This is a genomic window from Microbacterium sp. SCPM-O-B-15248 (M128), from assembly GCF_058214835.1.
On record NZ_JBYQLI010000013.1, the window covers coordinates 1 to 45,675 of the forward strand.

Annotated in this window: 33 protein-coding genes; 4 read left to right on the forward strand and 29 right to left on the reverse strand. The window is 68.9% G+C overall.

Annotated elements, in window-relative coordinates; genetic code table 11:
• Positions 1–71: 71 nt before the first annotated feature.
• The 7 genes from AC3E6M_RS16590 to AC3E6M_RS16620 all read right to left on the reverse strand — a co-directional run bounded on the left by AC3E6M_RS16590 (position 72) and on the right by AC3E6M_RS16620 (position 6,384).
• Positions 72–1,367: a hypothetical protein gene (locus tag AC3E6M_RS16590; RefSeq protein WP_138176896.1), complete on the reverse strand. Its 1,296-nt coding sequence runs from the start codon at positions 1,365–1,367 to the stop codon at positions 72–74.
• A 124-nt stretch (positions 1,368–1,491) separates the two neighbouring features.
• Positions 1,492–2,013, reverse strand: a complete 522-nt coding sequence (locus AC3E6M_RS16595) for an acyltransferase (RefSeq protein WP_212743527.1) — start codon at positions 2,011–2,013, stop codon at positions 1,492–1,494.
• 35 nt (positions 2,014–2,048) lie between these two features.
• On the reverse strand, positions 2,049–2,762 hold the full coding sequence (locus AC3E6M_RS16600; RefSeq protein ID WP_138176902.1) for a hypothetical protein: 714 nt from the start codon (positions 2,760–2,762) through the stop codon (positions 2,049–2,051).
• 238 nt (positions 2,763–3,000) lie between these two features.
• Positions 3,001–4,332 (reverse strand): oligosaccharide flippase family protein, encoded by a 1,332-nt coding sequence (locus AC3E6M_RS16605; RefSeq protein WP_490530562.1) that lies wholly within the window; start codon positions 4,330–4,332, stop codon positions 3,001–3,003.
• Complete coding sequence (locus AC3E6M_RS16610; protein WP_171024350.1) at positions 4,293–4,829, reverse strand: glycosyltransferase; 537 nt, start codon at positions 4,827–4,829, stop codon at positions 4,293–4,295. The genes AC3E6M_RS16605 and AC3E6M_RS16610 overlap by 40 nt, the downstream gene beginning before the upstream one ends.
• On the reverse strand, positions 4,826–5,290 hold the full coding sequence (locus tag AC3E6M_RS16615; protein WP_171024351.1) for a glycosyltransferase family 28 protein: 465 nt from the start codon (positions 5,288–5,290) through the stop codon (positions 4,826–4,828). Before AC3E6M_RS16615 ends, AC3E6M_RS16610 begins: the two co-directional genes overlap by 4 nt.
• A complete protein-coding gene (locus tag AC3E6M_RS16620; protein WP_138176911.1) occupies positions 5,287–6,384 on the reverse strand; it encodes a glycosyltransferase in 1,098 nt (365 codons plus the stop codon). Before AC3E6M_RS16620 ends, AC3E6M_RS16615 begins: the two co-directional genes overlap by 4 nt.
• A 140-nt stretch (positions 6,385–6,524) precedes the next feature.
• On the opposite strand from AC3E6M_RS16620, the gene AC3E6M_RS16625 reads away from it, so the two are divergent.
• A complete protein-coding gene (locus AC3E6M_RS16625) occupies positions 6,525–7,484 on the forward strand; it encodes a nucleotidyltransferase family protein (RefSeq protein ID WP_171024352.1) in 960 nt (319 codons plus the stop codon).
• Here the strand turns inward: AC3E6M_RS16625 and AC3E6M_RS16630 are convergent.
• Complete coding sequence (locus AC3E6M_RS16630; protein WP_490530563.1) at positions 7,455–8,363, reverse strand: PqqD family protein; 909 nt, start codon at positions 8,361–8,363, stop codon at positions 7,455–7,457. The two genes, AC3E6M_RS16625 and AC3E6M_RS16630, sit on opposite strands and share 30 nt — an antisense overlap.
• Before the next feature lie 248 nt (positions 8,364–8,611).
• Between AC3E6M_RS16630 and AC3E6M_RS16635 the strand changes: the two genes are divergently transcribed.
• Positions 8,612–9,586: a PqqD family peptide modification chaperone gene (locus tag AC3E6M_RS16635; protein WP_138176920.1), complete on the forward strand. Its 975-nt coding sequence runs from the start codon at positions 8,612–8,614 to the stop codon at positions 9,584–9,586.
• Positions 9,583–10,302 carry a signal peptidase I gene (gene lepB, locus AC3E6M_RS16640; protein WP_138176923.1) on the forward strand — a complete coding sequence of 240 codons (720 nt, stop codon included), beginning with the start codon at positions 9,583–9,585 and terminating at the stop codon, positions 10,300–10,302. The genes AC3E6M_RS16635 and lepB overlap by 4 nt, the downstream gene beginning before the upstream one ends.
• Positions 10,303–10,372: 70 nt before the next feature.
• Here the strand turns inward: lepB and AC3E6M_RS16645 are convergent, their stop codons facing one another.
• From AC3E6M_RS16645 to AC3E6M_RS16720, 16 genes are all read right to left on the reverse strand, one after another.
• Complete coding sequence (locus AC3E6M_RS16645) at positions 10,373–12,286, reverse strand: DUF4012 domain-containing protein (protein ID WP_138176926.1); 1,914 nt, start codon at positions 12,284–12,286, stop codon at positions 10,373–10,375.
• A 66-nt stretch (positions 12,287–12,352) separates the two neighbouring features.
• Entirely contained in the window at positions 12,353–12,637 is a 285-nt protein-coding gene (locus tag AC3E6M_RS16650) for a hypothetical protein (RefSeq protein ID WP_138176929.1), read from the reverse strand.
• 108 nt (positions 12,638–12,745) lie between these two features.
• Complete coding sequence (gene tuf / locus AC3E6M_RS16655) at positions 12,746–13,939, reverse strand: elongation factor Tu (protein ID WP_077050668.1); 1,194 nt, start codon at positions 13,937–13,939, stop codon at positions 12,746–12,748.
• Positions 13,940–14,098: 159 nt separating this feature from the next.
• Positions 14,099–16,213 (reverse strand): elongation factor G, encoded by a 2,115-nt coding sequence (fusA, locus tag AC3E6M_RS16660; protein ID WP_138176932.1) that lies wholly within the window; start codon positions 16,211–16,213, stop codon positions 14,099–14,101.
• A gap of 86 nt (positions 16,214–16,299) precedes the next feature.
• Entirely contained in the window at positions 16,300–16,770 is a 471-nt protein-coding gene (rpsG, locus tag AC3E6M_RS16665; protein WP_022878284.1) for a 30S ribosomal protein S7, read from the reverse strand.
• A 5-nt stretch (positions 16,771–16,775) separates the two neighbouring features.
• A complete protein-coding gene (gene rpsL, locus AC3E6M_RS16670) occupies positions 16,776–17,144 on the reverse strand; it encodes a 30S ribosomal protein S12 (RefSeq protein WP_013584051.1) in 369 nt (122 codons plus the stop codon).
• Between the two features lie 295 nt (positions 17,145–17,439).
• Entirely contained in the window at positions 17,440–18,192 is a 753-nt protein-coding gene (locus AC3E6M_RS16675) for a hypothetical protein (RefSeq protein ID WP_394529892.1), read from the reverse strand.
• Positions 18,189–19,706: a DUF5684 domain-containing protein gene (locus AC3E6M_RS16680; RefSeq protein WP_394529894.1), complete on the reverse strand. Its 1,518-nt coding sequence runs from the start codon at positions 19,704–19,706 to the stop codon at positions 18,189–18,191. The genes AC3E6M_RS16675 and AC3E6M_RS16680 overlap by 4 nt, the downstream gene beginning before the upstream one ends.
• Complete coding sequence (locus AC3E6M_RS16685; protein ID WP_490530564.1) at positions 19,703–22,198, reverse strand: transglutaminase TgpA family protein; 2,496 nt, start codon at positions 22,196–22,198, stop codon at positions 19,703–19,705. Before AC3E6M_RS16685 ends, AC3E6M_RS16680 begins: the two co-directional genes overlap by 4 nt.
• Entirely contained in the window at positions 22,195–23,571 is a 1,377-nt protein-coding gene (locus tag AC3E6M_RS16690; protein WP_138175642.1) for a DUF58 domain-containing protein, read from the reverse strand. The genes AC3E6M_RS16685 and AC3E6M_RS16690 overlap by 4 nt, the downstream gene beginning before the upstream one ends.
• Positions 23,572–23,614: 43 nt before the next feature.
• Positions 23,615–24,580 (reverse strand): AAA family ATPase, encoded by a 966-nt coding sequence (locus AC3E6M_RS16695; protein WP_138175644.1) that lies wholly within the window; start codon positions 24,578–24,580, stop codon positions 23,615–23,617.
• 30 nt (positions 24,581–24,610) lie between these two features.
• Positions 24,611–30,574: an Ig-like domain-containing protein gene (locus tag AC3E6M_RS16700; protein WP_138175646.1), complete on the reverse strand. Its 5,964-nt coding sequence runs from the start codon at positions 30,572–30,574 to the stop codon at positions 24,611–24,613.
• Complete coding sequence (locus AC3E6M_RS16705) at positions 30,571–31,707, reverse strand: serine/threonine-protein kinase (RefSeq protein ID WP_490530565.1); 1,137 nt, start codon at positions 31,705–31,707, stop codon at positions 30,571–30,573. Before AC3E6M_RS16705 ends, AC3E6M_RS16700 begins: the two co-directional genes overlap by 4 nt.
• A gap of 98 nt (positions 31,708–31,805) precedes the next feature.
• On the reverse strand, positions 31,806–32,468 hold the full coding sequence (locus AC3E6M_RS16710) for a spermidine/putrescine ABC transporter substrate-binding protein (protein WP_138175650.1): 663 nt from the start codon (positions 32,466–32,468) through the stop codon (positions 31,806–31,808).
• A gap of 54 nt (positions 32,469–32,522) precedes the next feature.
• On the reverse strand, positions 32,523–33,005 hold the full coding sequence (locus AC3E6M_RS16715) for a DUF6121 family protein (RefSeq protein WP_138175652.1): 483 nt from the start codon (positions 33,003–33,005) through the stop codon (positions 32,523–32,525).
• A gap of 11 nt (positions 33,006–33,016) precedes the next feature.
• On the reverse strand, positions 33,017–34,075 hold the full coding sequence (locus AC3E6M_RS16720) for an ABC transporter (protein ID WP_138175654.1): 1,059 nt from the start codon (positions 34,073–34,075) through the stop codon (positions 33,017–33,019).
• Positions 34,076–34,201: 126 nt separating this feature from the next.
• On the opposite strand from AC3E6M_RS16720, the gene AC3E6M_RS16725 reads away from it, so the two are divergent.
• A complete protein-coding gene (locus tag AC3E6M_RS16725) occupies positions 34,202–34,795 on the forward strand; it encodes a hypothetical protein (RefSeq protein ID WP_138175656.1) in 594 nt (197 codons plus the stop codon).
• A gap of 7 nt (positions 34,796–34,802) precedes the next feature.
• Here the strand turns inward: AC3E6M_RS16725 and AC3E6M_RS16730 are convergent, their stop codons facing one another.
• The 5 genes from AC3E6M_RS16730 to AC3E6M_RS16750 form a co-directional block, all read right to left on the reverse strand.
• Positions 34,803–35,402: a hypothetical protein gene (locus tag AC3E6M_RS16730; RefSeq protein WP_138175658.1), complete on the reverse strand. Its 600-nt coding sequence runs from the start codon at positions 35,400–35,402 to the stop codon at positions 34,803–34,805.
• Positions 35,403–35,587: 185 nt separating this feature from the next.
• Positions 35,588–39,463: a DNA-directed RNA polymerase subunit beta' gene (rpoC, locus tag AC3E6M_RS16735; RefSeq protein ID WP_138175660.1), complete on the reverse strand. Its 3,876-nt coding sequence runs from the start codon at positions 39,461–39,463 to the stop codon at positions 35,588–35,590.
• A 41-nt stretch (positions 39,464–39,504) separates the two neighbouring features.
• A complete protein-coding gene (gene rpoB, locus AC3E6M_RS16740) occupies positions 39,505–42,999 on the reverse strand; it encodes a DNA-directed RNA polymerase subunit beta (protein ID WP_490530566.1) in 3,495 nt (1,164 codons plus the stop codon).
• Between the two features lie 269 nt (positions 43,000–43,268).
• A complete protein-coding gene (locus AC3E6M_RS16745; protein WP_490530567.1) occupies positions 43,269–44,861 on the reverse strand; it encodes a 5-oxoprolinase subunit B/C family protein in 1,593 nt (530 codons plus the stop codon).
• A complete protein-coding gene (locus tag AC3E6M_RS16750) occupies positions 44,858–45,610 on the reverse strand; it encodes a 5-oxoprolinase subunit PxpA (protein ID WP_138175664.1) in 753 nt (250 codons plus the stop codon). Before AC3E6M_RS16750 ends, AC3E6M_RS16745 begins: the two co-directional genes overlap by 4 nt.
• Positions 45,611–45,675 lie beyond the last annotated feature (65 nt).

Sequence of the window (45,675 nt, forward strand, 5' to 3'; positions counted from 1 at the left end):
TTGACAGGCTTCCGGTCCCACCATGCCGATCGACGGGCGCGCACAAGCGAGATTGAAGAGCGCGCGGATAGCTAGAATTTGCCCTTCCCCAGCGGCGACAGCGGCGGCTTGTCTTGGGGCATGGCGGCGGTGCTGAGCTGTTCGTTGTGCAGGGTTTCTGCTTTAAGGGGACGAGGGCTGAGGCGTGCAGCGAGAACCGCCCAGATCACCATCGATATCGCGCTCATCGTAGTGATCCCGGAGTACGTGAATCCACCCAATACAGCGAAAAACGCGGCAAGCCAGGCCCCCGGCATTCCGCGCCTACTAAACAATATCAGCAGCTGTGCAGCGAGGAGGGCGATGACCGCGAGCCCTCCCAGGTCGAAGGCGAGGATTGCGTAACCGTTCTCGAGACTCGTCTCGAGAACGGTACCCTTCATGGCGTAGCTCGATCCCCAGCCATTCCCGAACACGACAACCGAGCCAATGTTCTCCAATATGTATTCGGTGGCCACACTTCGCGCGGCGGAAGAACTACCGTCGTCGCCAGAAAATCGTTCGACAAGACCGTCGAGTACCGGAAGATTTATGAAGGCAACAATTCCCACACCTACGACGATCACCATCGTTATGAGGGAGCGCAAGCTTCGTATCGCCAAGACCAAGATGATTATGGTTGCGACCACTGCCATGATCGTCGGAGTGCGTGATTCGGATAGAACGACCGCCGCCAGGAGCAGCACCAATGCCACGTACCTCGGCAGAGGGCTCCTCACTGTTACGAGTAAAGGAATCGCAATCGCGGCAGCCAAGCCAAGGTCCAGAGGACTGTCGAACGTGCCGACGGGCCGGCTGCCGGGCTGAACGCCCGCGACCGCCGCCCAGGGCAGGTTCGACCCCGCTAGCCACTGCACAATAACAAGAATCGACTCGACAACCATAGTCAAGACGAAAACACGGACGATTATGGGAACCGCGTCAGCGTCGGACCCTTGAACCACCCGGAGGCAGAAGAAGTACAAAATGCTGGAAAGAAGTGAATTTGTTAGACCGAACAGCGCAGTCGGCCCCGTCAGGGTCACGGCCATAACCACAGCCAGCGTGACACAGAGGGCCAGGAGGGAGTGTATTGCCCAGTGCGCGCGCCACTCTCGCGCAACACCTGGCGCATTGGAGAGAAGGGCGAAAGCAGCCCAAACGATCAGAAGCAGAGTGGCCGGATGCAACGCTGCATAACCCTGCCAATTACCGATCAAGACCCAGCCCGCTTGCGACGGAATGAGAAGCCGAAGGATCAGAACTATGGCCAGCACAAGAGTCGGCCTCTTCTGTAGGGACAGCGCCACCGCAACGCAAACAATGCCCCAAATAACGAGCTGTACCATGCTATATCTCCCAGTCGCTCAAGGCATCCAACCGACGGTCGTGGCGGGGGTGCGCGGGTGGAGGTCTGTGAGGAGTTTACGCGAGCGATCTGCGTAAAGATCTACACCGGGCGATGGGGCGCAGTTACGAATTTGCCCCGTCCTCAGGGTTCGACAGATAGGGCTTCCATCTTGGATCGACGATCGAATCGACTCGCTGACGATACGTCTCACCCACCATGTCCTCGCTGCTGGGCCAGTCTCTTTGGATTCGGGCCAACAAGTCTCTCGACATGGCGATCACTCGAGCCGGGTTTCCTCCGACCACACACCCGTCTGGCACCGACTTCGTGACGACGCTTCCCGCAGCTACGATCACGTCGCTTCCGATCCGCACACCGGGCATGATAATGCTCCGCGATCCAATGAAAGATCGGTCCCCGATCGATATAGGAGCATACCGGTAACGACGGAGATCACCCTTTGAAACGAGCCATCCGGTCCCGTCGTGTGTTATGAATTGCACTCCCACGCTGACCGTCACTCGATTCCCGATGCTAAGCAACCACCGTTCGGAAGCCACATCCATCGAGTAAATACGACATCCTTCGCCAACGGCGACCCCCAACTGACGCGCAGCTCGCGGGCCACCCACCAGCTTAGACATGATGTAGAACTGCAATGAGGCTGGGATGAGACGCTTCACTTCTCCCGACCATCCTCGAGAACTGCGGACAAAATAGGTGGCGTATATGCGCGATCGATCTGGGGATCGTTTCCGCCCACGTTGTGGCGCCAAAGCGCCACTCTTTGGCTCCCCGGTATCACGGAGAAAAACAAGGCGTTCTCCCGGATCTGCGAAACCCTAAAGCCTGCTTCGACGGCACAGGCATTGAGCCACACATCGTCAGCTTTAGGGGCTACTGCCCGGAAAGCCTCACCTTTTTGATGCAGGAAGTCCAAATATTCAGTCGGGTATATCACACCAGACACGCCAGTGAGAAAGTTCCTATGGCTAGGCGCCGTTCCCTTGACGGGTACCCAACTCATATACGGGGCCATCTTATTGCCAATGAGCCCGATGCGATGCGCGCGATAACAGTGGATGGACGAGGGATCCTGCGTCTGCGCTGCGACGAGGCCGACGAGCCACGACCGCGGGTAGAGAATGTCGTCGTCCGCGGTGGCGAGAGGCAACGCGTGACCGTACTCGCTCGCAACGTAGGGGTAATACTTGCCATGCGGCCCCATCGGTTCGGAACGGCGGATCTCCAGCCCCCGCCGTCTTAAGCGAGCCAAACCTGGACTCTTAACAGCAGCGTCGAGATCAGCCTCGCTGTCCAGCCACAGAATGAGCTTTCGCGGGCGCGCCTTCCCTCGCGCAATGCTCTCAATGGTGAGATGCACACTGGACACGCGCGGCCCATAAGTTGTAAGGGAGACGACTGCGGGCGAGCCCCCTCGCACGCTACGTCTGGACCACAGATTTGTCAGACTCATGAGCACGAAAAGATACGCTCGGCGGACCGTGGGAATGAATGACAGTCTCCGCGCTGTTGAAAGCATTATTCGAGTCTCCTAGTGAGGTTTACACATTACCTCGATGCGCTGTGTTGCACAGAGCATCGCTCCCTGACGACGGCACCAGACGTTGTCATCTGCGCCTGAGGATCCGACCCAACGCGCGCTTTAGCGCTGCAAGATCAGTAGAACGCAACTTGTAGAAGTCGGACCAGATGAACCCGTGGTACTTGACAGTCCAAGCGATGCACATATTGCTGGATACGACGTTACCCGCCAGCGTCGCGAGCGCCGCACCGACCCCGCCCAGCGGCGGAACCAGAACGAATAGCAAAACAACGTTGAGTGCGCAGGCGACGAGGATGCTGTAGCTGCGCAGCTCTGGGCGCCCTCGCGCACTCAGCGTCGCGCCCGCGATGGAGCCCGGCACGCCTACGACGACCGCGAGGGCCGCAACCAAGGCGATGGGGATAGCCCCCGAGAACTCGACGCCGAAAACGAGCGGGAGCCACCACCCGATCGGCGCGAGAACGACGATGGCACAGAGCAGACAGGCGATGAAGGTCGCTCGAGCGGCCAGACCCGCCCGAGCATTGTCCCGTTGCGCGGCGTCGCTGGAGAACATAACCTCTCGCGTCGCGGAGTTGATGATCAGCGGCACTTCGCTCACGTTGACAGCGACCGCATAGAGACCCAGCTGCGCCGCACCTCCCAGGGGGAGGATCAGGAGCTGATCGATGCGCATGAGCAGCACCCCCGCAACCGATCCGAGCCACGCCTTCGTCCCATACGCGAACGTACGACGGGAGGATGTGGGTCGAGAGCTACGAGCCAAACTCGGCTTCGCCCCGATGAGTCGCACGTAGGCGAAACCGGCAAGAACTGGACCGAGCACGGTGACGAGCGTGGCAGTGAAGAGCGTGAGCTGGCCCGCGAGAGCGAAGCCGACGATTCCGGCGATGCGCAGGCTGCCGTTCAGAACGCGCTCCGTTGCGACAACTCCCCACATGTGCAGCCCAGCGGCTGTCCCGCGCAACAACGCGACCAAGAGGCCCGGGATCGTTGCCACTGTCGCGATGGTCATCAGCGTAGCGAGCCCGGACGAACCGCCTTGCGTGAGGATAGGGGAGGCCAGCCACACGATCACTACGGAGAGCATCCCCGTGCCCAGCAGGGACGACACCAGCGCGAGCCACGTCACGCGTCGGAGGTACGATCTCCGGGCGAGGACGTTCGTAACTGCATCAGGCAGGCCCAGCGTCGCGATGGCGACCGCCAGCATGAACGGCGCCGTCGCGGCCGCGAGATCTCCTCGCCCGTCGACATCGAGCGCGCGCGCCAGAATCGGCGCCGTGACGAGGACGGCTATCGGCGGAAATCCATTGCCCAGGATGGACAGCGCCACATGGCGGGCGTGCGAGCCGCTCACGCGCGCGCGCCACGCAATCCAAGGATCAACGACCACGTCTGCTCGCGGAACATCTCTCGGCGCGCCTCGCTCGACCGCATGGCATCCGCGATCCGTGCCCGGCGTTCCTCGGGATCGACGGTAGCCGCCTCGGCGATCTTGTGGGCGAGTGTGCCAGCGTCGTGGATGTCGGTCGCCAGCCCCATCTCTTCCAGTACCGAGGCGAATCGCACTTGATGATCGTCGACGTGCTCGGCGTTCGCGTGACGTCGACCGAGGACCAACGGCCACACACCGGCATCCAGGGCGCCAAAGACATTGCCGGGACTGGCCTGCGATATGAAAATGTCGGCCCACTCCAGCGACTCGGCGACGCCCTGAGGCGTAAGGTAGTCGACCGCACGCTCGACGCGATCGGAAATCGCAGACCACTCCCCGACGCCGTACTGGACGATGTAGCGGTGGTCTCCCGCCTCGTCAACGGCAAGAGCGACGGCGTCGAGCAAGCGCTGGAACGGTTGCTCATGGGTTCCGACGGAGACGTAAATGTTCATCGGCTTCTCGTCACCTGTTCCCGATGCGGGTAGTCCGTCAGCTGCGTATCCCACTGGCACACATAAAGATCCGTGACCGGCTTCGTCAGCCTGGCGGTCATCGTGGCGTTGTCGACGCGATCGAAGCACTCGATGAATACGTTCTTCGTATCGAAGAAGAGCTTCCCGGCGAAGAAAAAGGGGACCGCCGCCGCCGCCCCACTGCTCACGATGATCTCTGGGCGCTCTCGTCTCAGCACCGAGAACGCTCGCTTGAGATTGATGAGCAACGCCTTGACGCTTCGATTCGTCGGCCAGTACAGGCCGTAGGACCTCATTCCGCTGATCTTGCTGGCCGCGTCGGGCTTCAGGAACGTGGCGATCGCGATATCCACGCCCTCGGGCTGGGGTAGAAGAGCAAGCAGCTGGTCGAGGTGACCGCCGCTGCTGCACACGAACAGGACACGCGTAGATGTGGTCACGAGGTGAGCCTCTCCGCCCGCTGCACCCACATGTCCGCAGCGCTCTGCATCGAGAAGGGGCGGATGTAGTCGATCATCTCCTCGGCCGGTGCGACGGCGCCGTCGAGCATGTCGACCACTCCATCGGCCAGGGCAGCGGAATCGCCGACCGGATAAGTGCGCATGATGTCGTCGCGGTCCCCCAGAGCGCGATGCATCTCGTCCGGCCCGATGGCGTCGGCCGCGAGGACAGGCGTGCCCACCGCCATGGATTCCAGGAGCACGATGCCCCACGCTTCGCTTCGCGCGCTGTGGACGAGGACATCGGCCGCGGCCATGAACGGGTACGGGTTGCTGTGCCCGCCGTGCGCCGTGATAGTCAAGAGCCCGCGCGGGTCGTCGAACGCGTCGAGTTCCTCGCGCAACGGCCCTTCGCCGACAATGTGCCAGTGCAACGGGCGATCGATGGAGAGCAACGCGTCGCGGGTGATGTCCAAACCCTTCCGACGAATCAGGCTGCTGACCGACACGATGTGCTGGCCAGACCCGAAGTCCACCGAGGCGGACGCGACGAGATCATTGGTCTTGGCGATATCGACGGTGCTCGGAATGATCGCCGGCCGCGTCCGGAGACGGTAGACGTCCACCATCGAGTCCGCGACGGTCTGCGTGTTGGCGCTGATGTGCTCGCGGTGATTGAAGATCCAACCGATGAGGCTCTGCTTGGCGCGGCCGAAGCGGATGTACTCGGCGTGATCGGTCGGGTCGAGGTCCTCGCAGTAGTTGTAGACATGGTGGCGCGCGCCCGGAAGACCATCGACCATGGCGCAGGCCAAGATGCTCGACCACAGCTTGACGATCACGAGCGCGGGCGGGATGCGCCGCAGGACGACATAAAGACGACGAGCGACGTCCGCAGTAGCCAGGTGGCTCTCGAGCCCGAGATCGTGAACGATCACGCCATCTGAGATCTCGGACGCAAGCCCCTGCCCGCCGCGATGGAGGATGACGTGGATCTCGTGGCCTTGACTCGCCAAGTGGTTGGCTACGATGACCGTCTGACGTTCCGCGCCGCCGAACCTTAGGTGCGGTTGGAGGAAGATGATCCTCGCCATGTAGTGGATACCCCCGGGTGATCGCGTGCGGTGCCAGATAGGTCATCGGGCTAGGCCGCGGATGAGACGGTACCATTCATGTGTGTCCGTCTAATGACATAACGGACTCGATTGCGTACGGCGGACGAAGGGCTCTTAGCGTGCCGGAGTTGCGGACCGCCGAAGCCGTCGAGCTGCTTCCCGCCGTCGTTCTAGGCGTCGCGCGGGAAGTCGGATCTCGCGCTCTCATCATCAAGGGGCAGGGCCTTTCAATCCAGGGTCTACGCCCTCCCCGTACTTCCGGTGACGTCGACATCTGGGTGGCACCGGCAGACTTCGAGATATTCGTCGCTGAGATGAAGTCGCGCGGCTGGTACGACCGCGACGAGAAGGTCCTTGCGCCCCTCACAGGGCCGGCCAGCGTTTTCACGGTTCACTCGGTCACCCTCAACGGGCCAGGCTGGCCGATCGCGTTGGACGTCCACCGGTGCTACCCCGGCTTCTTCGCCCCGCCGACGCACCTTTTCGACGAGATCTGGGCCGCAAGAGAGTTCGTCGAGTTGGGCGGACAATGGTGCCCCATCCCCCAAACCGCCGATCACTGGCTCCTCGCGATGCTCCATTCTCTCCGCGATGGAAATGTCGCCCAGCTGGAGCAACTCGAGGAAGGGGCTCGGAACATGCCCCCCGAAGCCTTCCTGAGGCTTCGAGAGCGAGCGGTGACGCTCGGGGCGGTGGAGCCCCTTCGCGAACGCCTCGGATCGTGGGGGTGGCAGTTCCCACCCCCGGGCAGCGAGGAAAAGCGACTTCTCACGGAATGGGATCTCGCGATCTCCGATGCGCCGCACGGCGATCTCGCCCATGTTTCCGAACTGGTCCGCGCCCGCGGGTGGGCACGATTCGTCGTGGTATGGCGCGCAGTTTTCCCTCCCGAGAGGACGTTCCGCCTTTTCCACGAGGTGGGTCCTGGCCGTTGGGGCCTCTTCCTTGCGTACGCGCGACGCTGGAAGGGTGGCGTCGCCGCGATTCCTCGAATGGTGTCCTATGCGCGAAGAATGCGCCGCTTCAGCCGGAGAGAAGACTCCGCATCCTCAGCAACGAACCAGACCCCGCTGACCTAGATCTACGAGGAACGCCTCCACGTCGTTCGCGATGTCGTCGTGCAGAGACTCCGCTTCCTCACTCAGTCGCGCGACGATCTGTGCGGCGGAGATCGGCCCGCTCTCCGCGACGATCGACCAGATGGCCGCTCCCCAGCCGTCCAGCACCACGGGGGGTTCCATTGACGCGCGACGGGCGAGATAGACCTCAGCTTGGTCGGTCGTCGCACATACGACGTCATCGGCGAGGCTCCATTGCGCGTCGGCGGCCATCACACCAAGCTCGCGGAGCGACCGAACGGCGTGATTCAGCCGGGTCGGTGCGAAGCCCAACGACCGGGCGAGCTCGTCGCCGGGTGTTCCATTCAGCCGGCACCAGACTGTCAGGAGGTCATCAGCCAGGATGACGAGTCGATTGTCCTGCGTGAGAACGACTACTGAGCTCGCGGCCCGCACTGCTTCCTTCACGCCTCCGCGCCACAGCCCGTCCGGCCGCGCGGAAGTGGAACGCCGAGAAAGGTCCAACCCGCCGTTCCAGGGAACGCGAGCCGGGGCGGCCGAGAAAACGACGAGCCCAATCTTCGGTCCCATCGGCATTTGCTCGTCAATCATCGCTCGCAAAAAGGACAAAAGCCCGGGGCGATCGGCTCCCCGAATGGTCGACTCGAAGGCCCTGTGGATCGCCTCGGCACCACCGAGGGAGCCGTCTTCGGCAGCGAAGGCCACGCCGGAAAGTTCTCGCAGCCGTCCGTTGGAGTCAACTCGCCCGGCACGATCAACGGCAATCTGCCGCCCCTCCGCTTCCGTCCCGCCGACGACCAAGACGAGTTCACCAGACTCGACGTCCTGTAGCGCGCCCCGAACAAGCCAGATGTGCTCCCGCGGGGTTTCGTGCGTCACCGGTGTTCCGTCCTTACTCCGTCGTGTCATCCCTTTCGATACTGCCATCCGTGCTGTGACGGCCGGGGGTCAGGCCCTCGGTATCATGAGCCGGACCCGTAGTCCTGTTCCAACTAGAACAGTGGGTCCCGACGGCAGAGGAGACTGGGACAATGCAGTTCGCCACGCCCGATCCTCCCTCGATCGATGCCCTCGGGGCGCAGTTCCGGCTTACGGGTGCTGTCCAGCTCCCGGATGAGACTCGGAGATTGATTGCCGCAGTATGGCGGGACTGCCTCGTCCCGACCGGCGTTGGCGGCCCTCTTCGCACGCTCGGGGTCTCCGAGACGATGTTCGACGACCTCGCTCGCGGCCTCTCCGACCTCTCCACCCGGGTCACCCTCGCCGCCCTGGATGCACTCCGGGGTACCCGGCTCCTCCTCCACGCCGCGGGTGTCACCGCAGACGACGGACGCGTCCTCGCGCTGGTCGGTCCCTCCGGGCGCGGTAAGACGACCGCCGCGACCCACCTCGGCCGGCACTTTGGGTATGTCAGCGACGAGAGCGTCGCAGTCGACCTCGACCTGGCCGTCTGGCCCTACCGCAAACCGCTCTCGGTGATCGTCGACGGAAAGCCCTTCAAACAGCAGATCGCTCCGAGCGACCTGGGCCTGCGGCCGCTCCCCGATGCGCCCTTGCGTCTGGCCGGCATCACCCTCCTCGAGCGTCAGCCCGACACCGACGACCCCGGTGTTCGGACCGTCGATCTCGTCGACGCCATCTGCGAGCTGACCCCGCAGATCAGCTATCTGCCCGAGCTCCCCTCGCCCCTGCAGTACATCGCGCGAATCGTGGATCAGGTGGGTGCCGTCACGCGCCTCGTCTACCGGGATGCCGCTGAGCTGCCGGCGATGGTCACGGCGATGTTCGCGTCGCGGCCCGCCGCCGCTCAGGAATGGTCGGTGGCGCCACGCCCTGCGCAGACAGGCCCCTGGCGCTGCGCCGAGGTCGACGACGCGATTCTGGTCGAGGGCCGCGCATGCATCCTTCGCGATGGCGTCGTCACCGCCCTCGACCACCGGGGCTGTCTCGTCTGGAGAATGTGCCTCGAGGGCGCAACGTCCGAGCAGATCACGGCGGCGGCGATCACCGCGTTCGGCGCCCCTGCCGACGGCGCGGCCGAGGAGCTGATCGCCGAGACGCTCGACGACCTCCGCACCCACGGCTTCGTCTCGCCCGCATGACCTCCTCCGCCGACACCACGGCCCCGCCGACCCGCTGGCGACGCGTTCGTCGTTCCCCCCTCACGCATCTCGCGCTGGCTCTCCTCCTGCTCGCACTCGTGCAGGGTTTCGTGATCAAGCCGTTCCAGGTCCCATCCGAGTCCATGTCCCCCACCCTGGAGACCGGTGACCGCATCCTCGCGAGCCGCATCGCCTACTCCGTCTCCGCTCCCGGGGCCGGCGACATCGCGGTGTTCTCGCGCCCGGAGAGCTGGGGCCCGACTGCAGACCGCAGTCCTCTCCGCATCGCGGTCGGCTGGGTCGGCGACATCGTCGGGTTCGGTCCGAGCAACCACGACGCGCTCGTCAAACGCATCATCGGCGAACCGGGGTCGACCGTCCGCTGCTGCACCGACCAGGGCGCGGTAGAGGTGAACGGCATCCCGCTCGCCGAAGAGTACGTCGTGAAGGACCTTCCCTTCACCCCCGGGGTGAGCGACTGCACCACCACCCCGTTGTCGCCCCGCTGCTTCGGACCGATCACCGTTCCTGCCGACGAGTTCCTCGTGATGGGCGATAATCGGGCGAATTCCGCTGATTCGGTGATCGCGTGCCGAGGAATCCCCTCTGCGTCGGCCGGGTGCGCGCGCTTCGTCCCCCGCGGGGACATGCTCGGGAAGGTCGTCTCGATCGTGTGGCCGCTCGACCGCCTCCGCCTGTTCTCCGACGGCGGCTGAACGCGCCGTCTGCGGAGGACGCCGGCCACTGGATGCCACGACCCTGCGGCGCGGTCGTCCGCAGCGCCTCTCAGCCCGCTGCGGCGAACAGCGCACCGCAGGATGCGTCGACCGTGACCGGGGTCGCCGACGCCGTGGGCGTGTGCCGCAGCTGCAGCGGGCCGAGCGGACCCTCGGGCAGCTGGACGGTCGACGACACCGTCCGCGATTGCCCCTGAGGGACCACCACGAGCCGGCTCAGCGCGCTGTTGCCGTCCTGGGACCCGGAACGGTCGAAGCCGGACTTCTCGCTCGTCGCCGGCTCCGTCGCGATCACCTGACCCCCGGGCGGCGCGAAGAACAGCACGTCCAGCATCATCGACGTCCGCGGCAGGCCGAAGTTGCCGTTGCGGGCGCCGAGCGTGTACTTGCTCTGGATGCTGTCCGGGATCGAGTTCGTCAACGTCGTCGACGTGGTGATCGTTCGCGCGGTGGCGTCGCACGTCGCCGCGACCGACTGGGTGAGGTGGTACTCGAGCTTTCCGACCGAGTAGTCGTTGAGATAAGTCCCCACCTGCGTGGCCTCGGTGTTGTCCATGCGCAGCGCGCCGTCCAGCCCGAGCTCCCGGGACAGTCGCTGCGCCTCCTCGTCGGTGAACGACAACAGCAGCCGCTGCTCCTGCGCCGAGGTGCTGAGCGCGTCCAGCATCTTCGCCGGATCCCACGCGCCCGAGGTCAGGTGGGTGAAGACCGCGCGCGAAACCTCCGAGAAGAACACGTCCGAGTCGCGGCCGGACGGGAACCGCTCGTACGCGTCGCTGAGCAGCACCTTCACGGCGTTGTCGCTCGTGATCTGCTCGCCCGCGACATCGACCGGGCCAGCGACGGCGAGCATGTGCGACAGGACGACCGGGTCGATCGAGATCACCCCGTCGAACCGCTCGCCGTTCGTCCGGTTCCAGAGGTCCTGGAAGAGCTGCACGGTCGTCGGGTAGCTCGGCGTCATCGTGTAGTCCTGCGAGTAGCGCGCGAACGTGGACGGATACAGACCGAGCGTCTCCGCGGGGATGTCGCTGAACTGCTCTCCCGCGGTGCCCTCCTCGTAGAACGTCGCCGAGCTCGCCTGGTCCAGCAGCTCGAACTTGCCCTGGTCGACCTTCATGATGATGCTCGCCGCCGGGTTTCCGCCGGTGGCCCGGATCTCGGCGTTGTTCTGGAAGACGATGAGATACGTCTTGCTCCCCTCGCCGCCCGCCATGCTCAGCAGGGTCGGGAGGTACCGGTTCACGACGTCGAGGGTCGGGGCCGTCCGGTCGATCACGTCGCGGATCTCGCCCACCGGTCCCGCGACGGGTCCGAGGAGCTGATCCGACCGGATGCCGTCCGTCTCGGCCTTCGCGGCCGTGAACGCCTGCGACACGACGGGGATCGACGCCTGCGCTTGCTGGAACGGCTGAAGATCGAAACCGCCGCCCTCGAGCGCGAGCTTCTTGATGTCGAGGTCGGCGATCATCTGCATCCCGGGCGGCAACGCGTCGCGCACGAGGATGTCGACCGCCCGGGTCACGCGCGAGACGGCGTCGATGTTCGCCCCGACGACGGGGACGTCGGATGCCATCTGCCACAGGGGCCCCTGCACGGTCGCGGCTGCACGGGCTGTGCGCACGCTCACGTCCTCCGCCGCCGCCTGGAGGCCTGCCTCGTCCTTCGCCTCGACGAGGGACGTGAGCTTTCCGAGGACGGCCTTGGAGACCAAGAGGTCTTCGCGCACCTCCATGGCCTGGACGGCCAGGGTGGCGCCCAAGACGCCGACCACCGCGACCGTTCCGCCGAGGACACCCAGCACTCCTCCCACGACCCAGGGCCACGCGCGCCGACGACGCGACGTCGCCCCCGTCCCCTCGGTGGTGTCCGCGCCGTGCTCCGCCGCGAGGGCGGAGGACTCGGCGTTGCGCGGATTCGACGACGCACTGTTCCTGGCATCCCGACGGAGGTTCTCACCCATGCGCTGAATCCTAGGTCAGACGACCTGGACGGCTTCTGTTCGCCCGCCCATCGGCATCGCGCTCCGTCACACGAAGAGAGGCGCCAGCGCGAAGCCGACCCCGACGAAGACCGAGCTGAGCCCACCGATGATCGGCAGGGCCGTCGTGCCCGACCGTCGTCCGACGACGTACCCGACGACGGCCAGCACCACCCCGACCCCGGCGGCGGCCAGGCCGAGCAGCGGCGCCCGGTCGACGATCGTGGAGGAATCCGCCTGGAGGAGCAGCAGCGCACCGATCGCCGGCACCCCCGCCGCCGCGATCGCTAGCAGGAGGGACACGACGCCGAGGATGCGGGAGAGCGGCTTCACCCGAGCGACTCTACCCGGCGACATCGCACGGCCCCGAAGGGCGACCCCCACGCACGGCGAAGGGCCGGGCCCGAAGGCCCGGCCCTTGCCGGTCAGTCCGAAGAGGACTTACTTGAGGATCTTGGTGACGGTACCGGCACCGACGGTGCGGCCACCCTCACGGATCGCGTAGCCGAGGCCCTCTTCCATGGCGATCGGCTGGATGAGCTCGACCGACATCTCGGTGGTGTCACCGGGCATGACCATCTCGGTGCCCTCGGGCAACGTGATGACGCCGGTCACGTCCGTGGTACGGAAGTAGAACTGCGGGCGGTAGTTCGTGAAGAACGGGTTGTGGCGGCCGCCCTCTTCCTTGGACAGGATGTACGCCGTGCCCTCGAAGTTGGTGTGCGGGGTGACCGAACCGGGCTTCACGACGACCTGGCCGCGCTCGACGTCGTCACGCTTGGTGCCGCGCAGGAGCAGACCACAGTTCTCGCCGGCCCAGGCCTCGTCGAGCTGCTTGTGGAACATCTCGATACCCGTGACAGTGGTCTTCTGCGTCGGGCGGATGCCGACGATCTCGACCTCGGAGTTGATCGCGAGGGTACCGCGCTCGGCGCGACCCGTGACGACCGTTCCACGACCGGTGATGGTGAAGACGTCCTCAATGGGCATGAGGAACGGCTTGTCCTTGTCACGCACCGGGTCGGGGATGGACTCGTCGACGGCCTCCATGAGCTCGACGATCGAGTTGACCCACTGCTCGTCGCCCTCGAGAGCCTTGAGGCCCGAGACGCGCACGACGGGGGCGTTGTCGCCATCGAAGTCCTGCGAGGAGAGGAGCTCGCGCACCTCGAGCTCGACGAGCTCCAGGATCTCCTCGTCGTCGACCATGTCGGCCTTGTTCAGCGCGACCAGCAGGTAGGGGACGCCGACCTGCTTGGCGAGCAGCACGTGCTCACGCGTCTGGGCCATCGGGCCGTCGGTCGCCGCGACCACGAGGATCGCGCCGTCCATCTGAGCGGCACCGGTGATCATGTTCTTGATGTAGTCGGCGTGACCGGGCGCGTCGACGTGAGCGTAGTGACGCTTCGGGGTCTCGTACTCGACGTGCGAGATGTTGATGGTGATACCGCGCTGGCGCTCTTCCGGCGCCGAGTCGATCGACGCGAAGTCACGCTGAACGTTGGTGGCCGACGGGAACTTGTCGGCGAGCACCTTCGAGATGGCAGCGGTGAGCGTGGTCTTGCCGTGGTCGACGTGACCGATCGTTCCGATGTTCACGTGCGGCTTGGTCCGCTCGAACTTGGCCTTAGCCACTGGGTCCTCCTCAGGACGGTCGTGCAGAGTCACGGGCGCTGGATTGCGACCGGTTCTCTACGGGGATGGTTCTCAGGTTACTAGAGAGTCGGTATTGAGTTTGAGCGGATGCCGGGAACCCGGCCGGGGCACGAGCTCCCGGCATCCGTGAGAGCGGTGTTACTCGCCCTTGTTCTTCTGGATGATCTCGTCGGCCACGGCCTTCGGGACATCGGCGTAGCTGTCGAACTCCATCGAGTAGACGGCGCGACCCGAGGTCTTCGAGCGCAGGTCACCGATGTAGCCGAACATCTCCGACAGCGGCACGTTGGCCCGGACGACCTTGACGCCGGCGGCGTCTTCCATCGACTGGATCTGGCCACGACGAGAGTTCAGGTCACCGATGACGTCGCCCATGTACTCCTCGGGAGTACGGACCTCGACGGCCATGATCGGCTCGAGGATCGTGGGGTTCGCCTTGCGGACGGCCTCCTTGAAGCCCATCGAACCGGCGATCTTGAACGCCATCTCCGAGGAGTCGACGTCGTGCGACGCGCCGTCGAGCAGGATCGCCTTGACACCCACCATGGGGTAGCCGGCGAGCACGCCGACGTTCATGGCGTCCTGGAAGCCCTGGTCGGTCGGCGAGATGTACTCGCGCGGGATACGACCACCGGTGACCTTGTTCTCGAACTCGTAGGTCTTGTCGGCCGTGACCTCGAGGGGCTCGAGCGCGAACTGGATCTTCGCGAACTGGCCCGAACCACCGGTCTGCTTCTTGTGGGTGTAGTCGTGGCGGTCGACCGACTTGCGGATCGTCTCGCGGTAGGCCACCTGCGGCTTTCCGACGTTGGCCTCGACCTTGAACTCGCGCTTCATGCGGTCCACGAGGATGTCGAGGTGCAGCTCGCCCATGCCCTTGATGACGGTCTGACCGGTCTCGGAGTTCTGCTCGACGCGGAACGTCGGGTCCTCTTCCGCGAGCTTCTGGATGGCGACACCCAGCTTCTCCTGGTCGGCCTTGGTCTTGGGCTCGATGGCGACCTCGATGACCGGCTCCGGGAACGTCATCGACTCGAGGACGACCTGGTTGGCCGGGTCGCACAGGGTGTCACCGGTGGTGGTGTCCTTGAGGCCGATGACGGCGTAGATGTGACCGGCGGTGACCGAGTCGACCGGCATCTCCTTGTTGGCGTGCATCTGGAAGATCTTCCCGATGCGCTCCTTCTTGCCCTTGGTCGCGTTGACGACCTGGGCGCCGGAGTCGAGGTGACCCGAGTAGACGCGGATGTAGGTGAGGCGACCGAAGAACGGGTGCGTCACGATCTTGAACGCGAGCGCCGCGAACGGCTCCTCGCGGTCGGCGTGGCGCTCGATGACGATCTCTTCGTCCTTGGGGTCGTGCGCCTCGATGGCGGGCACGTCCAGGGGCGAGGGGAGGTAGTCGACGACCGCGTCGAGCATGGGCTGCACGCCGCGGTTCTTGAACGCCGAGCCACACAGGACCGGGTACAGCTCCGAGTTGATCGTCATCTTGCGGATGGCGCCCTTGATCTCGGCGACCGTGAGCTCCTCACCACCGAAGAACTTCTCGAGGAGCGCGTCGTCGGACTCGGCGACGGTCTCGAGCAGCTGCTGGCGGTACTCGGCGGCCTTGTCTGCGAGGTCGGCCGGGATCTCCTGGATCTCGTACTTCGCACCCATGGTCACGTCACCCTTGGCATCGCCGGGCCACACCAGGGCGCGCATCTCGACGAGGTCGATGACGCCGACGAAGTCGTTCTCGGCACCGATGGGGAGCTGGATGACGAGCGGCTTGGCCTTCAGGCGGTTGACGATCGTGTCGACCGTGAAGTAGAAGTCGGCGCCCAGCTTGTCCATCTTGTTGACGAAGCAGATGCGGGGGACGTCGTACTTGTCGGCCTGACGCCACACCGTCTCGGACTGGGGCTCGACGCCCTCCTTGCCGTCGAAGACGGCGACGGCACCGTCGAGCACGCGGAGCGAACGCTCGACCTCGACCGTGAAGTCGACGTGTCCAGGGGTGTCGATGATGTTGATCTGGTTCTTGTCCCAGAAGCAGGTGACGGCGGCGGAGGTGATCGTGATGCCACGCTCCTGCTCCTGCTCCATCCAGTCGGTGGTCGCGGCACCGTCGTGCGTCTCACCGATCTTGTGGTTGACGCCCGTGTAGAACAGGATGCGCTCGGTCGTCGTCGTCTTGCCGGCATCGATGTGCGCCATGATGCCGATGTTGCGGACCTTGTGGAGGTCGGTGAGCACGTCTTGTGCCACGGGTGTCTTCCTTACCTGTTGGGAGGTTGATGCCGGGCCCTTAGCGGGTCCGTGACCGGGGTGCGGTCACGGACCCGCCGCGGGTTTTACCAGCGGTAGTGCGCGAAGGCGCGGTTCGACTCGGCCATCTTGTGGGTGTCCTCGCGGCGCTTGACCGCGGCACCGAGGCCGTTCGAGGCGTCGAGGATCTCGTTCTGCAGACGCTCGGTCATCGTCTTCTCACGACGACCCTTCGCGTAGCTCACGAGCCAGCGCAGCGCGAGGGTGTTCGCGCGGTGCGGCTTGACCTCGACGGGCACCTGGTAGGTCGAGCCACCGACGCGGCGGCTCTTTACCTCGAGGGTGGGGCGCACGTTGTCGAGCGCCTTCTTGAGGGTGGCGACGGCGTCCTGGCTGTTCTTCGCCTCGACACCACGGAGGGCGTCGTAGACGATCGACTCGGCGAGGGACTTCTTGCCGTCGACCAGGATCTTGTTGACCAGCTGCGTGACGACGGGAGCGCCGTACACCGGGTCGTTGACGACGGGACGCTTCGGGGCGGGACCCTTACGAGGCATGGTTCTCAGCCCTTCTTCGCGCCGTAGCGGCTGCGAGCCTGCTTACGGTTCTTGACAGCCTGGGTGTCGAGCGCACCGCGGACGATCTTGTAACGGACACCGGGGAGGTCCTTCACACGACCACCGCGGACGAGCACGAGCGAGTGCTCCTGCAGGTTGTGACCCTCACCGGGGATGTAGGCGGTGACCTCGGTGCCGTTGCGCAGCTTCACGCGGGCGACCTTGCGCATCGCCGAGTTCGGCTTCTTGGGGGTCGTGGTGTACACGCGGGTGCACACGCCGGCCTGCTGGGGGTTCGACTTCAGCGCGGGAGCCTTGGTCTTCGAGACCTTCGGCGAGCGGCCCTTGCGAACCAACTGCTGAATGGTTGGCACGTTCTCTCCTTGTTTGTGCTGCACGGTGACAGCGTCGTGTCTCCCCCGAGACCTCGCGCATCTTGCGATTCGTGACGTGTCGGGCTCACGTGTGATCCGCCGCGCGTCAGAATGATCGGACGCGGTAGTGGTGGATATGCCGTGGGGGTGACCTGTTCGCAGGTCATTCCCTGAGATGGTGCGAGCGTTGTTCCGTGTCGCCGGCCCGAGGGCATGACGCACGGCGCGCGTGAACGCACACCCGCTCAATGATACGCGCCCGAGAGGGTGCGGGCAAACGTGGCCGACGCGATGCTCAGCCCATCAGCAGGAACAGCGCGACGGCGGCCGCAGAGGCGACGACGACGATCGCCGCCAGCAGGAGGAAACCCCGCGTACGACCGCGTCGGACCGATCGCGGGCGCACCTCGGCGGCATCCGGGGCGTCGTCCGACCGGGCGGGCGGGGCGCTGCGGGCGACGCGGATCGCTTCGTCGGCGCGCGGGCGGTAGAGCTCGTGCGCACCGCCGGACGGGATGCGTGCGTCACGGGGACGCGGGACGGGGTCGGCCGACGGCAGCGCGTCGGTGGTGACGCGCTCGCGCGAGCGCGAACGGCGCGTTCCGGCAGCGGTGTCGCCCGTGGGCGCGTCCGACGGCGGTTCGGGCTCGGGCGAAGTGGCCGCGCCACGGCGACGACGGCCGACGGCCGTGGTCTCCTCGAGAGCCGGGGGCGGATCGTCCCGGGGCGTGGCCTCACGAGAGCCTCGGATCGTGTCGTCGAACGATTCGTCCGGCGTCGCCGCGGCAGCGCCCTCACCACCGCGGGCTCGGGCCGTCTCGTCGGACGGCTCGTCGCGGACGATGCGCACGGTGGCATCCGACGGCTCCTCCCGCACGACCCGGACGGTGTCTTCGGCCCGCGCCGACCGCAGGGAGACAGCGGTGTCCTCGTCGATCTCATCGCCGTCGTCCACGGCCGGGTCCGGCCGAGCGGGCCACGGGCGCAGACGGCCCGCCCACAGCGTGACGTCGTCGGGATCGTCGGGGACGTCGTAGGGGCCGCTCACGGCTCCCTCCGCGTCAGGCGCACCTCCGCGTCGCCGAGGAAGAACCGCTCCCCCGCCTCGATCTCCTCACCGGGAGGCGCCTCGACCTCGGTCCCCATCAACGTCGCGAACAGCACGCCATTGGTCGAGTCGAGATCGGTGACGTACCAGGTCTCTCCCCGCAGTTGCAGTCGAGCGTGCGTCTTGGACACCGTGCGGGTGTCGTCGACGATCGCCACGAGCTGGGCGCCGGGGTGCGCGGCATCCGGGGCCGGGCGACGACCCAGGATGACGACGTCCGACGTCAGGTCGACCGGCGCGCCGGCCGGCGGCACGAGCGCCCACGGGATACGGCGGCGGCGAGTGACGACGGTACGGTCCAGCGCATCGAAGTCGGAATCATCAGCCTCGGCGGGGAACTCCGGCTGCGTGTACAGCGCGGACACGGAGGTTCGCGCGGACCGCGGCGCACCGGCCTGTGGTGCATCGGGCACCGCCGACACGGCCTCGGACAGTTCGGGGAACTCCTCCCCCGGGCCCTCGTCATCGCGGCGGGGAACGGCCGAGACGGGGACCTCCGCCGGTGCGGGGCGTGTCAACGGCACCTCGGGCTCAGGCGCGGGCTGGGGCACCTCGGCCTCGGGCGGAACGTCCGACGCGACCGATCCCCCGCGCGCGGGGAAGGCCGGCGTGAGGGGAGCCGCATTCCAGCCGGCGCTCTCGGAATCCTCGCCGCGGGCGGGTGCTTCGGGGAGCGGCGGCGTCGCGACCGGCGTGGTCGGTGCGCGCAGGGCGGCGAGCGCCTCCGCCACCGAGTCGTGGACGTCGGCCGAGGTCTCGGGCTGCTCCGACCCGGAACGCTGCTCACCCGCGTCGTCTCCGCGGGGCGGGAAATCTGCTGCGGCGGGCGGGGCCCAGTCGGACGGGGAGGGCACGGCATCGGACAGGGAGCCCGACGGAGCGGCGAACGGCAGCAGCACCGGCTCGGACATCGGTTCGGCGGCGACGTCGTCGTCGTCGTCGTCGACCATGCCGCCGGCACCGGCCGGACGCGCGGGCTCCGGCGTCCAGCCGCCGACGAGGGGCACGTAGGGACCGGCGAAGTCCTGACCGCGGCGCACCGGAGCCGAGTTCTCATCGACTCCGCCGACGCGGCGGGCACCCGAGGACGCCTCCTGCCAGCGTGCGGTGCCGAAGCCGAGGACACTGGCCCAGACCACCGGGATGAGCGCCCCGAGCACCGTCATGCCCGCGCCGCGATCGAATCCGAGGTTGATGCGGTGGACGGCGACGATGAACACGACCACGAACGCGGTGGTGCCGAACAGGGGGATGAGGTTCAGCAGCACCAGCCACGGAGAAAACCCGCCGACCTTCAGGACGGTCGCCCCGTTGACCACCGGGACCCACGCCTTCCAGGTCGCCTCACCGGTCTTGGTGAACAGGGCGACCAGAGCCAGCGCGTACCAGACGTACACGATCACGAACAGGAGCAGCGTCAGCGCCCCGAGGATCACACCCGTGGAATCGTTCATGTCGTCTCGCGCCGGCCGGCGGGCGGGCGCGTCCCCCTCTCGTCGCGGTGCGGCGGCCGTCGGCGCGTGGGGCGCGGGGCGAAGAACCGCAGGAACGATCTCAACGATACGGCCGCGCGCACGCGACGCCACCACCCGTGGCGACGCGTCAGCAGGCGGCGGTCCTCGTCGACGATCCGCCAGAACTCGGATGCCTCGTCCGCAGTGACCGTTCGAGACGAGAACACCGCGCGATCGGCGTCGTCCGCCAACCTCACCCCCGACGGGGTGTCCAGGGAGGCGGCGAGCTCGCGCCGGGTCGAGGACGGAGGCAGGGAGCGGCCGGCATCCAGCCCGGCGTCGACATACTCGTCCCACCCTCCGGCGATCGAGACGCGCGGATCGGGATCGCGCCGACGGCCGCGGCGGCGTGCCGCCTTGGCCACCACGATCGCGAGGAACGGACCGAAGAACACCAGGACGACCAGGAGCGAGATCGCCGCGACCCGGAGGATCGGCCACAACCACGCGAGATCGAGCCCGTCGTCGGTCGTGTCGTCGTCGGTGAGGGCGTTGTCTTCCTGCACCGGATCGGGCGGGACGACCTCGTCGACGGTGTCGGGGCGGACCTCGGTGACGTTCTCGGGATCGCGCTGCTGCGTCACCTCGAGGCTCGGCGACAGCTCCCACTGCGGGGTCGCGTCGATCGCCGCCCAGCGGCCGTCGTCGCCCTGCACCTCGGTCCATGCACTGAGATCGCGCGCGCGGCACTCCCCCGCTTCGCACGTGGCGACACCCGGATCGCTCGCGCTCAGCCGGGTGCCCACCACGACGCGGGCCGGAAAGCCGAGCTCGTGCGCGATGAGCGCGGCGGCGACGGCGAACTGCTCGTCGTCGCCCACGGCCGCGACGTAGTTGCCCGAGGTCTGCGCGCGCGGGTCGTCCTCGCGCTCGAGCAGGCGCTGGAACATCACCTCGATGCGCGCGAGCGAATGTCCCGAGGCGCTCGGCTGCAGCTGGTAGCCGGGAAGGTCGGCCGTCCACGTCGGGGCCGGCGCACCCGCCGCGGGGGCCAGGCCGTGGCTCAGGTAGCCGCGCTCGCGCAGCAGACGGACGAGGGAGACGAGGTCCGCCCCCGAGGATCCGGTGGCGTGCTCCTCGACCCAGCGCCGGAGGTTCTCGCCGCCCGCGCGACCGCCGTCCACGCCGGGGGCGACGAGGGTCGCGGGATCGTCGTCGGCGGGCTCGACAGCCGACAGGCGGTAGCGGTCGCCCGAGCGGAGTCCGCCGTCGGCGATCTGCACGCCGGCCTGGGCGTCGGCGCTGTAGTAGAACCGATCGGCGAGGACGTTCTGCCGATCGCCCTCGAACGTCGCCGAGACGAGACGGCCGGCGGTCGGCATCCAGATGCCACCGAGATCCGCGATCTCGACATCGGTCTCCACGTCCCGGCCGTCGCCCGCCGACAGGCTCGCGGGAACCCGCACAAACGACCCCTGGCGGGAGCCGGAGGAGCGGAAGACCTCGCCGTCGTAGACGTCGAGCGTCGCCACGCGGATGCGCTCGGGCGCCGTGCCCGTCGACGAGACGCGGAACAGCACGTCGTCGTCCCGCGCGTCGGAGAACATCGACCGGTACTCGGAGAGCGGGCTCACCGCCTCGGCGATCTGCCGTTCGGGACCCGCCGCCGACCGCAGCACCCGGCGGTCGGCATCCCTCACGGCCCACGGCACGACCGCGACGGCGGCCACCACGGCAACGACGAGCATGCCGGCACCCAGGGCCGCGCGGCGCCGGTCGGTGCGCGAGCGACGCCGAGGCAGGCTCACCGTCGCACTCTCGCTCGCCCGGCGCAGCGCACGGAGGCGCTCGTCGCGCGTGCGCCACGCCAACCACAGCACGGCCGAAAGGACCGCACCGACCCCGACCGCGGTCTCGACCGGCGCCGCGAGAGTGAGCGGCCCGACCGTCAGCGGAGCGCTCGTGGACGTGCGACCGAAGAACAGGCCGAACCCGGTCATCGCCAGACCGCTCACCACCGCCGCCGGCGCCCAGCGATCGCCGCGCAGCGCGAGCGTCAGTGTCACCGCCGTACCGACGAGGAAGACGACGAGCGCGGGGATCAGCAGGTTGCGGTAGTCGCCCACGGGCAGGTCGACGGTGACGAGGTCCTTCCAGGCCAGCGCCACGCCGGAGAACGCCTCGCCCAGGCCGCGCAGGAACTCCAGCGGGCTCCCCAGACGCGAGGGCACCGCGAGCGGCACGGCCAGAACGGCGAACGCACCGGCCACGAGCGCGGCAGTCACCCCTCCTCCCCAGCGGCACCACGTGCTCACGGCGACGATGCCCGCCGAGGCCACGACGGCCGCGGCCACGAGCAGCACGAAGGCGGGAGTGGCGTACACCGGCCACGCGGCGACCGCGGCGAGCGCCACGGACACGGCGGTGTACAGCCCGCCCGCGACGACGCGCGAGAGGCGGGCCGGATCTGTCGCCCGGGACGGCGCGCTCACGAGGTCGCTCCGCGCACGAGCAGACCGGACAGGTCGTCGAGCGTGCCGATGGTCAGGACGGTCAGTCCGGCGACGCTCTGCATGCGCGGGTGCGCGCGCTCGTCGCACACCACCGCCGCGACGGCCGTGTCGGCCGGGAACGCCAGCGTCGCCTGGCGCAGTCGGGTGAGCGAGACGGCCGATCCGACGACCACGAAAGCGATCGAGAGCCGTTCATTGGCCTCGGATGCCAAGCGGCAGACGTCTTCGACGGCCATCGTGTTCTCGTGACGCTCGAGGGCGCTGAAACCGTCGAGCAGAGCGCGCGGCGCGACGGTCGGGACGTGCCGGATCGCGCGCAGGCGTCCTTTCACGACGCGCGGGATCTCGGAGCCGGTCACGATGTCGATGTCGCGGGCATCGCGGACGGCGCGCAGGCCGAGCGAGGCGGCGGCCGAGACCGCCAGCTCGTACTCGTCGGCATCCGCGTACTCCTGCGTCGCGGCGGCCAGGACGACGGCCATCCGCGAGCGCCGGGATTCCTCGTACTGGCGCACCATGAGGCGCCCGGTCTTCGCCGTGGACTTCCAGTGCACCTGGCGCCGGGAGTCGCCGGGGACGTACTCGCGGATCGCGTGGAAAGACATGTCGGCGTCGACGAGGCGTCGCGTGGCGCTGCCCTCGAGGTCACGTACGAGCCCCGCGCTCGTGGACGGCAGGCCCACCGTGCGGGGGTGCACGAACAGGTCGTGCACGTCGTCGAACGCGTGCTCTCGCCGCAGCAGTCCCACCGGGTCGCTGCGGACCGTCGTGACCGGTCCGATGCGCACGACACCGCGCGGGAGCGGCGGGATCTCCAGCGGTTCGGTCACCCCGTGCCCCGGTCGCAGCAGCGGGACCGCGAACTCCACGAGTCCGCGACCGACCGGGATGTCCAGCCGTCCGGGGAGGGCCGGGCGCCCGCTGTCGTTGCGCACGGTGATCTCTCCCGTGACGCCGGTGCCGGCGACGACCCGCTCGTGCGTGAGCGTCAAGTCGACGTCGTACGCACGCGCGCCGAAGAGGAAGGGGACGCTCATGACCAGCAGCAGCAGAGCCACCGCGCCCGCGACGACCCACTCCACCCACCCGAAGACGAGACCGAGGGCGAGCCCCGCGGTGGCGGCGACCGCCACGACCGCGCCCGCCGGCCGCACCGTGCGTCCCGCCCACCGCACCGCGGCGGCGACGGCGTCCACGACCGCGCGCCACACCTCGGCGGCGCGCACCGCGGCGCGCACGAGCCGGCGGGTGCGCCGCGTCGACGTCGAGGTGACCGATGTGCGCGACCCCGTGCCGACGGTCGCCGCGGAGGTCCGCGTCAGTCGCGACTCGGTGAGGTTCACGTCGGGCACGGCGTCACCCGTCGCGAGCGGAGAAGCGGGGGGACTCGCACGTTCAGGCGCTCTCGCGCTGCGTCGGCGGGACGGTGTCGAGCAGGACCTGGCCCACGACGGCCTCCTGCGTCACCCCGTCGAACTCCGCCTCGGGATGCAGGATGAGCCGGTGCGACAGGACGGCGACGGCGAGCGCCTTCACATCGTCGGGCGTCGCGTACGTGCGCCCCTGAGCGGCCGCGCGCGCCCGGGTCGCCCGGGTCAGGGCGAGCGCGCCGCGGATGCTGACGCCCAAGCGCACCTCGTCGGCCGAGCGGGTGGCATCCACCAGTCGGGCGATGTAGTCGAGCACCAGGGCGTCGACATAGACGGCGGCGGCGAGATCGGCCATGCCGACGAGGGCTTGCGGCGTGATGATCGGACGCAGGTCCGCGGTGGAGACGGCCGCGCCGTCGAGGATGCGCACGGTGGCCGCGTGGTCGGGGTAGCCGAGGGAGGTGCGCAGGAGGAACCGGTCGAGCTGCGCCTCGGGCAGCCGGTAGGTGCCGGCCTGCTCGACCGGGTTCTGCGTCGCCAGGACGAGGAAGGGCACGCCGACCTCGCGCGAGACGCCGTCGATCGTGACCCGGCCCTCTTCCATGACCTCCAGGAGCGCCGACTGGGTCTTGGGGCTCGCGCGGTTGATCTCGTCGGCGAGGACGATGTTGGCGAAGATCGGCCCGGCGTGGAACTCGAACGTGCCGGTCTTCTGGTCGTACACCGTGATGCCGGTGATGTCGCCGGGGAGCAGATCGGGCGTGAACTGGATGCGCGTGTTGGTGCCCTGCACCGACTGAGCGATCGCGCGCGCGAGCGAAGTCTTCCCCGTACCCGGGACATCCTCGAGCAGGACGTGGCCGTCGCTGAGCATCGCCGTGAGCACGAGCTCGACCACGTGGCGCTTGCCGAGCACGGCGCGCTCGACGTTGTCGGCGATCTGCGCGAACGTCTGGGCGTACCAGGTCGCCTGCTCCTGGGTGATCGTCATGGCAGTGAGTCTCTCTCGGTGGGGGGGGGATCAGGGTTCGGGATCGGCTTCGGGCGTGCCGGGCTGGCAGGTCGCCTGGGTCTCGAGGACGGCGGAGTCGAGGCCCCAGCCGCGCGCGGACCAGTCGACGGTGACGCGGACGTTCGTGACCTTCGTCGCCCCGGCGGGGACGAGGTCGGAGCCCTCGGCGGGAGTGAGTACGGCGCCGTTCTTGTCGGTGTAGCGGAGCGCGGAACGGTCGAGCGTCAGCGTCGCCTGGTCGTTGCTCGCGCTCGAGGACACCTGGAGGCGCTCTCCGGCGACACAGGATGCCACTCGCGTGCTCGCCTGCACCTGGTACGGCGCGCTGCCCGAGGCCGGCGCGACCCGCCCTGTTTCGGAGGTCGTGCCCCAGAAGCGGTGCTGGAAGTAGACGCCGATGTTCGGGTCGGAGCCGAAGACCGATGACCGGTTGCCTTCGAAGTTCGTGTACTTCGGGTCGTTGAACCGCGGCGGTTCGCTCCCGGTCTGGATGCCGGAGATGCGCCACCGAGCGACCGGGCGGCCGTCCTCGGTGCCGATGTCGGGATTCGACCCGACGCGGAACGTGTAGCCGCGGGGGGCCGCGGTGTCCTGAGCGACGCGGTACTCCTGGGTCACGCTCTTCGTGCCGTAGGACGTCCCGTCGTAGCTCGACTCGACGCAGAACGTGAACGTGTAGGCGACGCCGTCCTCTTTACCAGGGAACTCGCGTCGGGGACCGCCGTCGCCGACGCGGCAGTTCGCGCCCTCGACGACACCGTAGCGGAGCTGCGAGTCCGTGCCGTTCTGGCGGGCGGTGCCCTCGACGGTCACCGTCGAGATACCGTCGCCGCTCGAGCGCGAGGTGATCGTCATGACCGGATCGAGCGGCGCACCGACCCCGTGCGCCGAGAACACCAGCGCGCCGCCCTGGGCCGAGCCGCCGAGGCCCGCGGGGATCTCGAAGCGCGAGGTCGGGGTGACGGTGATCTCGGTGCGGGCGTTGCTGCCGACCCGGAAACCGTCGACGCGGACATCGTTCTGGTTGCGGCCGACGCTGACGGTGCGGGTCTCGCCCGCGGCGCTGCGGATCTCGAGCTGCCCCGTCTCGGCGGACTCGACGCCGCGGATCACGAGGTCGACGACGTTGCCCTCGCCGTCGCCGGTCACGACGGGGGTGAAGCCCGCCGATTGCGGCCGCGCGGGCGGGTCGTACGCCCAGGCGGTGGTGCGCACCGATCCGCGGGACTCTCCGACGGAGTTGACGGCGGTGACGACGTACTCGCGCTGCTCACCGTTGGGAGCGCCGATCGGGGGGCACGCGCCGTCGGGTCCGCACTGCGCGACGACCTCGCCGCGCGAGCGGATGGTGAACCCGGAGATGGCCGGATACGCCCGGCGCGCCTCGCCGGGGTCGATGCGGAGCGTGAGCGAGCCGTCGGCGTAGGCCGTCTGCCGCACGCTCGCCGGGGCGCGGGGGAAGCCCTGGAGGTCGAGCACGACGCGCGCGTCGCGCGAGCCCGCGGTCGATCGCCCCTGGGCGTCGCGCAGGGTGACGCTGGCCGCGCACGTGGCACCCGGGGCGTCGGCGGTCCAGGACGCCCGCACGCTCGCGTTCGAGGCGACCTCGAAGCCGACGCCCGTGCACGCGCTCGTCGGGCGCACGTCCACGACCTCGAGCGGGGTGCGCGGGAGGGGGTTGACCTCGCCGGGGAGGCCGACGGCATCGATGGTGCAACTGGAGCCCGAGGCCTGCGAGCACTGCAACGTCGTGGTTCCACCCTGCGGAAGCGTGGAGGGGGCCGCGCCGACGCGCAGCAGCAAGCGAGCCGGGGCGACCGCTCGATGGCTCGTCACCGTCACGATCGCCGCGTTCTCGCCGCCGGGGACGGCGCGGTCCGCGCCGGTGACCGTCACGACCGAGCCGTCGAGGGTCACCGACGAGAACGCCGATCCGGAGTAGTCGAGGGCGTAGCGGATGCCCGCCCAGTCCTCACGGCCCAGCTGCCAGGTCGTCATGTTGCGCAGGTCGAACGTCGCCGTCTCGCCCGGGCCGACGGTCAGCGAGCCGGGGCGCAGTTCGGGCTGAGGCTCGCGGGCGACGATCCCGATCGGGACCGACAGCAGCGTCCACTCCTCGGTCCCCGCGACGCGGACCGGCACCTGGCAGGCGTCGGTCCAGGGGGACCCCGTCCCGGCGTCGTACCGCACGACCGTCCCGTTCACGGTGCAGCGCCCTTCGGCGCGGACGCCGGTCGTGGTGACCTCGGGTCCGACCTCGAGCGTGGCGCGGCGCGGGACGGCGACGAGGGATGCCATGTCGAACTCGACCGAGGCGAGTTCGTCCACGCGCTGAGCCGAGCCCGGGCGCAGGGCGAGCGTCAGATCGTCGTCGCCGGGGACCCGGACGAAGGCATACGTCGTGACGTCTTCTCCCCCCACGGTGCCCGAGACGACGAAGGGGATGATCCGCCGCGTCGCGGGGAGCTCGCCCGAGATGCGGCGACCGTCGAGGTTCACCCCGGCAGGCTCGCCCCACAGCGAGACACGGAGATCCGCCACGTCGCCACCCGACCACGTCGCCCGCCCGTCGAGGACGTCGACCCCGGAGACGAACTGATCGCGATCCTCGAGGGTCAGCACCGTGTCGGTGACCACCGGGAAGTCGGGGACGCTCTCGCGCACGACCTTCACCACGATCAGGCCGCGGCCGGTGTTGCCGGAATCGGACTCGACGTCGTACAGGAAGGACATCGTCGCCGGAGCCTCGCCGGCACGCAGGACCACCCCCGTCTCGGTCGTCGTCTCGATCATGGACTCCAGGCGCGCGTACTCGGGGTTGTCGCTGCCGTCAACGAGCGTGCGGGGCAGATCGGGGCGCACCGCGGTGAGCGAGAGGCGTCCCTGAGTGGGATCGATGTCGTTGGCGAGCGGGCTGACCCGGATGCGGCTGTCGGGTCCGGTCTGCACCTGCACGTAGTCCGTGAAGGTGATGGGGCTCGGGTTGGCCTCGGCATCCAGGACTCCGATGCGCACCGTGCCTTCTCCCGTCGCGCCGGAGGAATCGGCCACGCGGTAGCGGAACGACACCTGACCGCGATCGCCCGGCACCGAGGAGTACACGAGGGAGGCCCCGTCGGCCGAGATCGAGGCGGTCCCGCGGTCGGGCTGGGTCACGATGCGGTCGAGCACGACCGCATCCCCGTCGGGGTCGACGCCGAAGCCGCGGAAGGGGATCGTGGTCTGGCCTCCGCTGAGCACCCGCCCCTGCAGCGTGTCGGGCACCGGGGCGCGGTTGGCCTCGGATCCGAGCACGGTGACGTGGACCGTGGCCTCGTCCCACAGAGAGGGCGTGCCGGTCGTGTACACGCGGTAGGTGACCTCGTAGCTGCCGGGCGTCGTCGGGGCCAGGTAGCGCAAGACACCGCCCGACGCGAAGGCGAGGCCGTCACTGGCGGGGGCGGCCTGGACCGTGGCGGGGTCGAGGGTCGGACGTCCGCCGGCCGGGGACACGTCGTTGTCGAGGACCGGGATGTCGACCTGCACACCGGCGCGCACGGTCACCGTGTCATCGACCGCGATCGGGGCGATCTCGGGGGCGGGCGGAAGAAGGTACACCGTGGCCTCGCCGTCGACACGGGAGCCCTCGTCGTCGGTGCCGTCGCTGACGGTGTACGCCACGGTTCCGAGGAGCCCCGCCCCGCCCTCGGCGGTGCTTCCCGAGACGCGGAGGTCGTTCTGCCCCACGGTGTCGACGGTGAGCGAGGCTCCGTCCTCGGCGGTGGCGACGACGTCGCTCAGCAACAGGACCCGGCCGGTGGGGTTGGACACCGCAGCGAACACATCGAGCGTCGCGTCCTCTTGCGGGCGGACGAATGCCACGACGGGCGCGGTCGACAGCTGGGCCGGGGCATCAGCGGGGAGGAGCGTGATGCGGGCCGTGCCCGTGGCAGTGCGCCCGGCTCCCGCGACGGTGAAGTCGACCCGGTAGACGCCGGGCTGCGCGGCCGTGAAGTCGAAGGTCGTCGTGCCGCCGACGATCGTGGCCGACGCCGCGGCGTCATCGAGGACACGCACGGACCCGATGGTGACGTCACCGGCGGTGCCCGTCACGTGCGGGCCCACATCGACGGTGAGCGCCGAGCCGGCCGTGTCGACGACGGCGAAGGACTGCACCGAGAGCGCCGGATCCGGAGCGACCCGGATCAGCAACGGCTTGGTCGTCGTCGCCCCCGCGGTGTCGGCGACGGTCACGTCGAGCTGGATCGTCTGCTCCCCGCCCGATCCGTCGTCGGAGTGCTGGTAGACGACCTCGCCGGCGGGGGTGGATGCCACGCTGCCGACGCCGCCGGGGTTGTCGACCGACAGCAGCAGCAGGGGGTCGCCGTCGGGATCGACCCACCCGGGGAGAACGGGCACGGTGATCGTGCCGCCGCGCGCCACTTCGGGCGTAGGCCACGGCTGGAGGCACTTCTCGACGCCGCACCACACCGGAGCGGCGTTGGACTCGGTGGGCGAGACGGTCAGGGTCACCGTCGTCGGGGCCGAGGTGAGCCCGTCGGCCGCGGTCCCGTCGGTCACGGAATACGAGAAGGTCGCCGTGCCCGTCGCTCCGGCCGCGACGCGGACAGCGAGGCGCTGGCCGTCGTCGGTCACCGAAAGGCTGCCGAAGCCGGGATCCAGGCCCGTGACGCTCTCGCCCACGATGCTCAGGACGTCCTCGTTGGGGTCGTGGTCGTTCAGCAGCACCGGCAGGGTCACCAGCCGCCCCGCGCGCACGCCGAAACCGTCGGGCTCGGCGATCGGCGGCTTGGGGTCCAGCACCACGCTGAGCTGCTCATCGCTCTGCACGGCGGCCTCTTCGGTGCGGTCGTCGAGGGTCCAGCTCTGGCTCGACGCCACGAGCGCGCCGTCGGGCACCGTCCACACCCAGCCCGTCCGCGTCTCGTTCAGGATGACGGCGTGATCGGTCGCGACGAACATCGGCCGACGCTGATCGGGCATCGTGACCCCGGCGTAATCGAGGTCGGTCTCGCCGGCATCCGATCGCCACAGCGTGCCGCGGGCGTCGCCGGGCAGGAGCCACGCCGCATAAGCGACGCCGCCGTGGGCGAGCGGCTTCGCCGGCTGCCCCAGCACGGTGCCGCCGGCGCCCACTTCGCGTCGCGGCTCACCGCCGTCGACGGGAATGCTCCACAGGGACTGCTCGTCGGCCAGATACACGACGCGGGCGCGGGAGTCGGGGTCGCCCACGACGAGCTGCTCCGCGGTGTCGAGGTCGACCGGGTCCTGACCGCGCACCCACACGCGCCCCGCATCGGCGTCGACGAGCACCCACTGGTCTCCCGCGGCCGTGAGCACCGGTGCGGCCGCGTCGGCGTCGAGCGCGTCGCGCCCCTTCAGCTCGTCGGCCTCGATGTCGTACCGGATCACGGAGCCGTCGGCCGAGGAGTAGGCGAAGAGCATCCCGCGATCGTCGACGGTCACGGCATCCGCGGTGTACGTGCGGGCGTCGTCGTCGCCCGCCGTCCCGAACGGATCGAGCTCGGAGACCGACTGCCCCGCACGGCTGAGGCGGCTGGCGAAGACCGCACCCGTGTCGGTGCGGTAGACGACGTAATCGCCGGCCGTCACGACCGAGGTCGTCCCCGCGGGCGTCTCGGGGGCGGACTCGAGCTGATCCTCCTGCAGATCGACCGGCTGCGCCTCGTCGATGCGGGTGAGCTTGCTGTAGCTGTCGGTGAAGAGATAGGCGCCGTCGGGGCCCTGGGCGACCGCGCTCGGATTGCCCGCCGTGCGCACGGTGTCGAGCTCGCCCACCGTGGTGTTCACGCGCGCGTAGCGCTGACCTTCCCCGGTCTGCAGCGCCCACACGGACGTGTCGACTTCGGGGGTCTCCTGCGCATCCAGCCCTGGCCAGACGATGCTCGCCGTGATCACGAGCGCCGCGGCGCCGAGCGTCGCCGCCAGACCCGCGAGGGTGCGACGTTTCATCGGAGCACCCCGGTGGCCAGGAGCGCGGCCAGGACGACCGCGCTCGCGACGACGAGGGTGGCCGCCGCGAGCGCCCACGGCAGGAAGCGGTGGGCGGGACGCGTCGGGGCCGAGATGTCGGTGTCCTCATCCCGGGCCAGACCCGCGACGCCGGAGGAGCCGCGGAGCTTGCGCACCCCCTCGCGATCGATGCGCGAGCGTGCAGGGCCGCGGAGCGTGCCGTCGGCGAAGTCGACCGCGCGCGCGGTCGGCGCCCACTCGGCCGCGGGCACCTCGAGGGGAGTGGCGGGCAGCCCGAGCTCGGACTGCACCTTCTGCAACGCCTCACCGAGCTCCCGTGCGCTCGCGAACCGGTCGGCGGGATTGCGCGACATGGCCCGCGCGAGCACGGCCTGCAGCGACGGCGGCACGTCGGTGCGGGAGATGTCGGTGTACGAGGCGCGGGCGATCCGGCGACGCAGCTGCTCGCGGGAGTTCTGTCCGCGTTCGCGGCGCTCGAACGGGCTGTGGCCTGCGAGCAGCGAGTACACCGTCGCCCCGAGACTCCACACTTCGCTGGACACGGTTCCGGCGGTCTGCTCGGCGATGACCTCGGGCGCGCTCCACGGCACGCTCATCGCGAGCATCTCGTCCGCCCCCTGCCGCACCAGCGACGACGAGATGCCGAAGTCCGCCAGCACGGGAGCCCCGAACGTCGTCACGAGGATGTTGCTCGGCTTGACGTCACGGTGCACGAGCCCGGCGTGGTGCGCCGACTCGAGCGCGCCCGACATGCGCACGCCGATCGACAACACCTCGGCGACCGGCATCCGCTCGACCCGGTAGCGCTGCGCGAGCGAGCCGGGGCAGTATTCCATCACGATGTACGGCCGACCGTCGGCCGAGATCCCGGCCTGGTAGACGGTGACGATCGAGGGGTGCGCCGAGAGGTGGGCGAGCACGTCGGCCTCGGCGTTGAACATGCGCAGCAGATCCGCGTCGCGGACGTCGCTCGGGAGGACCTTCACGGCCACGTCGCGGCGCGGCATGTCCTGCCCGTAGAGGAAGACGTCGGCGAAGCCGCCGGACCCGAGCGGACGGATGTATGCCAGCCCCGGGAGGATCGGGGGTGACGAGGGCAGGCGCTGCGGCATCGTGCACCTCCCCGGAACCCCTGTCCGCAACCGAACGGGCGGACAACCCGGCAATGCTAACAAAGCTCCGAACCGGTGGGCCGGGGCCGTCCACAGGCTCAGGATGCCAGCGGCCCCGGGTCGCGCGGATCGAACGGGGCGTCCAACGACCGCGACAGGTCGTCGAGCATGGCGGCCACTTGGGGCTCGACGTATTCGGCGACGGCGGCCTGGATGCGGAGCCGATGATGCAGCAGCACCGCGCATACCTCGCGCCCGATCATGTTGGCGTAGTCGTCGGCGAGGCCGACCTCTTGCCGCAGCGCCGCCTTCGCGGCATCCGACAGCGGCGGCAGAGCGGGGATCGCGGCGTCATCTTCGGCCGCCAGACCCGTGAGCGTGAAGAGGAACGGAGCGCCCGGCTCGGGCTCGGGGTCCAGCGGCATGCCCTCGAACTCGGGCTCCAGTCCCTCGGCCGGGCGATACGAGCGGCGCCGGTTGCGGGCGGCCTGCTGCTCGAGCTCGGTCTGCAGCATCGGGAGGTTGCGCGAGGTGTACTCGGCCACGGCGTGGTCGACGATCGTCTTCACGCGGGTCGACAGCCCGTGCTGCACCCCGTGCGGCACGTCCGAGCCGAGACCGGCCGCCGAGAGCACCGGCGAACCGAAGCACCGGCGACACGGGGCGATGCGTCCGCGATGGTTCGCGGGCTCCCACCGGGGCAGCCAAGCGAGCCAAGCGTCCACCGCCTGGCCGACCTGGGTCTCGAGCGACCGCTCCACGCCCCTACGCTAGCCCGACACCGGGCGCTGCGGGCGGATGCCACGGCCCGACCATCAGCGATCTTCCTCGTCGCGCTCCCAGCGCCACCGCGGCCCCTCGCCCCGGCTGCGCGCGAGCAGCACGCCGAAGGCCCCGGCGAGCAGTCCTGCCAACGCGATCACGGCTCCGGGCCAGCCCAGCGCCACCGCGCCCGCGGCGGCGAGGCCGCGGGCGATATCGCCTCCGGTCACCGCCGCTCCCAGCGCGATCCCGAGGATCTCGCCGACGTACGCCGCGATCGCGCACGGCACCGCCGTGAGGAAGCCGGGCGGCACCGCCCGCAGTCCCCACAGGAGCACACCGGCGAATCCCGCGAGGGCCAGCAGCATGCCGGCCACCCCGGGAAGCGGACCGAGGCCACGGACGGGGATGACGTCGGCGTCGAACAGAAGGCTCGCGACGCCGAGACCACCGATCGCCAGGGCCAGGAAGCTCACCGTCGCGAAAACGACCGCGACCGGCGGGGTCACCCCCGCCGGTCGCGGCGTATCCGTCATGGCATCCGGTCTCAGCGCTGAGCGAGCTGAGGACCGGCCTCGAGCGTGCGCTCGTACTCGCGCTGCGCCTCGTCGTTGATCTCGGTGACGCGGCGACCGCGCTTGGCCACCCACGACCCGAACCAGATGGTGAGCTCGCGGCCGAGGACGAACGCCACGATCGCGAGGGGGGCGAGCACGCTCTCCTGCAGCAGGTCGACACCCTGGCGCGCGGTGAGCAGCCAGAACGGTGCCGCGAACAGCGCGCCCAGGAGGTAGCCGCCCCACGAGATGACGCCGACCAGCAGACCCCAGACCACCCAGTGACCCCAGCCACCGCGGTTGATGATCGCACCGAGGAACCAGAAGCCCACGAAGAACGCCACGGTCGGCACCCACAGCGTGAAGGTCGTCAGCGCTGCGAGGGCGGCGTCGACGAGGCCGTCCGTCTGGATCGTGCCGAGGAGGAGCCCCAGCCCGAGCGTGGCGGCGAGGTACAGGACGGCGAACACCAGGGTCGCGAGGAGTCCGATGGCGCCGGCGGCACCGCGATTGCCCCGGGGGCGCGGGGCCTCGGGCGCCTGAACGAAGATCGGCTGCGCAGCGCCGATCGGGTACGTCGCGTCGGCATCCGGCGAGGGAGCAGCGGAGGTCGCCGTGGCGGCACCGGCAGCAGCTGCCGCAGCGGGCAGCGCGGCTTCGGCACCGCGGTCGTCGTGCGCCGAGGGAGCGGCGGTGTGCGCCGCGGTGGCGGACTCCGGCTCGGCCGACGCGGCGTAGGCGGCCCACCGGGCATCCTCGTCGTCGAGGTCGACGGAGCGGTCCGCGACGGGCGCGGAGACAGCGGTCTGGCTGCGCGGCTCCACCGGGGAAGCGTCGTGCACCGTGGTCGCGGGCGCGGCGGAAGCCGCGGTCGCGGAGTCCGGACCGGACTCGCCCTCGGCCGCCACCGGGGCAGGCGCCTCGGGGTCGACCGCGTCGCGACGGGCAGCCTCAGCGTCGGCGAGCCCCTCGTGGGCACGTCCGACGACGTCGTGCGCCTCGTCCTTGGGCTCGTCGACGGGGTCGCCGTACGACTGGGGGTCGCTCATCGGGGTCTCCTCACGCGCGCAGATATCGTGCTGCGTCAGGCTAACCCGCGCGGGCCCTCGCACCGCGGAGGCGTGCCGTCGTGTGTCGGTCTCGACCGTGTCGGCGGCTCCGTTTAGGGTGGCTGCATGCCCGGTCGATCGTCGTCAGCGGCCCTCGCCGCAGTCATCGCGATCGCCGCCGCCCTCACGCTCGGCGCGTGCGCGCCCGAGCAGAGCGGCGACCCGGCGCCGACGGCGCCATCCCCGATCGAGTCGCGTACTCCCGCGGGCACCCCGATCCCCACGATCACGCCCACTGCCGTGGCGGCATCCATCCCCACCGATTGCCGCGCGCTGCTGTCGGCCGACGTGCTCGCGCAGCTCGGCTCGGTGCCCCTGAACGACCCGGCGCTCGGCCCGTCCGGGGCGCAACCCGACGGCTCGCTCATCTGCATCTGGCGTGACCCCGCCGCCGACACCACCGGACTCGTCACCCGCATCACGCGCATGGACCGCGGTCCCGCGCTCGACATGCTCAACGACCTCGTCACGACGCAGGGGTTCAGCTGCTACACGCCCGACGAGGGCACCCGCTGCGAGAAGACCTGGATCAACGACACCTATCCGGTCAACGACGGCCGCACGCTCTTCTGGCGCGACGACGTGCTCATCGACACGCAGTACTCGAACCTCGCGCCCACGGGCTACACCGCGAGCATCATCGCGTCGATCTTCGGCTGAGGCCGGGTCACTCGCCGAAGGCGCGGGATGCCACGACCCCGGCGTAGCCGTCCGGCATCCAGCCCGAGAAGGTCGACGAGACCCACCGGTCGCCGCGCAGGTCGTGCACCTCGACCACACCGCCGGCCTCGCGCTGGCAGTGGACCGTGTCGCCCGCGGTGGCGCACGCGAAACCCTGCTCGCTCAGCGTGGCGGTCACGGCGGCCGCACCCTGGGCCGACACGATGGCCACGCTGGTCTCGAGCCACCGGCCGCCGTCCCCCCGCCAGTGGCAGGTGACGACCGGCGTCGCCGCGGCAGCGCCCACCGCCTCGGGAGTGGACAGCGCCGCGGTTCGCCGCTGGTTCAGCAGGGCCTCGGGCGACCACACCAGCGCCGACCACATCGGCTGCGTGTACAGGTCACGGCAGGTCTCGGCCGGGCCCGGCACGCGCGGCGCGTCGGTGTAGGGCGGCGTCGTCGACCCGGTCCGCAGCGTGTCGCCGACGAAGGTCACAGCCCCCGGAACACCCGGCGCGGCCAGCACGAGGAGCGCGGCCACGACGGCAGCGCACACGACGCCCGCCGGCCACGCGATCCAGGCGCTGCGTCCCCCGACTCGTGCCATCCGTTCCTCCCCGACCACGGTAGGCGACCCGCACCGTGAGTCCCGCACCTCGACACGCCGCGGAGGGCACACGTGACCCGCCCGAAACCCGCCGGGAACGACGAAGGTCCCCGGCGCGAGCCGGGGACCTTCGTCGATCAGGATGCCGCACCGGGGTGCGGCATCCCTCGATCAGTTGTCTTCGATCAGTTGTACGTACCGGGCGTGAAGTCGTCCGTCGAGAAGCTGTCGAAGTCGACGTAGCTCAGGTCGGCGTCGCTGTACGCGCCGTCCGAGGCGAAGATGCGGTTGGGGTACCGCTCGCTCTTGGCCTCTTCCGTCGCCTCGACCGTGACGTTGCGGTACTTCGCAAGTCCCGTTCCGGCGGGGATGAGCTTTCCGATGATGACGTTCTCCTTGAGGCCGACCAGCGGGTCGCTCTTGCCCTCCATGGCCGCCTGCGTCAGGACGCGGGTGGTCTCCTGGAAGGACGCGGCCGACAGCCACGACTCGGTCGCGAGCGACGCCTTGGTGATACCCATCAGCTCGGGACGACCCGACGCGGGGCGCTTGCCCTCGCCGACCGTCTCGCGGTTGATGTTCTGGTAGCGCTTGAAGTCCACCAGCTCACCGGGCAGCAGGTCGGTGTCGCCGTGGTCGACGACGGTGACCTTGCGCAGCATCTGGCGCACGATGACCTCGATGTGCTTGTCGTGGATCGGCACACCCTGCGAGCGGTACACGCCCTGGACGCCGTTCACGAGGTACTTCTGCACCTCGCGGGCACCCTGCACGCGCATGACCTCCTTGGGGTCGAGCGTTCCGACCTGGAGGGGCTCGCCGACCTTGACGTGCTGACCGTCCTCGACGAGGAGGGTCGCACGCTTGAGGACCGGGTAGACCACCGGCTCGTCGCCGTTGTCAGGCGTGAGGATGACCTTCTTGGCCTTCTCGGTCTCGTCGATCGTGATGCGGCCATCGGCCTCGGCGATCGGCGAGGCACCCTTGGGGGTACGCGCCTCGAACAGCTCCTGCACACGGGGCAGACCCTGCGTGATGTCGTCGGCCGAGGCCGAACCACCGGTGTGGAAGGTACGCATCGTCAGCTGCGTTCCGGGCTCACCGATCGACTGGGCCGCGATGATGCCGACGGCCTCGCCGATGTCGACGATCTTGCCGGTCGCGAGCGAACGGCCGTAGCACTTCGCGCAGACACCGACGGCCGAGTCGCACGTGAGGACCGAGCGGACCTTGATGGTCTCGACCCCACCGGCGACCAGCTTGTCGATGAGCACGTCGCCCACGTCGTCGCCGGCCTCGGCCAGCACCGTACCCTGCGCGTCGACGACCGCCGTGGCGAGCGTACGAGCGAACACCGAGTTCTCGACGTTGGCGTCCTTGACGAGCGTGCCGCTCGAGTCGACCGCGGCGATCGGGAGCTCGAGGCCCTTCGACGTGCCGCAGTCCTCTTCGCGGATGATGACGTCCTGCGAGACGTCGACGAGACGACGCGTCAGGTAGCCCGAGTCGGCCGTACGGAGGGCCGTGTCGGCCAGACCCTTACGGGCACCGTGCGTGGCGATGAAGTACTCCGCCACCGACAGACCCTCGCGGTACGAGGAGATGATCGGACGCGGGATGATCTCACCCTTGGGGTTGTTCACCAGGCCGCGCATACCCGCGATGTTGCGGATCTGCAGCCAGTTACCACGCGCACCCGACGACACCATGCGGTTGATGGTGTTGTCGGCCGGGAAGTTGTCGCGCATCGCCTTCTGGACGGCATCCGTGGCCTCGGTCCAGATCTTGATGAGCTCCTGGCGACGCTCGGCGTCGGTGGTCAGACCCTTCTCGTACTGCGCCTGGACCTTCGCGGCCTGCTTCTCGTAGCCCGCGACGATCTCGCCCTTGTTCGGGGGCGTGAGGATGTCGCTCAGCGCGACCGTCACACCCGAACGCGTGGCCCAGTAGAAACCGGCGTCCTTGATGCGGTCCAGCGAAGCGGCGACCTCGACCTTGGGGTACTCCTCGGCGAGCTTGTTGACGATCTGCGACAGCTTGCCCTTGTCGGCCTGCTCGCGGACGAACGGGTAGCCCTTGGGGAGCGTGTCGTTGAAGATCGCCTGGCCGAGCGAGGCATCCACGAGACCGTGACGGTCGTAGCCCTCGGGGGCCTGGCCCTCGAGGAACGTCAGACCGGGGATGCGGATGCGCGCCTTGGCCTGCAGGTCGAGGGTGCCCTCGTCCTTGGCCAGGATCGCCTCGCCGACCGAACCGAACGCGCGACCCTCGCCCACGGCACCCTCCTTGAGGGTGGTGAGGTGGTGGAGGCCGATGATCATGTCCTGCGAGGGCAGGGTCACCGGGCGGCCGTCCGACGGCTTCAGGATGTTGTTCGACGCGAGCATCAGCACGCGGGCCTCGGCCTGAGCCTCGACCGACAGCGGCAGGTGGACGGCCATCTGGTCACCGTCGAAGTCGGCGTTGAACGCCGCGCACACGAGCGGGTGCAGCTGGATCGCCTTGCCCTCGACGAGCTGGGGCTCGAACGCCTGGATGCCGAGACGGTGCAGGGTGGGTGCACGGTTCAGCAGCACGGGACGCTCGCGGATGATCTCTTCCAGCACGTCCCAGACCTCGGGACGGTAGCGCTCGACGGCGCGCTTGGCGGCCTTGATGTTCTGCGAGTGCCCGAGGTCGATCAGACGCTTGATCACGAACGGCTTGAACAGCTCGAGCGCCATCTGCTTGGGCAGACCGCACTGGTGCAGCTTTAGCTGGGGTCCGACGATGATGACCGAACGACCCGAGTAGTCGACGCGCTTTCCGAGCAGGTTCTGACGGAAACGACCCTGCTTTCCCTTGAGCATGTCGCTCAGGGACTTCAGCGCGCGGTTACCGGTACCGGTGACGGGGCGACCACGGCGACCGTTGTCGAACAGGGCGTCGACGGCCTCCTGCAGCATGCGCTTCTCGTTGTTGACGATGATCTCGGGGGCACCGAGGTCGATCAGGCGACGGAGGCGGTTGTTGCGGTTGATCACACGACGGTAGAGGTCGTTCAGGTCGGAGGTGGCGAAACGGCCACCGTCGAGCTGGACCATCGGGCGCAGCTCCGGCGGGATGACCGGAACCACGTCGAGCACCATCGAGGCCGGCGACATGCCGGTCTGCAGGAACGAGTTGACGACCTTCAGACGCTTGATCGCGCGGATCTTGCGCTGACCCTTGCCCTCGGAGATCTGCAGGTGGAGGCTGTCGGCCTCGGCCTGCAGATCGAAGATCTCCAGGCGACGCTTGATCGACTCCGCACCCATGTGGGCCTCGAAGTACTGACCGAAACGGTCCTGCAGCTCGTGGAAGACGTCGTCTTCGGGCTTCAGGGCGCCGACCTCGAGCGTGCGGAAGTCCTCCCACACGCGCTCGAGCTTGGCGATCTGCTCGTCCGCGTTCTTGCGGATCGAGGTCATGTCCTTCTCGGCGGCGTCCTTGACCTTCTTCTTCTGGTCGGCCTTGGCACCCTCGGCCTCGAGAGCCGCGAGCTCCTCCTCCAGCTTCGCCAGACGAGCGGCGATGCGCGAGTCGCGCCGGTCGCCGAGCGTCTTCAGCTCGAGACGGATGTTGTTCTCCTGCGTCGCCAGGTCGCGGTGACGAGCATCCTCGTCGACCGAGATGACCATGTAGGCGGCGAAGTAGATGACCTTCTCGAGGTCCTTCGGCGCCATGTCCAGCAGGTAGCCGAGGCGCGAGGGCACGCCCTTGAAGTACCAGATGTGGGTGACGGGCGCGGCGAGCTCGATGTGGCCCATGCGCTCACGACGGACCGAGGACTTGGTGACCTCGACGCCGCAGCGCTCGCACACGATGCCCTTGAAGCGGACGCGCTTGTACTTGCCGCACGCGCACTCCCAGTCGCGGGAGGGCCCGAAGATCTGCTCGCCGAACAGACCGTCCTTCTCGGGCTTCAGGGTGCGGTAGTTGATGGTTTCGGGCTTCTTGACCTCACCGAAGGACCAACGACGGATGTCGTCGGCGGTGGCCAGGCCGATACGAAGCTGATCGAAAGTGGTTGATTCGAGCACTGGTTCTCCTGTGTCGGAATTCTGTTCGTTGCCTGGCCGGGTCAGATCTCGTCGATGGACGAGGACTCGAAGCGGCTGGAGATGTTGATACCGAGCTCTTCTGCGGCGCGGAAGGCGTCGTCGTCGGTGTCACGGAGGTTGACCGCCGTGCCGTCGGCCGAGAGGACCTCGACGTTCAGGCAGAGCGACTGCATCTCCTTCATGAGCACCTTGAACGACTCGGGGATGCCGGGCTCCTGGATGTTCTCGCCCTTGACGATCGCCTCGTAGACCTTGACGCGGCCGAGGATGTCGTCGGACTTGATCGTGAGGAGTTCCTGCAGCGCGTACGCGGCACCGTAGGCCTCGAGGGCCCACACCTCCATCTCACCGAAGCGCTGACCACCGAACTGCGCCTTACCACCCAGCGGCTGCTGCGTGATCATCGAGTACGGGCCCGTCGAGCGCGCGTGGATCTTGTCATCGACGAGGTGGTGCAGCTTCAGGATGTACATGTAGCCGACCGAGATGGGCGCCGGGAAGGGCTCACCGTGGCGACCGTCGAACAGCACGGTCTTACCGGTCGAGTCGATCAGGCGGTTGCCGTCGCGGTTGGGGATCGTCGAGTCGAGCAGACCCGCGATCTCGTCCTCGAAGGCGCCGTCGAACACCGGGGTGGCGACCTTGGTGCCGGGAGCGGCCTCGCGAGCCACCTCGGGCAGGTTCGTCGCCCACTCGGGCGTCCCCTCGACCTTCCAGCCCTGCTGGGCGATCCAGCCGAGGTGGAGCTCGAGGACCTGACCGAAGTTCATTCGACCCGGGATGCCGAGCGGGTTGAGCACGACGTCGACGGGGGTGCCGTCGGCGAGGAAGGGCATGTCCTCGATCGGGAGGATCTTGGCGATGACACCCTTGTTGCCGTGGCGGCCGGCGAGCTTGTCGCCCTCGGTGATCTTGCGCTTCTGGGCGATGTAGACCACGACGCGGCGGTTGACGCCCGAGCCGAGCTCGTCGTCGCCGTCCTCGGCGTTGAACTCCTTGACGGCGATGATCGTGCCCTGCTCGCCGTGGGGCACCTTCAACGAGGTGTCACGGACTTCGCGGCTCTTCTCGTTGAAGATCGCGCGGAGCAGACGCTCCTCGGCCGACAGCTCGGTCTCACCCTTGGGCGTGACCTTGCCGACGAGGATGTCGCCGGGGCGGACCTCGGCACCGATGCGGACGATGCCGCGCTCGTCGAGGTCCTTCAGCAGGTCGGGGCTGACGTTGGGGAGGTCACGGGTGATCTCCTCCTTGCCGAGCTTGGTGTCGCGCGCGTCGACCTCGTACTCCTCGATGTGGATCGACGAGAGCGTGTCGTCCTTCACGAGGTCCTGGCTGAGGATGATCGCGTCCTCGAAGTTGTGACCCTCCCACGTCATGAACGCCACGAGGAGGTTCTTGCCGAGGGCGAGCTCGCCGTTCTCGGTCGCGGGACCGTCGGCGATGACCTCGCCGAACTCGACGCGCTCACCGGCGGAGACGACCACGCGCTGGTTGTACGACGTGCCCTGGTTGGAGCGGTCGAACTTGCGGAGGAAGTAGTCCTGCGTGCCGCCCTCGTCGAGCTGGACGGTCACGACGTCGGCCGAGACCTCCAGGACGACGCCGGCCTTCTCGGCGGTGACGACGTCGCCGGCGTCGATCGCGGCGAAGCCCTCCATACCGGTACCGACGACGGGCGACTCGCTGCGCACCAGCGGAACGGCCTGGCGCTGCATGTTCGCACCCATGAGGGCGCGGTTGGCGTCGTCGTGCTCGAGGAACGGGATGAGCGAGGTCGCCACCGACACCATCTGGCGCGGCGAGACGTCCATGTAGCCGATCTCGTCGACGGGGAACAGGTCGACCTCGCCACCCTGACCGCGACGGGCGAGGATGCGGTCCTCGACGAAGTGGCCGTCGGCCTTGAGGGCGACACCGGCCTGAGCGACGATGTGGTCGCTCTCTTCGCTCGCGGTGAGGTAGTCGATCTGGTCGGTCACGCGACCGTCGACGACGCGACGGTACGGGGTCTCGATGAAACCGAACGCGTTGATGCGCGCGAACGATGCGAGCGAACCGATCAGACCGATGTTCGGGCCTTCCGGCGTCTCGATGGGGCACATGCGGCCGTAGTGCGAGGGGTGGACGTCACGGACCTCGACGCCGGCACGCTCACGGGACAGACCACCGGGGCCCAGCGCCGAGAGGCGACGCTTGTGGGTCAGGCCCGCAAGCGGGTTGTTCTGGTCCATGAACTGCGAGAGCTGCGAGGTTCCGAAGAACTCCTTGATCGCGGCGACGACGGGGCGCACGTTGATCAGGGTCTGCGGCGTGATGGCCTCGATGTCCTGCGTGGTCATGCGCTCGCGGACGACGCGCTCCATGCGGGACAGACCGGTGCGGACCTGGTTCTGGATGAGCTCGCCGACCGCGCGGATGCGACGGTTGCCGAAGTTGTCGATGTCGTCGACGTCGAGGCGGATCTCGGCGGCCTGGCCGTGACGCACGCCGTCGAACACCGAGTCGCCGCGGTGCAGACGCACGAGGTACTTGATCGTGGCGACGATGTCGTCGACGGTGAGCACCGAGTCGCTCAGCGGCTTGTCGAGGCCGAGCTTCTGGTTGATCTTGTACCGGCCGACCTTGGCCAGGTCGTAGCGCTTGGAGTTGAAGTAGAAGTTGTCCAGCAGCGCGCGGGCGGCCTCGGCCGCGACCTGCTCGCCCGGACGGAGCTTGCGGTAGATGTCGCGGAGCGCATCTTCCTTCGTGAGGATCGTGTCCTTGGAGAGCGTCTCTTCGATCGAGTCGAAGCCGGCGAACTCGGCGAGGATGTCCTCGCTCGTCAGGCCCAGGGCCTTGAGGAACACGGTGACCGACTGCTTGCGCTTGCGGTCGATGCGGACGCCGACCTGGTCGCGCTTGTCGATCTCGAACTCGAGCCAGGCACCACGCGAGGGGATCACGCGAGCCGACACGATGTCCTTGTCGGAGGTCTTGTCGGGCGTCTTGTCGAAGTAGACACCGGGCGAACGCACGAGCTGCGACACCACGACACGCTCGGTGCCGTTGATGATGAACGTGCCCTTGTCGGTCTGGAGCGGGAAGTCGCCCATGAAGACCGTCTGGGTCTTGATCTCACCGGTCTGGTGGTTCATGAACTCGGCCTCGACGTACAGCGGGGCGGCGTAGGTCTTGCCGCGCTCCTTGCACTCTTCGATCGAGTACTTCTCGGGCTCGAGGTAGGGGTTCGTGAACGAGAGCTGCATCGTCTCGCTCAGGTCCTCGATGGGCGAGATCTCCTCGAAGATCTCCTCGAGACCGCTGATCTCGGGGACGTCGGTGCGACCGACGGCCTGAGCCTCGGCGACCCGGGCCTTCCAGGCTTCGTTACCGACCAGCCAGTCGAACGACTCGGTCTGCAGGGCGAGCAGATCGGGAACGGTCAGCTTGTCGGAGATCTTCGCGAACGAGAGGCGGGATGCGCCGCGTCCGCTCTTCGGGGTGGTGGTGGATGCGTTGCTCGCAGCAGCCAAGGGAATAACCTCCAGAAGCCCGGGCGAGGGGCTCGTGATTCCTTGTCGTCAGGTGGAGTGCGTTCCTGCCCCGATAACCTGCTCGTCGCACACCGCGGTGAAGCGGGGACGGACAGGCTCAGCCGACCACCATATGAGGGCAGGGGGAATCGAGGAGCGCAAAGTCCAAGCATACGCGGGAGGACGCGCCGTGTCCAGTCGAATTCTTGACGACTTTGCGTACCTGCGGTATAACCGCGCACGGCCGCCGGGGATTCCCCGGATCGGCCTCACGAACCGCGGAAACGCAGGCGATCACCGGGCCGCACGTGCGCGAGACGATCGAGGCCGGCATCCGTCACCACCGCGATCACGGGGTATCCCCCGGTCACCGGGCCGTCCGCGAGCAGGACGACCGGCCTCCCGTGGGGCGGCACCTGCAGGGCTCCCGGACGCATGCCCTCACTCGGGAGCTCGTCATGCCGGACGCGGTCGAGCGCCGGGCCGTCCAGACGGATGCCGACACGGTCGGCGTCGCCGGACACGGTCCAGGTCGCGCCGGCCAGCGTGCGCCGCGCGTCGGTCGTGAACCAGTCGGCGCGCGGACCCGGCGCGATCGGCACGTCGATCAGCGAGCCCGGGACCGACCAGGGAAAGACGTCGACGACGGGAACCGGGTGCGGCACCTCCCCCACGCCCAGCACGTCCCCGGCGCGCAGCGGTGCCGGCCCCAGCGCGGCCAGGACGTCGGTCGACCGCGACCCCAGGAACACGGATGCCGCGACCCCGCCGCGGATCCCCAGGACGAGCCGCGCCCCGGCGCGGGCCACCCCGATGCTCAGTTCGGCACCGGAGGGAACGAGCACGGGAGCGTAGGCATCCACCGCTCTTCCGGCGACGCGGATGTCGGCGAGAGCACCGGTGACGGCGATCCACGTGTCGCGGACGACGCGGGCGCGGAAGCCGCCGAGCACGATCTCGACGCCCGCGGCCGTGTCCTCGTTGCCGACGAGGCGGTTGGCGATGCGAAGCGACGCTCGATCGAGCGCGCCGGAGCGGGCGACGCCGAGAGCGGCGCGATCGGGGCGTCCGAGATCCTGCACCGTCGCGAAGGCGCCCGGGGCGAGGATGTGCAGCGCCGGGTCGCCGTGCGGCGGGAGGCGACGGGAGGAGATTCCGGCCGCGGAGGGCGCCGCCGCCGCATCCGTTCCTCCGCCGGCCGAATCTCCTCCCGCAGCGACTGCCCCGGCCGCGGAGACACGCGCGCGCTGCGGCACGAACCGTACCCGGGCACCGGGGGCGAGGAGCACCGGGTCGGTGGCATCCGGGACGAAGAGCGGAGCGTCAGTGGTCCCGATGAGGCGCCAGCCGCCCGGGGTCTCGCGCGGGTACGCCCCGGTGAACTCCCCCGCGAGGCCGACGGATCCGGCCGGGACGCGTGTCCGCGGCTGCGGAAGCCGGGGGACATTCCCGGGCCAGGCCGCGCTGACGAGGTAGGCGAACCCCGGGGCGAAACCGGTGAACGCGACGGCCCACTCGGCTGCCGCGTGGCGGGCGACGAGGTCGGTGGGACGGATGCCGAGGATCCCCGCGGTCTCGTCGAGATCCGGGCCGTCGTAGCGGACGGGGATCTCGACGAGCGGTCCGGGCGGCACGGCCGCCGCGTTCGCGCTCCCGGCCGAGAGGACCCACGTCCGGACGGCGGCGGCGCTGAGACGGGCGGGGTCGAACGCGACGAGCACCGTGCGGGCCGCCGGGACCAGGTCGTCGACGCCGTCGGGCGGATCCGCGGCGAGCGCGGCGTGCAGTGCGAGGACGGCGTCGAGGTCGTCGACCTCGGCGAGGACGGCCCGCTCGCCCATCGGCCGGAGCCGCACGCTCACCACGGCGCGCGCACCCAGATCCCCTCGGCGTCGAGCGCGGCCCGGACGGCCCGGGCGATCGCCACCGCCGCCGGGGTGTCACCGTGGAGGCACAGGGACGCGGCATCCACGGCGAGCAGGCCGCCGTCGACCGTGTCGACCGTCCCCTCCCGGACGAGTCGCACGACGCGGTCGGCGACGCGCGCCGGGTCGTCGACGAGCGCTCCCGGGCGGTCGCGCGGCACCAGCCCGCCGGTCGACTCGTACCCGCGGTCGAGGAACGCCTCGTGGACGAACGGAAGACCCGCGGATGCCGCGGCCTCGGCGATCGCGCCCGGGAGCCCGAGCACCGGTAGGGCCCGGCCGAGCCTCGCCGAGTGGTCGGCGACGGCGGCGACCACGGCCCCGGCTTGCGCCGCGTCGTCGATGACCGCGTGGTAGAGCGCGCCGTGGGGTTTGACGTAGCGCAGGTCGGCCCCGGCGGCGGCGAGCGCGTCGAGCTGCGCGGCGACACTCGCCCGCAGCTGGGACGGCGGCGGGTCGCGGCGCACGCGTCCGAAGTTCGCGCGGTCGTCGTACGAGGGGTGCGCCCCCACGGCGACGCCGAAGCGCGCGGCGCGCTCCACCGAGGCGCGCATCGAGTCGGCGTCTCCGGCGTGGCCCCCGCACGCGACGTTCGCGCTGGAGATCACCGCGAACATCGCTTCGTCGTCGGCGGTCGGCATCCCGTCGACGGTCTCGCCGAGGTCGGCGTTGAGGTCCACCCGCATCCCGCCACGCTACCCCCCCCTGTCCCGCACGTGAGGGGTCAAGAAGTGTCGCCCGGGCAACCCGG

What these genes read in the sequence shown, in the direction of transcription:
- AC3E6M_RS16700 (WP_138175646.1), bottom strand. Translation starts at nt 30,574, where the DNA reads ATGAAACGTCGCACCCTCGCGGGTCTGGCGGCGACGCTCGGCGCCGCG.
- AC3E6M_RS16645 (WP_138176926.1), bottom strand. Translation starts at nt 12,286, where the DNA reads ATGGGTGAGAACCTCCGTCGGGATGCCAGGAACAGTGCGTCGTCGAAT.
- lepB (WP_138176923.1), top strand. Translation starts at nt 9,583, where the DNA reads ATGACCTCCTCCGCCGACACCACGGCCCCGCCGACCCGCTGGCGACGC.
- AC3E6M_RS16705 (WP_490530565.1), bottom strand. Translation starts at nt 31,707, where the DNA reads ATGCCGCAGCGCCTGCCCTCGTCACCCCCGATCCTCCCGGGGCTGGCA.
- rpsG (WP_022878284.1), bottom strand. Translation starts at nt 16,770, where the DNA reads ATGCCTCGTAAGGGTCCCGCCCCGAAGCGTCCCGTCGTCAACGACCCG.
- AC3E6M_RS16590 (WP_138176896.1), bottom strand. Translation starts at nt 1,367, where the DNA reads ATGGTACAGCTCGTTATTTGGGGCATTGTTTGCGTTGCGGTGGCGCTG.
- AC3E6M_RS16620 (WP_138176911.1), bottom strand. Translation starts at nt 6,384, where the DNA reads ATGGCGAGGATCATCTTCCTCCAACCGCACCTAAGGTTCGGCGGCGCG.
- AC3E6M_RS16720 (WP_138175654.1), bottom strand. Translation starts at nt 34,075, where the DNA reads ATGAGCGACCCCCAGTCGTACGGCGACCCCGTCGACGAGCCCAAGGAC.
- AC3E6M_RS16610 (WP_171024350.1), bottom strand. Translation starts at nt 4,829, where the DNA reads ATGAACATTTACGTCTCCGTCGGAACCCATGAGCAACCGTTCCAGCGC.
- AC3E6M_RS16725 (WP_138175656.1), top strand. Translation starts at nt 34,202, where the DNA reads ATGCCCGGTCGATCGTCGTCAGCGGCCCTCGCCGCAGTCATCGCGATC.
- AC3E6M_RS16695 (WP_138175644.1), bottom strand. Translation starts at nt 24,580, where the DNA reads ATGACGATCACCCAGGAGCAGGCGACCTGGTACGCCCAGACGTTCGCG.
- AC3E6M_RS16715 (WP_138175652.1), bottom strand. Translation starts at nt 33,005, where the DNA reads ATGACGGATACGCCGCGACCGGCGGGGGTGACCCCGCCGGTCGCGGTC.
- AC3E6M_RS16730 (WP_138175658.1), bottom strand. Translation starts at nt 35,402, where the DNA reads ATGGCACGAGTCGGGGGACGCAGCGCCTGGATCGCGTGGCCGGCGGGC.
- AC3E6M_RS16750 (WP_138175664.1), bottom strand. Translation starts at nt 45,610, where the DNA reads ATGCGGGTGGACCTCAACGCCGACCTCGGCGAGACCGTCGACGGGATG.
- AC3E6M_RS16595 (WP_212743527.1), bottom strand. Translation starts at nt 2,013, where the DNA reads ATGTCTAAGCTGGTGGGTGGCCCGCGAGCTGCGCGTCAGTTGGGGGTC.
- AC3E6M_RS16680 (WP_394529894.1), bottom strand. Translation starts at nt 19,706, where the DNA reads ATGAACGATTCCACGGGTGTGATCCTCGGGGCGCTGACGCTGCTCCTG.